Raw genomic sequence first — 57,069 nt, 5'->3', positions numbered from 1 at the left:
TCGGCCTCGGCTACTACGGCACGATCACTCCGCAGGTCATCCAGCGGGGTGTACTGGAGAACCCGTCCTGGTACACGGCCTACACGCCGTACCAGCCCGAGATCTCGCAGGGCCGTCTGGAAGCGCTCATCAACTTCCAGACGATGGTCGCCGAGCTCACCGGGCTCTCGACCGCCAACGCATCCATGCTCGACGAGTCGACCGCGGTGGTGGAGGGCATGCTGCTCGCCCGGCGTGCCTCGAAGTCGACGTCGAACGTCTTCGCGGTCGACGCCGATGCCTTCCCGCAGACGAAGGCGCTGCTCGCCACCCGTGCGGATGCCGTCGGCATCGAGCTCGTCTCCGTGGACTTCGCCGCGGGCGAGGAGCTCCCGGCGGAGCTGTTCGGCGTCTTCGTGCAGTATCCGGGAGCATCCGGTCGGGTCTGGGACCCCTCGGCCGTCATCGACGCCGCACACCTCGCCGGCGGTCTCGCGGTCGCCGCCGCCGATCTCCTCGCCCTCACCCTGATCGCGTCGCCCGGTTCGCTGGGCGCGGATGTGGCTGTCGGCACGACGCAGCGCTTCGGTGTGCCGATGGGCTTCGGCGGTCCGCACGCCGGGTACATGGCCGTGCGCGCAGGCCTCGAGCGTCAGCTGCCAGGGCGCCTCGTCGGCGTCTCGGTGGACGCTGACGGCAAGCCCGCCTACCGCCTCTCGCTGCAGACCCGCGAGCAGCACATCCGTCGCGAGAAGGCGACGTCGAACATCTGCACCGCACAGGTGCTGCTCGCCGTCATGGCCTCCATGTACGCGGTGTACCACGGGCCCGACGGCCTCGAAGCCATCGCGTCGGAGGTCGCGACGAAGGCCGCGCTGCTGCGCGACTGGCTCGTCGAGGCCGGCGCCGAGGTCGTGCACGACGCCTTCTTCGACACCGTCTCCGTGCGTGTCCCTGGCCGTGCGGACGAACTCGCGAAGCAGGCGCACGACGGTGCGGGTGTCCTCCTCCACGTCGTCGATGCCGACACGCTCAGCATCGCGGTCGACGAGACCACGACGACCGCGGAGCTGCACCAGGTCGCGCACGTCTTCGGCGGCACGAAGGAGCGGGTCTTCGGATTCGGCGACGGCGACCACGCTCTTCCCGGCGCGCTCATCCGGCAGGACGAGTACCTGACCCACCCGGTCTTCCATGCGCACCGCAGCGAGACCGCCATGATGCGTTACCTGAAGAGCCTCGCCGACCGCGACTACGCGCTCGACCGCGGCATGATCCCGCTCGGGTCCTGCACGATGAAGCTCAACGCCGCGACCGAGATGGCCGCCATCACATGGCCCGAGTTCGCCGGCATCCACCCGTTCGCGCCGGCATCCGACGTGCAGGGCTATCTCGATCTCATCGAGCAGCTCGAGGGCTGGCTCGCCGAGGTCACCGGGTACGACGCCGTCTCACTGCAGCCGAACGCCGGCTCGCAGGGCGAGCTGGCGGGGCTCCTGGCGATCCGCGGCTACCACCTCGCCAACGGCGACGCGCAGCGCACCGTCTGCCTGATCCCGTCGTCGGCGCACGGCACGAACGCGGCATCCGCCGTGCTCGCGGGCATGAAGGTCGTCGTGGTGGCCTGCGACGAGCTCGGGAACGTCGATCTCGACGACCTCCGCGCCAAGATCGCCGCGCACGCCGACACCCTGTCGGCGCTCATGATCACCTACCCGTCCACGCACGGCGTGTACGAGCACGACGTCGTGGAGATCACGACCGCGGTGCACGACGCGGGCGGCCAGGTGTACGTCGACGGCGCGAACCTCAACGCTCTGCTCGGGTACGCGCGCTTCGGCGACCTCGGCGGCGACGTCTCGCACCTCAACCTGCACAAGACGTTCGCGATCCCGCACGGCGGCGGCGGACCCGGTGTCGGACCCGTGGCGGCGAAGGCGCACCTCGCGCCGTTCCTCCCGTCGCATCCGCTCGCGCAGCGCAGCGAGCACTTCGGCGGTTTCACGTTCGAGGGCGGAGCCGTCTCGGCCGCGCCGTACGGGTCGGCGGGCATCCTGCCGATCTCCTGGGCGTACGTGCGCATGATGGGGGCAGACGGCCTGCGGCGCGCGACCGCGGCCGCCGTGCTGTCGGCGAACTACATCGCCGCCCGCCTGGGCGAGCACTATCCCGTGCTCTACACGGGCGAGAACGGCCGAGTGGCGCACGAGTGCATCCTCGACCTCCGCCCGCTCAAGGAGGCCACGGGCATCACGGTCGACGACGTCGCCAAGCGCCTGATCGACTACGGCTTCCACGCCCCGACCATGTCGTTCCCCGTGGCGGGGACCCTCATGGTCGAACCGACGGAGTCGGAGGACCTCGGCGAGATCGACCGCTTCATCGAGGCGATGATCATGATCAAGGCGGAAGCGGATGCCGTGGCGGCAGGGCGCTGGCCCGCCGACGACAACCCCCTGGTGCACGCGCCGCACACCGCTGTCTCGCTGATCGCGGGGGAGTGGACGCACGCCTACACCCGGGAGGATGCTGCGTACCCCGTGCACGCGCTCGTCGCCGGCAAGTACTGGCCGCCGGTGCGCCGCATCGATCAGGCCTACGGCGACCGCAACCTCGTCTGCGCCTGCCCGCCCGTGGAGGCCTTCGCCTGACACCGGATCGACCCATCTGAACGGAGTCGCGCTCCTCGCCGGGGAGCGCGGCTCCGTCGCGTCTTTCCGGGTGTTTCGCGGATGTTACGGATGGTCACCACTCAGTAACAGTTCGTTAGCTGAGTGCGTTCGCGAGCCCGACCCCGGGTTACGCTCGACTATCCCTACGTGTTCAACGGTGAGCGCGCAGTCTGAGTAACAGTCCAGGAGGACACAAAGTGAAGCGCAACAAGATCGCCCTCGCGGGCAGCGCATTTTTCCTGATCGGGGCCCTGACTCTCGCGGGCTGCGCGAGCGGCGGGGGCAACGAGCCCGCCGAGGAGTCGTCCGGTGACGCCACGGCGATCATCTCGGTCAACAACACCGAGCCGCAGAACCCGCTGATCCCCACGAACACCAACGAGGTCGGCGGCGGCCTCGTGCTGCAGAGCATCTTCGCCGGTCTCGTGTACTACGACGCCGAGGGCGCCGTGCACAACGACCTCGCCGAGTCCATCGAGACCGACGACGCGCAGACCTACACGATCAAGATCAAGGCCGACCAGACCTTCGCGAACGGCGACCCGGTCGACGCCGAGTCGTTCGTCAAGGCCTGGAACTACGGTTCGGCGCTCGACAACAAGCAGCTCTCGAGCTACTTCTTCGAGTCCATCGAGGGCTTCTCCTACGACGAGAACGTCCCGGAGCTCTCCGGCCTCAAGGTCGTCGACGACCTCACCTTCACGGTGAAGCTGAAGCAGCCCGAGTCGGACTTCCCGCTGCGCCTCGGCTACACGGCGTTCTTCCCGCTCCCCGCAGCGGCATGGGACGACCTCGAGGCCTTCGGCGAGAACCCGATCGGCAATGGCCCGTACGTCTTCGCCGAAGAGGGCGCGTGGAAGCACAACGAGAGCATCGACCTCATCAAGAACGAGGACTACACCGGTCCCCGTGAGGCGGTGAACGGCGGCGTGGACATGATCCTCTACGCCAGCACCGATGCCGCCTACGCCGACCTCCAGGGCGGCAACCTCGACATCCTCCAGGAGATCCCGGACAGCGCCCTGCAGACGTTCGAGAGCGACTTCGAGGGTCGCACGGTGAACCAGCCGGCAGCGGCCAACGCGACCATCACGATCCCGGAGCGCCTCGAGCACTTCAGCGGTGAAGAGGGTCAGCTGCGACGTGCGGCGATCTCGCACGCGATCAACCGTGAGGAGATCACCGATGTGGTCTTCAGCGGCACCCGCACCCCGATGAAGGACTTCACCTCTCCGGTGATCGACGGCTACTCCGAGGACATCCCCGGTTCCGAGGTGCTCGAGTTCGACCCCGAGAAGGCGAAGGAGCTGTGGGCCGAGGCCGACGCCATCGCACCGTGGACCGGATCGTTCCAGATCCAGTACAACGCGGACGGCCCCAACCAGGGCTGGGTCGACGCCATCGCCAACCAGCTGAAGAACAACCTCGGCATCGAGGCCTCCGGCAACCCGATCCCGACCTTCGCCGAGCACCGCACGCTGATCACCGAGCGTCAGTCGACCACCGCCTTCCGCACCGGATGGCAGTTCGACTACCCGTCGATGTTCAACGGCCTCGGCCCGCTCTTCGGCACCGGTGCCGGTTCGAACGACGGCGACTACTCGAACCCCGAGTTCGACGCACTCCTCGATGAGGGCGCATCCGCTGCCGACGTCGAAGAGGGCATCACGAAGTTCCAGGAGGCGCAGGAGATCCTGTTCAAGGACCTGCCCGCCATCCCGCTCTGGTACACCAACGCCATGGGCGCCTGGGGCGAGTCGGTCGACAACGTCGAGTTCGGCTGGGACACCTGGCCGATCCTCTACCAGGTCACGAAGGACGGCGAGTAAGCCGGACGGCACTCACCTGTGAGGCGGTGACGATTCGTCGTCACCGCCTCGCGGGCTGTGTTCGACAAGCTTTTCCGCCTCCTCGCAACGGGACCACAGATGTTCGGCTACATCCTCAGACGTCTTCTGCAGGTGATTCCGGTTTTCTTCGGAGCCACCCTGCTCATCTACTTCCTCGTGTTCGCCATGCCCGGCGATCCGATCCTCGCCCTGTTCGGCGACCGCACCCCGAACCCTGCGGTCGTGGAGCAGCTGCGTGAGCAGTACCACCTGAACGATCCGTTCCTCGTGCAGTACTGGTACTACATCACCGGTGTGTTCCAGGGCGACCTCGGAAACACGTTCTCCGGCCGTCCGGTCTCGGAGGTCCTCGCAGAGACCCTCCCGGTCACAGGGCGCCTGGCGGTCATGGCGATCGCCATCGAGTTCACGCTCGCGATCGTCATCGGCACGATCTCGGCGCTGCGCAAGGGCAAGGTCTTCGATCACGCGATGCTCGGCATCGCCCTCGTCGCCATCGCCATCCCGATCTTCGTGGTCGCGTTCCTCGCGCAGTACTTCCTGGCGATCCAGCTCGGCTGGTTCAAACCCACAGTGGGCTCCGACAACGACTGGGGCGGCCTGTGGCTACCGGCGATCGTGCTCGGCTTCAGTCTGTTCGCGGTCAGCATGCGTCTGATGCGGAGCTCCGTGATCGACACGCTCAACCAGGACTGGGTGCGCACCGCCTACAGCAAGGGGCTCTCGCGCAGTCGGGTGATCCCGGTGCACGTGCTGCGCAACTCGCTGATCCCCGTGATCACCAACTCGGCCACCAACTTCGGTGTGCTGCTGGTCGGAGCGACCGTGACCGAGGGGATCTTCAACGTCCCCGGCGTCGGCAACACGCTGTACCAGGCCGCGATCCGCAACGAGGGCCCCACCGTGGTCTCCTTCGTCACGGTGTTCGTGATCCTGTACGTCCTGGTCAACCTCGTCATCGACCTGCTCTACGGTCTGCTCGACCCAAGGATCCGCTATGCATGACCCCAACTCGCAGAATCACTTCGTCGCGCCCGTCGAGACGGAGAGCATCTCCGTCGACGCCGTGCGCATCGCGGAGAAGCCGCGCAACCTGTGGCGCGATGCGTGGACCGACCTCCGGCGGCGTCCGCTGTTCTGGTTCTCGGTCGTGCTCGCACTCTTCTTCCTGGTGATGGCGCTCTGGCCGACGCTGTTCACATCGACCCCGCCGAACAGCGGGTGCGAACTGGGCAACAGCAATGCCGGACCGACGGACGGGCATCCGCTCGGATTCACGTTCCAGGGCTGCGACATCTACGCCCGCATCGTCTGGGGCGCGCAGACCTCGCTCGCCGTCGGTCTGCTGGCCACAGCGATCGGCTCGATCGTCGGCCTCATCATGGGTGCGCTCGCCGGCTTCTACGGCGGATGGCTGGACTCGCTGCTGTCGCGCATCGGCGACATCTTCTTCGCCATTCCCTACATCCTCGCCGCCGTGGTCGTCATGACGGTCTTCTCGCAGTACCGCTCCGTTCCGGTCCTCGCGTTCGCGATCGGTGGTTTCGCCTGGGCGTCCACCGCGCGTGTCGTGCGTGCGGAGGTCCTCCGGGTACGTCAGGCGGACTTCGTGGTCGCCTCTCGTGCGCTCGGACGCTCCAAGTTCGGCACGCTCGTCGGACACGTCATCCCGAACGCCCTGGCGCCGCTGCTCGTCGTCTCGACGCTGTCGCTCGCGGCATCGATCGTCGCCGAGGCGACCCTGTCGTTCCTCGGCGTCGGCCTGGGAAGCGACACCATGTCGTGGGGAAATGACATCAGCGCGGCACAGTCGTCGCTCCGGGTGGCGCCGATGGCGCTCATCTATCCGTCGATCGCGCTCACGCTCGCCGTGCTCGCGTTCGTGACCCTGGGCGAGCTCATCCGAGACGCCATCGATCCGAGAGCGAGGGCACGCCGATGAGCGAGCGCACTCCCGAACAGGTGCCGCTGCTGAGCGTGCGCGACCTCAAGGTCGCGTTCCGCACACAGGAGGGTCTCCGCGAGGTCCTGCACGGCGCGAGCTTCGACATCTTCCCCGGCGAGACCGTCGCCATCGTGGGCGAGTCCGGCTCGGGCAAGTCCACGACCGCCAGTGCCATCGTGAACCTGCTTCCCGGCACCGGAACGATCACGGGCGGATCGATCACCCTCGACGGCCGCGAGCTCACCACGCTCGGGCGCCACGAGATCGAGACCGTCCGCGGCCGCGAGATCGGCTTCGTCCCGCAGGATCCGATGTCGAACCTCAACCCGGTGTGGAGCATCGGCTTCCAGGTCAAGGAGGCGATCCGCGCGAACGGGATCGCCCGTGGCAAGGCGGATGTGAAGGCGCGGGCGATCGAGGTGCTGCAGCAGGCAGGACTCGGCGACGCCGAGCGACGCCTGCACCAGTTCCCGCACCAGTTCTCCGGCGGCATGCGCCAGCGTGCGCTGATCGGCATCGGACTGGCCGCCGACCCGAAGCTCCTGATCGCCGACGAGCCGACCTCGGCGCTCGACGTGACGGTGCAGCGGGTCATCCTCGATCACATGGCGACGCTCACGCGTGACAAGGGCACCTCGGTGCTCCTCATCACTCACGACCTCGGCCTCGCGGCCGAGCGCGCCGAGAAGATCATCGTGATGAGCAACGGCAACATCGTCGAGGCCGGCCCGAGCAGGCAGATCCTCGAGAATCCGCAGCATCCGTACACGCAACGACTCGTGGGTGCAGCCCCGAGCGTCGCCTCGCAGCGCATCCAGGCCGTCGTCGAGGACCGCGGCATCGAGACGCTCGAGGACCTCGCGGACATCCCGCCGACCGTGCGGGTGGCGGGACTCACGAAGGACTACAAGATCCGTCAGGGGAACTTCCGCAGCGAGGCGTTCCGTGCGGTCGACGACGTCTCCTTCGACATCCCGCGCGGGAAGACGCTCGCCCTCGTCGGCGAGTCGGGTTCCGGCAAGTCGACGGTCGCCAAGATGGTGCTCAAGCTCGAGGAGCCCACGAGCGGCACCATCGAGATCGACGGTCAGGATGTGTCGAAGCTCTCGAACGCGCAGGCGTTCGGGCTGCGCCGCCGCATGCAGCCCGTGTTCCAGGATCCGTACGGATCGCTGGACCCGCTGCGCAACATCGGGAACACGATCTCCGAGCCGCTCCAGATCCACGGTGTGGGGGATCGGGCTTCGCAGCGCGAACGCGTCGAGGAGCTTCTCGACCAGGTGGCGCTGCCGAGGACGCTCGCGACCCGATACGCGAACGAGCTCTCCGGCGGACAGCGGCAGCGCGTCGCGATCGCCCGGGCGCTCGCGCTCAAGCCGGACATCGTCGTGCTCGACGAGGCCGTCTCGGCGCTCGACGTGCTGGTGCAGGATCAGATCCTGAAGCTGCTCGCCGAGCTGCAGTCGGAGCTGAACCTGACGTACCTGTTCATCACGCACGACCTCGCTGTCGTGCGCGTGTCGAGCGACCTCGTCTGCGTCATGGAGAAGGGGAAGGTCGTCGAACAGGGAACTGTCGACGAGATCTTCGCCAACCCCCAGCAGGAGTACACCGACCGGCTCCTCAAGGCGATCCCCGGGGCGTCGATCCCGCTCGGCGGGCGCTGAACGTGCCGACCGATCCAGGATCGGGGGCCGCACGGACTTTCCGTGCGGCCTCCGGTCCGGTCTTCCTCGTCCTCTGCTCGCTGCTCGCGCTGTTCCTGCTCGGCGATGCCGTCGTGCGCGCGGGGTGGGGGCAGTCGCTGCTGCTCGCACCGTGGATCCTCCTCGGGCTGTGGGTCGTGTACGAGGTCGCCTTCGTCTCGTTCGTCCGCATCGACGACGCGGAGGCGACCGTGCAGAACATGCTGCGACGCACGACCTTCGGGTGGCGTCGTGTGCGTGACATCGATCTGCGCTGGCAGCTCGTCTTCTCGCTCGATGACGGCACCGACGTCACGTGCTACGGCGGGCCGGCCAGGGCGCGGCAGCGGCGCGCCGCGGGTCGGCAGGACGAGGAGCCCAAAGCCCCGGCCAGCCTGCGCGATCTGACCGACATCCGCGATCGCTGGGAGGCGTCCGATCCCGCCGCCGATGCTCCCATCCGGCGGAGCTGGGATCGTCCCGCTCTCCTCGCCCTGGCCGTCATCCTGGTCTGGGCCGCGGTGGCCGTGTTCATCGCGAACGCCGGCTGACCCCGTCTCAGCTCGGCAGTCCGAAGAGCTCCGGCCAGGTCGCCGCCGCCCAGGGATAGCCGACGAACACGGTCGCGTCGATCAGGAAGTGCGCGACGAGGAACGGCAGCAGACGACCGCTGCGCTGGAAGAGCCAGCCGAACAGCAGCCCCATCGCCAGATTCCCGATGAACGCGCCGGGCCCCTGGTACAGGTGGTAGCTCGCACGCAGCACCGAGGTGGAGACGATGATGGTCCACGGACTCCATCCGAGCTGCCGGAGGCGCGCGAAGAGATATCCGAGCACGACGAACTCCTCCTGCAGCGACGCCCGCGCGGCGGCGAGCAGCAGGACGGGGACAGTCCACCAGTACGCGTCGAGTCCCGCCGGATTCACCGCGACGAAGAGCCCCGAGGCGCGTCCGGCGATGTAGAGCGCCAGACCGGGGATGCCGATGGCGAGGACGAGGAGCATGCCGCGCCCGGCATCCGCTGCGATCCTCGTGCCGTCCAGTCCCAGCCTGCCCAGGTGCGGACGGCGCGACTGCCAGAGGAGGAAGCACACCAGCAGCACCGGCACGAGCGAGAATCCGATCGACAGCACCTGATAGATGAGATCGAAGAGCTCGCGGTCGCTGCGCGACGGGTTGAGCGTCGCGGTCTGATCCGCCAGCGGCGTCTCATCCGTGAGCCGGTAGGCGAGCTGCACGATCGCGTACACGGCGGACTGGCCGAGGCCCAGCGCGAGCACGATCGCGATCTCCCACCCGATGCGGCCGCGGGAGGGTGCAGGAGGGTCCCAGGAGAGGGGGTCCGGGACAGGTCGGGAAGTCACGATCCCGATGCTACGACGTCCGCTCAGGAACAGACCCTCAGCTTGCGTTATCCTGGAACGTCGGCTTCCCGGCGCAATCCCACACCTCTTTAGGACTTCTGCATGGCGCACGCCCTCCGCTCTGACCTCCGCAACGTCGCAATCGTCGCGCACGTCGACCACGGCAAGACCACTCTCGTCGACGCCATGCTGCGTCAGACGGGCTCCTTCGGCGAACACGCCCACGTGGACGAACGCGCCATGGACTCGAACGACCTCGAGCGTGAGAAGGGCATCACGATCCTCGCCAAGAACACGGCGATCACCTACAAGGGCGTGCACGCCACCGACGGCGAGGTGACGATCAACGTCATCGACACCCCCGGTCACGCCGACTTCGGCGGAGAGGTCGAGCGCGGCCTCTCCATGGTCGACGGCGTCGTGCTGCTCGTCGACGCCAGCGAGGGCCCGCTCCCGCAGACCCGCTTCGTGCTCCGCAAGGCGCTCGAGGCGAAGCTGCCCGTCATCCTGCTGGTCAACAAGACCGACCGTCCCGACGCGCGCATCGCCGAGGTCGAGGAGGAGGCCCACGACCTGCTCCTGGGTCTCGCGTCCGACCTCGTCGACGACGTGCCGGATCTCGACGTCGACGCGCTGCTCGACGTGCCGATCGTGTACGCCTCCGGCCGCGCCGGTGCCGCATCGCTGAACCGCCCCGAGAACGGCACGCTGCCGGACAACGAGAACCTGGAGCCGCTCTTCGGCGCCATCCTCGAGCACATCCCGGCGCCGTCCTACGACGACGAGGCCCCGCTGCAGGCCTGGGTCACGAACCTCGACTCGAGCCCGTTCCTCGGTCGCCTCGCTCTCCTCCGCGTCTTCAATGGCACGCTGAAGAAGGGGCAGACGGTCGCCTGGGTCCGTGCCGACGGCTCGACCAGCAACGCCCGCATCACCGAGCTCCTGAAGACCCGCGCCCTCGAGCGCTACCCCGCGGAGTCGGCGGCGCCCGGTGACATCGTCGCCATCGCCGGCTTCGAGGACATCACGATCGGCGAGACGATCGCCGACCCCGAGGACGTCCGCCCGCTTCCGGCGATCACGGTCGACGACCCCGCCATCTCGATGACGATCGGCACGAACACCTCGCCCCTCATGGGCAAGGTCAAGGGCCACAAGCTGACCGCCCGCATGGTCAAGGACCGTCTCGACCGCGAGCTCATCGGCAACGTCTCGCTCAAGGTCGTCGACATCGGCCGCCCCGACGCGTGGGAGGTGCAGGGACGCGGCGAGCTCGCGCTCGCGATCCTCGTCGAGAACATGCGCCGCGAGGGCTTCGAGCTCACGGTGGGCAAGCCCCAGGTCGTCACGAAGCAGATCGACGGCAAGACGCACGAGCCGTTCGAGCACCTCACGATCGACACGCCCGAGGAGCACCTCGGCGCGATCACGCAGCTGCTCGCCGGCCGCAAGGGTCGCATGGAGAACATGACGAACCACGGCACCGGCTGGGTGCGCATGGAGTTCATCGTCCCGTCGCGCGGCCTCATCGGCTTCCGCAGCGAGTTCCTCACCACGACCCGTGGCACCGGCATCGCCAACGCGATCTCGCACGGCTACGAGCCGTGGGCCGGACACATCACCACGCGCCAGAACGGCTCGATCGTCGCCGACCGCCAGGGCGTCGTGACCCCGTTCGCGATGATCGCCCTGCAGGAGCGCATGTCGTTCTTCGTGCAGCCCACGCAGGAGGTCTACGAGGGCATGGTCATCGGCGAGAACTCGCGCGCCGACGACATGGACGTGAACATCACCAAGGAGAAGAAGCTCACCAACATGCGTGCAGCGAGCTCCGACACGTTCGAGTCGATGACCCCGCCGCGTCAGCTGACGCTCGAGGAGAGCCTCGAGTTCGCCCGTGACGACGAGTGCGTCGAGGTGACGCCGGAGGTCGTTCGCATCCGCAAGGTGAACCTGGATCAGAACACCCGCGCTCGCGAGACCGCCCGCATCAAGCGTCAGGACGCGAACGCCTGACCCTCGTTCGAGAGTGCTCTGCAGAGGGCCTCGCACCGCCGAAAGGCGCGTGCGGGGCCCTCTTCTCATGTAAATCCCAGATGAGGCACAATTTTCGTTCAGGAAGGCATGGCAGGCTCGAACACTTGCGCCTGGGACGAGCTCCCGATGAGTCTCCTGTATTGGGCGTACGACGACCCGAAAGTCGAACCATGCTCCATGAAACCCGTGCGCTTCGGCGCGCCTCCGCCGCGGCATCCGCGCGCGCCACGACCCGCCGTCCGATGATGATCCTCGGGACCGCCGCCGCCGCTCTCCTCGGCATCACCCTCACCGCCGGCATCGTGTCTGCCCCGGCCGCCGGCGCCGAGATGCCGGACGCGACGGCCGCCGTCGCGCAGCTGGTCGCCGGCACCGAGTCCCACGCGAAGGTCGCGGACGACGCGGCGGTGCCGCTGGTCGATGCGAAGGATGCCGTGCTGAGCGCGCAGGCTCTGACGTACGACGTGACCGCCTCGGGTCTCGACGTGAGCGCCGCCCCGCCCGTCGACGTGTCGGAGCTGCAGGACGACATCGACGCGCTCGAGGACCGCGACGCGATGTCGCCCCTGGTCGTCACGGTCCTCGCGGGCGAGGTGGAAGCCGAGACGAAGGCGCTCGCCACGGCGACCGTGGCGCTGCAGGGCGCCTTCACCGCTGCGCAGGAGAAGAAGGCCGCGGATGACGCCGCCGCCGCGGCCGCCGCCGAAGCAGAGGCCGCCGCCGCGGCTCTCGCCTCCGCGAACACGGTCGAGGGTGCGAAGGCCACCGCTCAGCAGATGATGTCGAGCCGCTACGGCTGGGGAGGCGACCAGTTCTCCTGCCTGGAGTCGCTCTGGAACAAGGAGTCCGGCTGGAACTACCAGGCGTACAACCCCAGCGGCGCGACGGGCATCCCGCAGGCCCTTCCCGGCAGCAAGATGGCGTCGGAGGGCAGCGACTGGGAGACGAACGCCACGACCCAGATCGCCTGGGGTCTCGGCTACATCTCGTCCGTCTACGGCACTCCGTGCAGCGCCTGGGGGCACTCGCAGGCCACGAACTGGTACTGATCCTCTGGTCGGAGGGCCCGACGAACGCTACGGTGTGACTGACGGCTGGGGACGTCTCCGATCCGAGGAGGACGCGTGCTCGACCCCGCCGCCTGGCTCGACGTCCCGCAACAGGTGTCCACCGGCACGCTGCCCGGCTGGGACCGCGTCGAGGACATCGTCCGAGAGGCGCACTCCCGGTTCTCCGGTGAGCACGGCGGACGCGTCGCCGACTACATCCCGGTGCTCGCGGAGGCCGCCCCCGATCTCTTCGGCCTCGCGGTCATCGAGGTGGGCGGCGGTCTCCACGACGCCGGTGACGCGCTGCATCCGTTCTCGATCCAGTCGATCTCGAAGATGTTCGTCTATGCCCTGGCGATCCAGGAGCACGGGCATGAGCGTGTGCGCGACATCGTCGGGGTGAACAACACTGGGCTCGCCTTCAACTCCGTCGTCGCGCTCGAGCTCAACGACGGGCATCCGATGAATCCCATGGTCAACGCCGGGGCGATCGCGACGACCGCGCTGATGCCCGGATCGACGACGGCCGAGCAGTGGGAGCGCGTCCGCGAGGGGCTCTCGGCCTTCGCGGGGCGCTCGCTGAGCCTGGACGGCGTCGTGTACGCCTCCGAGGCGGCGACGAACGAGCGCAACCGCGCCCTCGGGTGGCTGCTGCGCAGCTACGGCCGGCTCAGCGGCGATCCCGACGAGGTCGTCGACGTCTACACGCGTCAGTGCGCGCTCGGCGTCACCGCCCACGACCTCGCCGTGATGGGGGCGACGCTGGCCGACGGCGGCGTGAACCCGGTGACGGGGGAGCGCGTGGTCTCGGCGGAGGTGTGCCGGGACACGCTCGCCGTGGTCGCGTCGAGCGGGCTCTACGAGCGCTCGGGGGACTGGCTCTTCGAGATCGGGCTTCCGGCGAAGTCCGGCGTCGCCGGCGGGATCGTGGCCGTCGCACCCGGCAAGGGCGCGGTGGCCGGATTCTCGCCGCGACTCGACGATGCCGGCAACTCCGTGAGAGCGCAGATGGCGATCGGCTACCTGTCGCGAGCGCTCGGTCTGAACCTCTTCGCCTCGGCTCCCGCGCCGGAGCATTCCGCCGCTGTTCCTCGATCCCCCGAGCAGGAGAAGCCATGACGCAGACAGAGCAGCCCGAGACCAAGACCTCCTGGCTGCCGATGGTCAGCCTGTTCCTCGCGCAGGTGCTGATGTCGTTCAACGTGGCCGCACTGCCGATCTCGCTCGGCGGGATGGTGAGCGACTTCGGGGTGCCTCCGACCGTCGCGAGCACGACCATCGTGATGTACGGCCTGGCGGTGGCCGCACTGGTGATGACGGGCGCGAAGCTCGGCCAGCGCATCGGCTGGGTCCTCATCTTCCGGATCGTGATCGCGCTGTTCGCGGCATCCTCGATCATGATGCTGGTCGCGCCGACCGTGGGATGGGCGATCGCGGGTCAGGCGGTCGCGGGGTCCGCTGCGGCGATCATCGTGCCGTCGATCGTCGCCCTCATCGCCGAGAACTACCGCGGGGCGCAGCAGGCGACCGCGATCGGCGCCATCGGCTCGGCGCGGGCGATCTCCGGCGTCAGCGCCTTCCTGATCGGCGGCACGCTGGGAACCCTCGTCGGGTGGCGGCCCATGTTCTTCATCGTGCTCGGGATCGCCGTGCTGGTCTTCGCGCTCAGCTTCACGCTGCGCGGCGACCGCGGCGACGCCTCGATCCGCATCGACCTGGTCGCCTCGCTGCTGATCGGCGCGGCGATCGTGCTGCTCACGCTGGGGTTCAACAACCTGAACGCGTGGGGTGCGGTCGCGGCGACGGACGCGGCACCCTTCAGCATCGTCGGGCTCTCGCCGGCTCCGGTCTTCGTCGTCGTCGGTCTCGTGCTCGGGCAGGGCTTCTTCCTGTGGACGAGGAAGCGGATGGCGGAGGGCAAGGTCCCGCTGATCGACCTGAGCGTGCTCGGCTCTTCGCGGGAGCGTGCCGCGGTGTACGCGATGTTCATCGTCGTGGCTCTGGAAGCGTGCGTGAACTTCACGATCCCGCTCTACATCCAGATCGTGCAGGGGCGCACGCCGTTCGACACCTCGATCGCCATGATGCCGTTCAATCTCACCGTCTTCATCACGGCGACGCTCGTGGTGCGGTTCTACAGGCGGTTCCCGCCGCGCACGATCGGCGTCTTCGGCTTCATCCTCACCACGGCGGCTCTGGTCTGGCTCTCGTTCGTCGTGAGCAACAACTGGGAGACGCTGCCGACCATCCTCGGCCTCATCGTGTTCGGCATCGGCCAGGGGGCGCTCGTGACCCTGGTGTTCAACGTGCTGGTGACGGCGGCTCCCGCCGAGCTGGCGGGCGATGTGGGATCGTTGCGCGGCACCACGCAGAACCTCGCCTCGGCGGTCGGAACCGCGCTGGCCGGGGCCCTGCTGGTGTCGCTGCTCGGTCTCAGCATCGGACGCGCGGTCGTCGAGCATCCGGATCTTCCGCCGGCGCTGGTGGCCCAGGTCGACATGGACAACCTCAACTTCGTCAGCAACGACGATCTCCGGACCGCGCTCGAAGCGACGGATGCGACGCCCGAGCAGGTCGATGCGGCCGTGGTCGTCAACGAGGAGGCGCGCCTGGGGACGCTCAAGCTCGGCCTGCTCCTGCTGGCCGGGATCAGCGCTCTCGCGATCCTCCCGGCGTCGCGGCTGCCGCAGTACCGGCCGCACGAGATCCCCGATCCCTCGCCCGCGGGCGGTGCCGAGTGAGTGGGGAGCGGGGGACGATCAGCGCAGCTCGGAGATGAGCACGGCGCTCGTGCCGGATGCCGTCGCCTCGAAGATGTGCGGCGCGTCGCCGGCGTACGTCAGGTAGTCGCCGGGGTTCAACAGGATCGGCTCCGTCACCGGCCCGACCTGTGCCTGCCCGGCGATCAGGATGACGTGCTCGATGGTCCCGGCGTGATGCGGGTCGGAGAGCCGCGGGTCGCCGGGCTCGGCCTGGATCAGGTAGACGTCGCGGCGGGCCCCCGGAGGGCTGGCGGACAGCAGCGTCGCGCTGTAGGCCGCGGCGGACGACGGTACGCCGGCGAGATCGTCGGCACGGATCAGCGTCGGCGCGTTGGACTGCTGGTCGACGAGCACCGCGAAGGGGACGCCGAGTGCGACGCCGAGAGCCCACAGCGTCTCGACGCTGGGGTTGCCCGCACCGCTCTCGAGCTGGGACACGGTCGCCTTGGACACGCCGGCGCGCCGCGCGAGTTCGGAGACCGAGAGGCCGACGGTCTCGCGCTCGCGGCGGAGAGTGCGGGAGATACGGGTGCGGAGATCCTCCATGTGTTCATCATGTCAAACGATCGTTCGCTTGACTATCCGTTCTTCGGTGTTCAGAATGATAGGCATGTGTTCACCAGATCGAACGAGCCTGGGATCGGCGCGATGACCGCCGAGCGTGAGGTCTGGCGGGAAGCTCTCGGCGTCGTGCTGGCGACGAGCGCCTACGGCATCTCGTTCGGGGCGCTCGCCGTGGCATCCGGTCTCGATGTCTGGCAGACCTGCGTGCTGAGTCTGCTCATGTTCACGGGCGGATCGCAGTTCGCGTTCGTCGGGGTCTTCACCGCCGGCGGGTTGGCCGCGCTGCCCTCGGCCGTCGCCTCCGCCGCGCTGCTCGGGGTGCGCAACGTCGCCTACGGGATGCGCATGTCGCCCCTCGTCGGAGGCGGACCCGTGCGGCGAGCCGCCGCTGCGCATTTCACGATCGACGAGTCGACGGCAGTGGCGATCTCGCAGACCGTCCCGCGCCTGCGGCAGGTCGGCTTCTGGGTGACCGGCATCGGCATCTTCGTGGGCTGGAACATCACGACGCTGGTCGGCGCGCTCGTCGGCGACGTGCTCGGCGACCCCCGCACCTGGGGGCTGGATGCGGCGGCGGCCGCCGCGTTCCTCGCGCTGCTCTGGCCGCGACTGAAGCAGCGCCAGGCGATCGCCGTCGGCGTGGCGGCGGCCGTCGTGGCGGCAGCGCTCACCCCGTTCCTCATGCCGGGGCTGCCTGTGCTCATCGCCGCCCTGGTGGCCATCGTCGTCGGCTGGTTCAACTGGCTCGGACGCCCGCCGCAGCAGACACCCGTGGCGGACTCCGGAGCGGAGGAGGGGGCATGAGCCTGTGGAGCGCGATCCTGCTCGCCGCGCTGATCTGTCTCGCGCTGAAGGCGGTCGGGTACCTCGTCCCGCCGAAGCTGCTCGAAGCGCCGCGGCCCGCGCGCATCTCGGATCTGCTGACGGTCGCACTGCTCGCGGCTCTCGTGGCGGTGCAGACTCTCGGCGACGGCCAGGCGATCACGGTGGATGCGCGCGTGCCCGCGCTGCTGGTCGCCGGCGGTCTCCTCTGGCTGCGCCAGTCGTTCCTCGTCGTCGTGGTCGCGGCCGCGCTCGTCGCGGCGCTCCTGCGGCTCTTCGGTCTCGCGGCGTGAAGCCGAGGCCCCACTCCGGATCCACAGGCCGCGCCGGTAGGATCGAGGGGTGCGTGTGAGCTGGGTGTCGAGAGTCCTGTCGTGGGTCGCGGCCGCCCTCGTGGGCGGCGTCTACGGTGTCGCCGGGACGATCGGGCACAGCCTCATGTGGGGCCCGATCCCGGTCGGGCTGATCGTCGGGGCGATCGCGTGTGCGGCGATCCTCATCGCGGTCCGCGCGCTCACCCACGATCGGGGCGCCGCCGTCGCCGCCGGCCTCGGCATGATCGGGATGCTCGTGCTGATCTCCGGCGTCGGACCCGGCGGTTCGGTCGTCGTGGCCGACTCGCTCGCGGGACGGATCTGGACTTATCTGGTCGCCGGCCTCGTGCTGCTCGTGGTCGCCTGGCCGTCGCTCTCGCGGCTTCCCGTGCGCACGGAGACCCCCTCTGCGGAGCAAGCGGTCGCCCGCGAGTCGTAGACTGGGGGAGTGACGTATGTGATCGCCCTCCCGTGCGTCGATGTCAAGGATCGCGCCTGCATCGACGAGTGCCCCGTTGACTGCATCTACGAGGGTGAGCGCTCGCTGTACATCCATCCGGACGAGTGCGTCGACTGCGGTGCCTGCGAGCCGGTGTGCCCGGTGGAGGCGATCTACTACGAGGACGACCTGCCCGACGAATGGCAGGACTACTACAAGGCCAACGTCGAGTTCTTCGACGAGATCGGATCGCCCGGCGGCGCCGCGAAGGTCGGCGTGTACACGTTCGACCACCCGATCATCGCCGCTCTGCCGCCTCAGGGCGAGTAGGCGCCCCTGTGAGCGTCCGCGACCTCGCCGACTACCCGTGGGACGCCGTGGTGCCGTTCCGCGACCGCGCCGCGCAGCATCCGGGTGGTCTGGTCGACCTGTCCGTCGGCTCTCCCGTCGATCCGACGCCGGAGATCATCCGCCGGGCTCTGGCCGAGGCGACCGACGCGCACGCGTACCCGCAGACTCTCGGCACGCCCTCGCTGCGCGAGGCCATCGTCGCCTGGTACGCGCGTCGGCGCGGCGTGCCCGACCTCACGGTCGACAACGTGCTCCCGACGATCGGCTCCAAGGAGCTGGTCGCCCTGCTCCCCACGCTGCTCGGGCTCGGCGCGGGCGACATCGTCGTGCATCCGCGCGTCGCCTACCCGACCTACGAGGTCGGTGCCCGCGTGGTCGGTGCCGAGCCGGTCGCCGCGGACGACCCCGCCGAGTGGCCCGAGGGTGCGAAGCTCATCTGGATCAACACGCCGGGCAACCCCGACGGACGCACCTGGACCGTCGACGAGTTGGCCGCGGCGGTTCGGCGTGCGCGTGAGCTCGGCGCGGTGCTCGCGAGCGACGAGTGCTACGCGGAGCTGGGCTGGGACGGGCCGTGGGCGACCGAGCCCATCCCGTCGATCCTCGACCCGCGCGTGACGGGCGGACGGCGGTCGAACCTGCTCAGCGTGTACTCGCTCAGCAAGCAGTCGAACCTCGCCGGGTATCGCGCCGCCTTCGTCGCGGGCTGCGCCCACATCGTCGGCGATCTCCTCACGGCCCGGAAGCATCTGGGGCTGATGCCGCCTGCGCCCGTGCAGCACGCCATGGCGAGGGCACTCGGCGACGACGAGCATGTCGCGGTCCAGAAGGAGCTCTACCGTGAGCGCCGCGATGCGCTGCGTCCGGCGCTGGAGGCCGCGGGCTTCCGCATCGACGGCTCCGAGGCGGGGCTGTACCTCTGGGCGACCGAGGGGCGGGATGCCTGGGAATCGATGGGCCGGCTCGCCGATCTCGGCATCCTCGCGGGTCCGGGTCCGTTCTACGGAACGGCGTCCGGGCAGCACGTGCGGCTGGCGCTGACCGCGGCGACCGACCGCGTCCTGGAGGCCGCGCGACGCCTGAATGAAGGAAAGCTGTAGATTCCCTCGTCAAATCCGCCGTCCGTTTGGCGGATGTCACAGTAGGCCTGCGTGCCTACTAGGCTGTAAAGGCGATTCGGTCGGGTACCGACCTGGTGCCTCAGCGCCGTGAGATCGCCAGTTCCGGCTTGATCAAGATCTTGTCCGACACCGACGCGACGAGCGGGGGTCGGACACCAGGAGGAGGTCCGCGTGAGCGCAGCGGCAGACCAGACGGCGAAGCTGACGATCGGCGACACGACCGCCGAATTCCCGCTGGTGCGCGGCACGGCAGGCCACGACAGCATCGACTTCTCGACCCTGACCCGGCAGACCGGCTACACCGGTCTGGACTACGGATTCGTCAACACCGCGTCGACCAAGTCGGACATCACCTTCATCGACGGAGACAAGGGCATCCTGCGCTATCGCGGGTACCCGATCGAGCAGCTGGCCAACTCCACGAGCTACCTCGAGGTCGCCTGGCTCCTCATCTACGGTGAGCTGCCGTCGGCCTCCGAGCTCGCCGAGTTCGACGAGAAGATCCGTCGTCACACGCTGCTGCACGAAGACCTCAAGCGGTTCTTCTCGGCCCTGCCGCACACCGCGCACCCGATGTCGGTGCTGTCCTCGGCCGTCGCCGCGCTCTCGACCTACTACGAGGGCCAGACCGACCCGCACAATCCCGAGCACGTCGAGCTGAACATGATCCGCATGCTCGCGAAGCTTCCGGTGATCGCGGCGTACGCGCACAAGAAGAGCGTCGGCCAGGCCTTCCTCTACCCGGACAACTCGCTCGGGTTCGTGGAGAACTTCCTCAAGCTGAACTTCGGCGTGCTCTCGGAGCCCTACGAGATCAACCCGGTCATGTCCAAGGCTCTCGAGCTGCTCCTCATCCTCCACGAGGACCACGAGCAGAACGCGTCGACCTCGACCGTGCGCCTGGTGGGTTCCACGGGCGCGAACCAGTTCGCGTCGATCTCGGCGGGCATCCAGGCCCTCTCCGGTCCGCTCCACGGCGGGGCGAACGAGGCCGTCCTCACGATGCTCGGCCAGATCCGCGACTCCGGTCAGAGCGTCTCGCGCTTCGTCGAGCGGGTGAAGAACAAGGAAGAGGGCGTGAAGCTGATGGGCTTCGGGCACCGGGTCTACAAGAACTACGACCCGCGCGCCAAGCTCGTCAAGGAGGCCGCGGACGAGGTGCTGTCCTCGCTGGGCGTCACCGACCCGCTGCTGGACCTCGCGAAGGAGCTCGAGGAGCTCGCGCTCGCCGACGACTACTTCCGCGAGCGCCGTCTGTACCCGAACGTCGACTTCTACACCGGCGTCATCTACAAGGCGATGGGCTTCCCGACCCGGATGTTCACGGTGCTCTTCGCGATCGGCCGGCTGCCGGGCTGGCTCGCACAGTGGCGCGAGCTGCAGCTCGACCCGCAGACGAAGATCGGTCGCCCGCAGCAGCTGTACACGGGGTCTCCGGAGCGCACGTTCCAGACCCGCTGACACCGGCGTCCGATGCCCGTCGTCAGCGCCGAAGCCGTCGTGCCGGTGGACCCGGCGACGGCCTTCGCCGTCTCGCAGACGACGGGAGCGATCCGTCGACGCTGGGATCCGTTCATCAGCGAACAGCATTTCCTGGACGAGGCGGATGCTCCGGCCAAGGGTGTGCGCACCTTCACCCGGCAGCGTCTCGGCTTCGCCATGGTGAGCAGCTACGTCTCCTATGCGCCGCCGACCAACGTCGGAATGGTGATGGAGACGGGGCCGTGGTTCTTCGAGAAGCTCGGCGGAGGGTGGCGGTTCACGGCCGTGGCTGGCGGCACGCTGGCCGTGTGGAAGTACAACTTCTCCTGCCGACCGGTCTGGCTCGCACCGATCGCCGAGTGGCTCGGCGCGCGGGTGCTCGGCTTCGAGATCCGGCGACGTCTCGCGGGCTTCGTCCGCGGGTGCTCCGACCCGGTGGTCCTGGACGCGGTGCGGCGCTGACGCCCCGCCACGGGGACGCAGAAGGTCGCCGCGCGAATGCGCGGCGACCTTTCGCGTCACCTGATCTGCGAGCGGATCAGGTGGGGAGACTCAGCGTCCCTGGTAGCCGCGACCGCCCTGGCCCTGGCGCGAGGCGCCGCCCTGACGGGCCTGGCCGCCCTGGCCCTGGCCGCCCTGGCCCTGGCCGCCCTGGCCGGAGCGGGGACGACGGCGACGTGCCGGGGGCGTGGAGGCGCCGGCACGCTCTCCGCCGGCCGGACGCTGCTTGGCCTGACGCTGCGGCTGCTGCGCCTGGATGGGAGCCGGACGCACGTGAGCCGCGCGCTCGGGCACGAGACCGGTGATGGCATCCTGCGTCGCGTTCTCGAGCGGTGCGTCGATCGCGGCCTTGCGCAGCAGGTCCTTGACGTCGCGACGCTGCTCGGGGAGCACGACCGTGACGACGGTTCCTGCGGCGCCGGCGCGAGCGGTGCGACCGGAGCGGTGCAGGTACGCCTTGTGCTCGACGGGCGGGTCGACGTGGACGACCAGGTCGACGTTGTCGACGTGCACGCCGCGGGCGGCGACGTCGGTCGCGACGAGCACGCGCACGCCACCCTTGTCGGGAGCGGTCGAGAAGGCGCTGAGGTTGCGCTCGCGCGCGTTCTGCGACAGGTTGCCGTGCAGGTCGACCGCGGGGATGCCGGCGGCGGTGAGCTGCTTGGCGAGCTTCTTCGCCTGGTGCTTCGTCCGCGTGAAGAGGATGCGGCGACCCGTGCCGGAGGCGAGGTCGCGCACGAGAGCGGTCTTGTTGTCCGTCGAGTCGACGACCAGCACACGGTGGGTCATCTCGCCCACGGGCACGCTCTCCTCATCGACCTCATGGCTCACGGCGTTCGAGAGGAAGCGACGGGCGAGAGTGTCGATGCCGCGGTCGAGGGTCGCGCTGAACAGCAGGCGCTGACCGCCCGCCGGGGTCGCGGTGAGGATGCGGGTGACACCCGGCAGGAAGCCGAGGTCGGCCATGTGGTCGGCCTCGTCGAGAACGGTGACCTCGACCGCGTCGAGCTGCACGACGCGCTGCTTCATGAGGTCTTCGAGACGGCCGGGGCACGCGACGACGATGTCGACGCCGCTGCGCATGGCCTGCTCCTGCGGGCGCTGGCTGACGCCGCCGAACACGGTGGTGACGCGCAGGCCCTTGGCTGCCGCGAGCGGCGCGATGGTCGCGGCGATCTGGGTGGCGAGCTCGCGGGTCGGAGCGAGCACGAGACCACGCGGGTGGCCGGGGCGGCTCGTGCGCGACGAGGCGGCGAGGCGGGAGACGAGGGGGAGCGCGAAGGCGATCGTCTTGCCGCTGCCGGTGCGGCCGCGGCCGAGCAGGTCGCGGCCGGCGAGGGAGTCGGGAAGCGTGTCGCGCTGAATCGCGAACGCCTCGGTCTTGCCGTCCTTCGAGAGGACGGCGGCGAGGTCGGCGGGCACGCCGAGATCGAGGAAGGAAGTCATAGGGTATATCTCCGAGAGTGCACGCGCGAACCATCAGGGCCGGGTGCGGAAGGTGGGCGACGGCGCGGGATCGCGCATCGTTTCGCCGTTCGAAATGGCCAGAACCAGGCAAGTGGCGCGGGAGCGTGTCGACGACGCAGACGTCTCGCACTGCGAGGAGCGTCATGCCGACACTATCACGCACAACCTGTGTGCCGGCCCGCCACGCCCGGCGGACGCCGTCGGACGGGTCAGGGATCAGGCGTGCAGCGCCTCGTTCAGGGTCACGCCGATGCCGGCGCGGCGCACGGCCTCGACCGCGCCGCTGAGCGAGTTGCGGCGGAACAGGAGCCCGTCCTGGCCGGAGAGCTCGGCGCCCTTGACCGTGACGCGACCGCCGTCAGCGGTCTGCGGGCCGTCGACGAGCACGATCTTCGTTCCGGCCGTGACGTAGAGCCCCGCCTCGACGACGCAGTCGTCTCCGAGCGAGATGCCGATCCCCGCGTTCGCGCCGAGAAGGGTCCTCGACCCGATCGAGACGCGGTGCGTGCCGCCACCGGACAGCGTGCCCATGATCGACGAGCCGCCTCCGATGTCGCTGCCGTCGCCGACGACGACGCCCTGGGAGATGCGTCCCTCGACCATCGACGCGCCCAGCGTGCCGGCGTTGAAGTTCACGAAGCCCTCGTGCATGACGGTCGTGCCGGGGGAGAGGTACGCTCCGAGGCGCACGCGCGACGCGTCGGCGATCCGCACGCCGGCGGGCTGCACGTAGTCGGTCAGGCGCGGGAACTTGTCGAGTCCCTGCACCTGGATGCCGGCGCGCTGCAGCAACGGACGCAGGCGGGCGGCGTCCGCGGGGTGCACGGGGCCGGCGTTCGTCCACGCCACGTTCGGCAGGTGGCCGAAGATGCCGTCGAGGTTGAGCTCGTTCGGTCGCACGACCAGGTGCGAGAGCGCGTGCAGGCGCAGGTAGGCGTCAGACGTGGAGGCAGGCGGGGCGTCGAGGTCGATCTGGAGCTGGACGACCTCGACCGTGACCTTGCGGCGGTCATCCGGGCCGGTGAGCGCCTCCCAGGTGGCCGCTGCGGCGGCGGCATCGCCGGCCGTCGGCGATCCGACGCCGACCTCGGGGTACCACGCGTCGAGCACCGTGCCGTCTCCGGCGATCGTGGTCAGTCCGATGCCCCACACGCTGCGCGATTCACTCATGCTTCCACGCTATCGCGCCCGCCGATCGACCACGTCGCACATGACGGTGTAAGTAGGCTGGTGGACATGCTGCTCGATCTGACCGCGTCCTCCGTGGAACTCACCCGCGCACTCTGCGACATCCCGAGCGTCTCGGGCGATGAGAAGGCCCTCGCGGACGCGATCGAGGCGGCCGTCGCTCCCCTCGCGCATCTGGAGGTGATCCGCCACGGCAACACGATCGTCGCGCGCACGAACCTCGGCCGCGCTCAGCGCGTCGCGATCGCCGGGCACATCGACACAGTGCCGATCAACGAGAACGTGCCCACGAAGGACATCGAGATCGACGGGGTCCCCTTCCTCTGGGGGCGCGGCACGGTCGACATGAAGGCCGGGACGGCGGTGCAGCTCAAGCTCGCCGCCGAGCTCGCCGAGCCCGCGATCGACGTCACCTGGATGTGGTACGACAACGAGGAGGTCGAGGCCTCGAAGAACGGTCTCGGGCTCCTCGCGGCCGTGCGCCCCGACCTGTTCCAGGCGGACTTCGCCATCCTGGGCGAGCCGTCCAACGGCGAGGTCGAGGGCGGATGCAACGGCACGCTCCGCGCGATCGTCCGCACCACCGGCGTGCGGGCGCACGCGGCACGCGCGTGGATCGGCGAGAACGCGATCCACCGCGCCGCGCCCATCCTCACCCGTCTGGCCGAGTACCGGGCCAAGGAGGTGCCCGTCGACGGGCTCCTGTACCGCGAGAGCCTGAGCGCCGTGCGCATCGCCGGCGGTGTCGCCGGGAACGTGATCCCCGACGCGTGCGAGGTCGAGGTGAACTACCGCTTCGCTCCGAGCAAGTCGGCGGCCGACGCCGAGGCGCACGTGCGCGGCGTGCTCGCCGGGTTCGACGTCGAGATCACGGATGCTGCAGAGGGAGCCCGCCCCGGGCTGGACGCCCCGATCGCGCAGCAGTTCGTCGCGGCCGTGGGCGCGGAGCCACGACCGAAGTACGGCTGGACCGATGTCGCGCGCTTCTCGGCGCTCGGCATCCCGGCGGTGAACTACGGCCCCGGCGATCCCCACCTGGCCCACCACGACGAGGAGCGCGTGCCTCTGGCGCAGATCGACGCCGTGGAGCGGGGCCTGCGCGCATGGCTCACCTCGCACTGAGCGCGGCCCGTCGCTGGGCGCAGGCGCCCCTCGCCCTGCGCATCGCGGTGATCTATCTCGTCGCACGTGTCGTCACCACGGGGTTCTTCCTCGCGGCGGCTTCGGTCTCGACGTCGCTGTCGCGCTTCGGAGCGGATGCCGGACTCATCGACTTCGTGCTCGGCTGGGACGCGCAGTGGTACTGGCTGGTCGCCGAGAGCGGGTACCCGGCCGAACTGCCGCTGACCGATTCCGGCGATGTCGCGGAGAACGCCTGGGCGTTCATGCCGGTGTTCGCATATGCGGCGAAGGCACTCGGCTTCGTGTTCGGCTCGTGGGGCGCCGGAGCATTCCTGCTTTCCTTCGTCGCCGGGTACCTCGCCTGTCTGGCGCTGCACCGACTGCTACGCGATCGCATCGGGGCCTCCGCCGCGACCTGGGCCGTGGTGTTCTTCGCCGCAGGTCCCCTCGCCGCGATGTTCCAGGTGGGTTACGCAGAGACGCTGTTCCTCCTGCTGCTCTTCCTGGCGCTCGACGCGATGACCCGTCGACGATACGCGTGGCTCTATGTGCTCATCCCGGTGATGGCCTTCACCCGGCCGGGAATCCTCGCCTTCGCGCTCTACATCGGACTGCACGGCATCGTCCGGTGGGTACGTCGCCGCGACGATCCCCTCACCGGTGTCGAGATCGCGCACATCGTCGCCCTGGGCGCTCTCGCGACCGCGACCGGCTTCGCCTGGCAGCTTCTCGCCGGCATCGTCACGGGCGATCCGGGCGCCTATCTCGCCACGGAGCTCGCATGGCGGCGGCACTGGATCGCCGGCGGCGTCGAGGGATTCGTGCCGTTCGAGGGGTGGGTGCAGGCGTCCCAGTTCTGGTTCGGGCTGTGGGGGCTGCCTGGGTGGGCGGGGCCGGTGGCACTGGCGCTCCTGGTCGTGGCCGCCGGAGCCGCGCTGCTGTACCTCCCGCAGGTGCGCGCCGTGGGGACGGACCTGCGACTGTGGAGCGCGAGCTATCTGCTGTATCTGCTCGCGGTGTTCTTCCCGCAGTCGAGCACCTTCCGGCTGCTGCTGCCGCTGAGCCCGATGTGGGGAGCGCTGGCTGTGCCGCGATCACGGTGGTGGCGAGTCGGTGTCCTGGTGCTCTGCCTGGTCGGTCAGTGGGCCTGGATACTCCCGATGTACGCCCTCGGGAACACGTTCTGGCAGGTGCCCTGAGAGTGAACGCTCATCGCTTTTCTTCACAGGTGACGTCCAGGCGCCGGTGACACCCGATAAACTCATTCCATACCACCGGAGGAAAAGGAGCCACGATGGCAGCGATGAAGCCGAGGACCGGAGACGGACCCATGGAGGCCGTGAAAGAAGGGCGACTCATCATCGTGCGCGTTCCGCTCGAAGGCGGCGGCCGTCTGGTCGTCTCCGTGAACGACGCCGAGGCCAAGGAACTTCACGACGTGCTGGCCGCCGTCGTGGCACCGGCCTGATTGACCCCGGATCCGCGATGCGGGTCTGCGAGGGCGATGGATCTCCGGATCCGTCGCCCTCTTTCTCGTTCCGGGTGGCTGACGTCCGGAACGAGAGTCAGGCGCGATCGGCGATGCTGACCAGCTGAAGGAGCCCTTCGCCGGCGGGGGAGACCGTCGCGAGCACGGCCGACGACTCCTGCGTCTCCTGCACGAGCGAGCGGTACGCCGCGGTGATCTCGTCGCGCTGCACGGGATCGGCGACGCGGCCGCCGCCGAGCACGCGCGGAACGAGCACGATGCCGCCGGCGCGGGCGAGGCGCAGACCGTGTTCGACATACTCGATGACGTTCTCGGGGTCGGCGTCGACGAGCACGATGTCGTAGGAGGCCTCGTTCATGCGGGGAAGCACATCGGAGGCGCGTCCGGTGATGAAGCGGGCCTTCGTCGAGGGCACTCTCGCATCGGAGAATGCCTGGCGGGCGGCGGCGAGATGCTCCGGCTCGTTGTCGATCGAGGTCAGCACGGCCTGCGGCGCTCCACGCAGCAGCCACAGTCCCGAGACGCCGGCTCCCGTGCCGATCTCGACGATCGAGCGGGCGGCGGTCGCGGCGGCGATCACGGCGATCTGCGATCCGACGACGGCGCTGACGGGCGCCGCTCCCAGTTCGACCGCGTGGGCCCGGGCGCGCGCGATGGCATCCGGCTCGATGATGGACTCGCGAAGGAAACGCGCGTTCGCTTCGTGCTCGCTCATGGCCTGCCTTTCCGTGCTTGCACTGTGATCGATCTCAGCGTATTCGCTCGGTGTGCGCGGGGAGTGCAGGCGCGGCGGTAGCCTGTACAGATGACGTTCGGGCTCACTTTCGAGAAGCTGCTGCTGATCGGCCTCATCGCGGTGCTCATCATCGGCCCTGAGCGTCTTCCGCGGGCCGCAGAGGGATTCGCCCGCATGGTCCGCAAGGTCGGCGAGTACGTCCGCGACACGAAGTCGAAGATGCGTCAGGAGATGGGTCCCGAGCTCGATGACGTCGACTGGCGCAAGCTCGACCCGCGGCAGTACGACCCGCGTCGGATCATCCGCGATGCGCTGATGGAGGAGCCGCAGCCCGCGACCGCGACGAAGGCGCGAGCCACCATCGCCGAGCCCGTCGCACCGCGTGCGCCGCAGACGTTCAGCGCCGAGAACCGGCCGCCGTACGACCCCGAAGCCACGTGAACCCTGCGGGGTCGCACCTTCGCCCCGCAGCCCGACTCCGCCTCGCGGTGGTCGCCGCGGTGCTCGGCACCGTCGGCGGCGCGCTGATCTGGATGCTCTGGGTCCTGCCGATCGTCGCCTCCGTCGACCGCGCGGAGCCTCATCCGCTCGGCGACGCGATCGTCGTCGATCTCGATGCGGATGAGCGCGCGGGCATCTGGGCGCAGGGGATCTCCGCGAACCTCGGAAGCCTGGAGTGCGTCGTCGTCGCCCCCGGTGGCGAGCCCGTCGCGCAGCGCGGGGCGCCGGCGCTCGACTGGAGCAGCACCCTCTGGTGGATGACGCCGAAACCGGGATTCGAGCAGACCGCGCAGTTCACCGCACCGGCCGCGGGGCCATACGAGGTCCGGTGCGCGGATTCGCTCGACATCTACGACGGCGCGTTCCTGATCGCAGGCGACTCGTTCGGCGGCGGGAGCATCGGACTCGGCCGCGGAGGCGGCGCCGACTACCCGATCGGGACGATGCTGTCGTTCGGGGCGGTCTTCCTCCCGCCGTTCGCGGTCGCGGTGACGATCATCGTGCTGATCCGCGTCGCGGCGTCGCGCCGGACCAGGCGTCGTGCGGAGGGCATGGCTGCCTAGGCGATCTTCGCGCGGAGCGTGGCGACGTCCTCGTCGCTCAGCAGCGCGCGCGGGATCGCCGTCGCGACAGAGGCGTCGCGCAGCTTCAGCAGCACGGCGTCCGCGCCCACCCTGACGCCCTGGAACGTGCTGTAGGCGATGGTCGAGCGACGGTCGCCGCTGCCCACCTGCAGCACCTCGTCCTCCAGCGAGACCCAGACGAGCGTCGCCGGTGGCATCGCGGCGCGCACGGCGTGACGGGCGCTCGAGACGGACATGACGATCGCGATGACGGCGAGGGCGATCACCAGCGGCGGCATCCATGCGGCGAGACCGCCGTCGTCCTCGCCGGCGGCGACCAGCCCCGACAGGTTGAGGATGCTGATGCCGAGGGCCGCGGCGAGTGCCACCCACATGATGATCGCGACCGGGCGTGTGAGCGAGTAGACGGCGGCATCGCGCGCCATCCGTCGGAGCAGGCTCTCATCGATCGTGAGGGAGCGAGGGGGCATCGTCCCATTCTCCCACGGGGCCTTCGGGCCGTCGGCTGCTCAGCCGATCGACATCGGCAGCGATCGTCCGGCGAGACCGCGACCCTGACCGGCGAGGGAGCGCGCGAGCGCGCGGATCGTGGTGGCGGCGGCATCCGTCGACTCCGTCGTGACGATCGGGATGCCGACGTCGCCGCCTTCGCGCAGCGCCGGACTCAACGGGATCGACGCCAGCAGCGCCACGTCGTCGCCGCCCTCGGACAGTGCAGCGGCCACAGCCGCGCCGCCGCCCGACCCGAACAGGTCGACGACGGTGCCGTCGGGGAGGGTGTACGCGGCCATGTTCTCGACGACCCCGATCACGCGCTGCCCGGTCTGCCGCGCCACGAGGCCGCTGCGGATGGCGACGTCGGATGCCGCGGCCTGCGGCGTCGTCACCACCAGGACCTCCGCGTGAGGCAGCAGCTGTCCGATCGAGATGGCGATGTCGCCGGTACCCGGGGGCATGTCGATCAGGAGGATGTCGAGATCGCCGAAGAACACGTCCGTGAGGAACTGCGAGACCGTGCGGTGCAGCATGGGCCCTCGCCAGGCGACCACGGCCTCGCCGTCGCGGAGGAACATGCCGATAGAGATCGTCTTCACGCCGTGCGCGACCGGAGGGAGCATGAGATCGTCGATGCGCGTCGGCTGGGTTCCCGCCGGGATGCCGAGAAGACCGGGGATCGAGAAGCCGTGCACGTCGGCGTCCACGAGCCCGACGGACAGGCCCTGATCGGCGAGGGCGACGGCGAGGTTCGCGGTGACCGTCGACTTGCCCACACCGCCCTTGCCGCTGGAGACGAGGATGACCCGGGTGAGCGATTCGGGGCCGAAGGGCATCTGCCGCGCCGGGCGTCCGTCGCGGAGCTTCTCGGTCAGCGCCTTGCGCTCGGCCGGAGTCATCACGCCCACCGAGACGTCGACGGCGGCGATGCCGGGAACGGATGCCGCGGCCTCCCGCACATCCGATTCGATGCGTGCGGCGGCGGGACAGCCGACGATCGTGAGCACGATCCCGACCCGCGCCCGGTCGCCGTCCACCTCGATCTCGCGCACCATGTCGAGGTCGCCGATCGGACGGCGCAGCTCCGGATCCGTGACCGCGGCCACGGCGGCGCGGACTCTGTCGGCCGCTGTCATGAGGCGGCGCCGGAGCGCTTCTCGGCGTCGTGCCTGTCGTCGTGCTTCTCATCGTGTTTCTCGTCGGAGCCGAGCTCCGCGAGCAGCGCCTTCAGCTCGTTGCGCAGGACATCGCGGGTGACGAGCTGCGTGTTGCGCTCTTCGAGCGCCATGCGCAGCGCGACGATCTCGCGCGCGAGGTACTCGGTGTCGGCGAGGTTCCGCTCCGCGCGCTGACGGTCCTGCTCGATCTGCACCCGGTCGCGGTCGTCCTGGCGGTTCTGCGCGAGCAGGATCAGCGGCGCGGCGTACGAGGCCTGCAGAGAGAGCATGAGGGTGAGCGCGGTGAAGCCCAGTGCCGCATCGTCGAATCGCAGATGATCGGGCGTCAGGGTGTTCCAGAGGATCCAGGCCACGCAGAACAGCGTGAGCATCAGCAGGAACGCGGGGGTCCCCATCGCGCGGGCGACCCATTCGGTGAACCGGCCGAAGCGGTCGCGTGAGGTGGGGCGGGCGCGTGTGGTGCCCCGACCGAGGGGCGCGTCGAGGCGGGGCGAACGTGCCATCAGCGCACCTCTTTGGCGGTCGGCGTCGGCTCGTCGTCGTCATGCGAGCGCCAGTCGTCCGGCAGGAGGTAGTCGAGCACGTCGTCGATGCTGACCGCGCCGACGAGGCGACGCGCGGCATCGACGACGGGAAGCGAGACGAGGTCGTAGCTCGCCAGGAGACGCGCGACCTCGGCGGCGGACGCGTTCGCGGGCACGGGCTCGAGACTGTCGTCCATGATCCCGCCGAGACGTTCGTGCGGCGGATAGCGCAGCATCCGCTGGAAGTGCACCATGCCGAGGAGGCGGCCGGTCGGGGTCTCGAACGGCGGGAGGGTCACGAACACGGCTGCCGCCAGCGCCGGGTGGAGCTCATGCCGACGGATCAGCGCCAGGGCCTCGGCGACCGTGGCATCCGCCGAGAGGATGATCGGCTCCGGGGTCATCAGACCGCCGGCGGTGTCCGGGCCGTAGCGGAGGAGCATCCTGACGTCCTCTGCCTCCTCGGGCTCCATCAGCTCGAGGAGCTGCTCGAGCCGGTTGGGCGGCAGCTGGGCGAGGAGGTCGGCGGCGTCGTCCGGCTCCATCTGGTCGAGGATGTCGGCGGCGCGCTCGTCGCCGAGGCGATCGAGGATGTGGACCTGCTCGTCTTCGGGCATCTCCTCGAGGGCATCGGCGAGACGATCGTCCGACAGCTCCTCGGCGACCTCGATCATGCGCTGCTGAGGAAGATCGAGCAGCGTGTTCGCGAGGTCGGCGGCATGCAGCTCCGAGTAGGAGGCGACGAGCTGCTCGGCCGACTGGGCCTCGCCGGGGGAGTGCTGCTCTGCGACCTCGTTCCACGCCGCGAATGTCGTCGGCCCTTTCGCGAACGGCGAGGCGCTCGTCTTCGGGCGGCGGAGGAACAGTTGGCTGACGGCCCATTCCCCGAGTCGGTTCGGCTCGATCGCGACGTCCTCGATCACGGCCGTGCCGGTGCCGTCGACGAGGTTCACGCGACGGCCGAGGAGCTCGGCGAGCACACGGACCTCACCGGCGCGCGGAGAGAACCGGCGCACGTTGATCAGACCGGTCGTGATGACCTGCCCGGCGCGGATCGATGTGACACGCCCGATGGAGAGGAAGACGTGGCGGCGGCCCGGGATCTCGACCACGAGGCCGATGACGCGAGGAGCAGCGGTACTTCGGTACACGATGACGACGTCGCGGACTTTGCCGAGGCGGTCGCCCAGGGGGTCGAAGACGGCGCACCCGGCCAGGCGCGCGGCGAAAACCCTTTGTGTGCTCACCTGCCCAGCGTAGTGCGCGGGCCCGAGAGCCGCCGTGAGGGTTGCGCTCCCCGGGCCCGGGATGGCAGGGCGTGGAAGAATAGCCGGATGAGCATGTTGAACCGTCCTGTGAACGGTACCGAGACCGGCGAGATCGTCGCGTCGACGCGCGACTACGAGAGCGCGCAGAAGACGGTCTCGAAGCTGATCGCCGGGGAGGTGCCCGCGCGGGACATCGCGATCGTCGGCCAGAGTGTTCGCACCGTCGAGAGGGTGACCGGCAAGCTCGGCTATGCCGCTGCCGCCCGCTCCGGTGCCATCAACGGCGTGCTGCTCGGGCTCTTCCTCTCCGCGATCCTCGTGCTGGGCAACCCCGAGGTCCCGATCCAGCTGTTCGTCGGCTTCGTGTTCATCGGCGTGGCCGTGGGAATGCTGCTGAGCCTCGTGACCTACGCGATCGTGCGTCGTCGCCGCGACTTCGCGAGCGTCACCCAGTTCGCCGCGGACCACTACGAGGTCACGGTGATGCCCACCTCGCTCTCCAAGGCTCGTCAGGTGCTCGGCTCGGCGCACGTCGCCCCGGTGCGACCCCCGGTGAACCTCGACGAGCCGCCCCGGTACGGGGAGCGGATCCCGGCCGGCGCTCCGGCGCCGGCGCCCGAGCCCGCTGCGGAGCCGGTGGTGCCGCCGCGCCCGGCCGACCCGGTACCGCAGCCGGTACCGCAGCCGGAGGGGACGACGCCCGAGACGCCCGCACCGGGTCCCGTCGATGAGCCCGGTGTCGCGACCCAGGTCGAAGGCCCGCGGGACGACACTCGATGACCTCGCACGACCCTCAGACGCCGGGCGAGTTCACGCCGCCGCCTCCTCCTGCACCGCCGGCGGCGCCCGCGTATCGGCCCCTGCCCGCACCGGGGGCTCCGGGCGGCTACGCCGCTCCCGGGCACGTCGCGCCCGGGTACCCGGCGCCCGGATATCCCGTGTACCCGGCGGCCGTGCCGCCGCGTGGCCTGCTGCCCTGGGTGCTCGGGTTCCTGATCGTCATCCCGTTCCCGTTCGCCGGCGGTCTCGCCTCCGGAATCGCGATGGCGGTGAGCGGCGGATCGTCTCTCCGCGCGGGCGGCACGGCGCGCGAGAACGCGCGGGCGGCGCGGAACTGGGGACTCACCTACCTGATGGTGTCCACGCTCCTGCTCATCCTGCACTTCGTGCTGCTGTTCGTCCTCACGTCGCAGTCGCCGACGACGGGCTTCTACCCGCTCGGCATCCCGATCACCGTGTACTTCGCGCTGTCGCTCGCCCACCTCGTGATCGTGATCATCGGCACGGTGCGGGCGTCCTCGGGCAAGGTCATGCGCGTGCCGTTCGCGATCCCCTTCCTGCGCTCCTGATGGTCCGGATCGCCGTCGAGCTGCCGACCGGACCGACGACGGTCTCCGCGGATTGGTCCTCGGGTGAGAACGGCGTGACGGTCATCGTCGCGCATGGGGCGGGCACGGGGAAGGATCATCCGTTCCTCACCGGGTTCGTCGATGCGCTCGGCGAGGCGGGCTTCTCGACCCTGCGGTTCAACTTCCCCTACGTCGAGCAGGGGAGGCGGATGCCGGGCCCGGCGACGCACGCGATCGCGACCTGGAATGCGGTGGTGGCCTTCGCCCGAGCCGCCGCCCCCGACGCGACCGTCTGGGCGACCGGGAAGTCCTACGGCGGACGGATGGCGTCCATGGCCGTCGCCGACGGCCTCGCCGTCGACGGGCTCGCGTACCTCGGCTATCCGCTGCATGCCCCCGGAAAGCCGGAGAAGCCGCGGATCGAGCACCTCCCGGCCATCGCCGTGCCGCAGCTGTTCGTGGAGGGGACGAACGACCCGTTCATCCAGCCGATCTCCCAGTTCGAGGATGCGGTCGCGACGTGTCAGAACGCGGAGGTCGTCTGGATCGAGGGTGGAGGGCACACCTTCGAGGTGAAGGGGCAGAAGCGCCCGGCATCCGAGATCGGTGCGTCTCTGGCGCCGATCGTCGCGGAGTTCGTGCGCCGCTGAGTGCGAGGAACGAGGAGGCAGTCGTGAAGGGTATCCACCACGTGGAGATCTGGGTCGCCGATCTCGATGCGGTCGTCGACTCCTGGGACTGGCTGTTCACCGCGCTCGGCCTCCCCTGCACGGGGGAGTGGCCGAGCGGTCGGACCTGGGACGCCGGTGGGGCATACGTGACGCTGACGAACTCGCCGAACCTCTCGGCCGCCGATCATGACCGCCGTCGTCCTGGGATGAACCACCTTGCGCTTTGGGGAGGATCCCGGGCGGAGGTCGATGCGGTCATCTCCGCGGCTCCGGTCAACGGCTGGCAGCCGCTCTACAAGGAGCGCTATCCGCATGCCGGCGGACCCGACCACTACGCGGGATGGCTGGAGAACGCCGACGGGTTCAAGGTCGAGATCGTCGCGAACTGACATCGTCCGTCCCCGCGTGCGAGCGATGATGGATCAGAAATGCTCGCGCGGGCCTCGAGTCAGCAGCGTTTCTGATCCATACAGATGGCTTACGGGAATGCTTCCGCCATGTCTCTCGCGTTGTTCGACCTCGACGGGACACTGGTGGATCAGGAGAGCGCCGCAAAGCGATGGGTGAAGGATCTCGTGCGAGCTTCTTCGCTCCCGGATGCCCTGGTGACTCCGATAGCGACTGCGCTGTCGCAGCGTCGACCGAAGGGTGAGGTGTTCGCCGACATCGTGGAGGAGTTTTCGCTGCCGTGGGATCCAGAAGCGCTGTGGGAACAATACCGGGTGCAAACGCCCGGCCTGGTCCAATGCGCAGCCGCGGACCTTGACGCTCTGCGGCGGCTCCGTGACGCCGGTTGGACACTCGGGATCATCACCAACGGCGAAACAGACAATCAGGAAGGCAAGATCCGCAGCACCGGGCTCTCCGACCTGGTCGACGGGTGGGCGATCTCGGCGGAGGCGGGCTATCGGAAGCCCGATCCCGCGCTCTTCCGATTGATCGCCGACAGACTCGGTAAGCCCCTCGACGGCTGGATGGTCGGAGACGGACTCGACGCAGACATCGTCGGTGGAGCGGCCGTCGGCCTGCAGACGATTCTGATCGCCAAAGACTCCTCCGAATCACGCGACGCGATGGCTGGGCGGGTGCCTCCGACCGCTATCGTTCCTGATGTCGCGACCGCCGCCGGGCTGATTCTCGACGCATCGCACGACTGAGCTGCCTTCACGCCGTCAGCCCCGACAGCTCTTCATCCTCCAGCAGCCGCCGCATCGTCGAGATGCCCAGTGCGCTCATCGGCGGATTCGACTCCTCGTAGTACCAGACGAGGCCCATCGCCTGCTGGAACGCCCATGCCGCTCCGCGCAGCCACTCCCCATCGCTTGCGCCGACACCGTCGCGCAGCATCCGGCGTCGCGGGGCATCGAACAGATGCCACGCGGCGACGAGGTCGAGCGCCGGGTCGGCCGGTCCGAAGCTCCCGCCGTCCAGGACACCGGCGAGCCGATCGTCGCCGTCCCGCTCGGTGACGAGGAGGTTGAACGGGGTGAGGTCGCGATGACTCATGACGTCGGGCCCGGCTGCCGGCAGCACGCGCAGCGACGCCCAGAGCTCTGCGGCCCGACGGGTGTCGAGCAGGTGTCCGCTCTGCGCGAGACACGTCGTGATCCACTCGTCATGATCGGGGAGATGCCCGCCGCGACCGGCGCCGTCGAACACGCGCCCGCCGACCGGGACGCTCCGCATCGTCGTGATGAGCGTCACGATGTCACGGGCGAGAGAAGCGGATGCCGCGTGCCGATCGTGCCCGGCCACCTCGCCGTCGAGCCACGTCTGCACGGACCACGCCGAAGCGAACCCGTCGGAGGCGCTCGCGACCCCGTAGGGACGTGCTGCGGGGAACGGGCTGGCGTCGGCCAGCTCGGCCATGGCGTCGGCCTCGGCCCGCAGCTCCGCCTCGGACGCGCCGAGGAGCGGGAACCGCGCGACCAGTTCATCGCCCAGTCGCATGATGGTGTTCACCGTGCCGGTCGTGGGCACGCGCCGCAGCGGCCGACCGCGCAGCTCTGGGAAGCGTGCGGCGATCAGCCGCTCGGCGAGATCGTCGTCGAGCGGCAGCTCGCCCTCGTGCACCGGGATCGCTCAGCTCTGGACGCGGGCGATCCAGGCCTCGACCTCGTCGGCGGTGCGGGGGATTCCGGCCGAGAGATTCACGGGGCCGTCGGCGGTCATCAGGATGTCGTCCTCGATGCGCACGCCGATGCCGCGGAGCTCCGCGGGGACCGTGAGGTCGTCGATCTGGAAGTAGAGGCCCGGCTCGATCGTGAACACCATGCCGGGAGCGAGGATGCCGTCGTAGTACATCTCCCGCCGCGCCTGCGCGCAGTCGTGCACGTCGATGCCGAGGTGGTGCGACGTGCCGTGCACCATGTACCGGCGGTGCTGTCCGCCGGCATCCGCGTCGAGGGCCTCCTCGGCCGTGACCGGCAGCAGACCCCACTCGGCGGTGCGCGCGGCGATCACGGTCATCGCCGCGGCGTGCACATCGCGGAACCGCACGCCCACTCGTGCGGCGGCGAAGGCGGCATCCGCGGCCTCGCGCACGGTCTCGTAGACACGACGCTGCACCTCGGTGAACGTGCCGGACACCGGCAGTGTGCGGGTGATGTCGGCCGTGTACAGGCTGTCCGCCTCCACACCCGCGTCGACGAGGATCAGATCGCCGGGGACGACGCTGCCGTCGTTGCGGGTCCAGTGCAGGTAGCACGCATGCGGGCCGGATGCCGCGATGGTGTCGTACCCCTCGCCGTTCCCGTCCTCGCGCGCGCGACGGTGGAAGACGCCCTCGACCACGCGCTCTCCCCGAGCATGGTCGATCGCCTGCGGCAGTTCGCGGATGATGTCGTCGAAGCCCTGCGCGGTGATGTCGACGGCGCGGCGCATCTCGGCGATCTCGAACTCGTCCTTGATCAGGCGCAGCTCGGAGACGACGCGGGTGAGCGCCTCATCCTCGTCGAGAACGAGTTCGCCGTCCGCTGGCGCGAACTCCTCGAGGTGCGCGGTCTCGATGGCGAGGTCGGCCGAGACGCCGGCGAGCGACGGGCGCGGGCCGATCCAGAACTCGCCCACCGTGGCGTCGGCGTAGAACTCGGTCGTGGTGCGGTCCGCGCGCTCGCGGAAGTAGAGGGTGATGTCGTGTCCGGCATCGGTCGGCTCGAAGACGAGGATCGAGTCGGGCTCGGCGTCCGACGCCCATCCGGTGAGATGAGCGAACGCCGAGTGCGCGCGGAACACGTAGTCGGTGTCGTTGCTGCGCTGCTTGAGAGAGCCGGCGGGGATCACCAGTCGCTTGCCCGGGAAGGCCGCGGAGACCGCTGCGCGGCGCGTCGCCGCGAACGCGGCCTGTGCCCGCGGAGCCGGAAGCGTCTCCGGTCGCTCGGCCCAGCCGGTCGAGATCGTGTCGAGGAAGCCCTGGGGGAACGGCTGCTTGCGGTTGGTGCTGCTGTTCTCGACGGTCTCCGTCGTGACTTCGGCGGGGATCTCTGCGGCGGCGTCTGCGATCGTGTCGCGCTCTGCGGTGCTCATCCCTCCAGTCTGTCATCTGGCGGGCATGCGCAGAAGCTCAGCCGGCCGGCTCCAGCTGCACGACGAGGGCGCGGTGGTCGCTTCCGCCCGCGTCGTCGAGCACGACCGAGCCCGAGGGCGTCCAGTTCTGCGAGACCATGACGTGGTCGATCGGTGCCCCCGCGAGCGGAGGGAGCGAACTCGGCCACGTGCCGGTCATGCCGTTGCCGGTGCGCGATGCCACATCGCGGCAGTATCCGATGTCGCCGCCGTCCATGCCGAGCGGCGCCATGTGATCGATGGTCGCGTTGAAGTCGCCGGCGAGGATGAAGTCGCCCTGGGGGCACTGGTCGGCGATCCACTGCAGGTCATGCCGCCACTGCTCCATCTCCTCCATACGCGGCGCCACCGCATGCACGGCGACGATCGTGGGGCCGGCGCCGTCGATGGGCATGAGCACCGCGCTCGGCACCGAGCCCGTGTTGCTCGTGCCGTCCTTCGACGACTCGATCACGGAGTACTCGCCGAGGTCGGGGGCGACCAGCACCGTCGTCTGCCAGGACTGCGGCCCGTCCTGCACGTCGGGGCGGAACTGCACGTGATGCACCCACATCGGGTGCCCCTGCTCGCGCAGCATCAGCGCGATCTGCTCTCCGACCGCCTGGGTGGTCTCCGGGAGCGCCACGATGTCGGCGCCCTGCTCGAGGATCTGCTGCGCGATGTGCTCGGCCGAGACCGCCTCGCCCGCTGTGTTCCAGGTCAGGACGCGGACGCTTCCCTCGCCCTTCCCCGGGAGGGCGGACGTGCCGAAGCCGCGCACGGCTCCGATGGCGCCGATCGCTCCCGCTCCGAGCAGGGCCACGATGAGCACCGATGCTGCGAACCCACGCAGCGGACGGGCGAACAGGAGCAGGAGAGCGAGCACCGCCACGATCAGGAATCCCGCCAGAACCGGCCCGCGAGCCGACACGAGCTGCGCGAACGGGTAGGTCTGCTCGAGGTGGAAGAACTGCGGCCACACCACGATCGCCGTCGCGATCGCGAGCAGCACGGTGAACAGGACCCCCAGTAGTCGAAGCATCCCGACAAGCCTAGAAGCGCCGCCTGTGAAGTCCCTGCCGCCATGCTCGGTACGCTCGGAGGATGGCCACTCCGTCCTCTGGATTCGCCGGTCCCGCCGACCTGCACCTGCACTCCAACCATTCCGATGGCACGGAGAGCCCTGCGGAGGTGGTGCGCCAGGCGCACGCGCACGGCGTGCGGACGCTCGCCCTGACCGACCACGACCGCTCGACCGGCTGGCAGGAGGCGGGGGAGGCGGCCGCCGCGCTCGGGGTGACGTTCATCCCCGGGATGGAGCTTTCGGCCAAGCACGAGTGGCGCAGCGTGCATGTGCTCGGGTACCTCTTCGATCCGGAGGACCCGGCTCTCTTGGCCGAGACAGAGCGCATCCGCGGCGACCGGATCGGACGCGCGGAGCGGATCGTCCGCAACATCGGCCGCGACTACGACCTGCACTGGGACGACGTCGTCGCCCAGACCACGCTCGACGCCACCGTCGGTCGCCCGCACATCGCCGACGCCCTGGTCGCCCGCGGGATCGTGCGCGACCGCACCGAGGCCTTCGACGGCATCCTCCATCCGCGCGAGGGGTACTACGAACCCCACTACGCCCCGGACCCGCTCACGGCGGTCCGACTCATCACGGACGCCGGGGGAGTGGCGGTCATCGCCCACCCGGTCACCGGCCGTGATCTGATGATGCCGGTGCCCTACCTCGAGCGCCTCATCGCCGCAGGCCTCGGCGGATTCGAGATCGACCACCGGGAGAACACCGAGGCGGGCAAGCGGAAGCTGCGGGAGATCGCCGCCGCGCACGACCTCATCGTCACCGGGTCGAGCGACTACCACGGCAGCGGCAAGCCCAACCGCCCGGGGGAGAACACGACGTCCGAGGAGATGGTCGCCCGGATCATAGACCGCGCGACCGGAACCGCCCCGCGCTTTCCCTGATCCTCGGCATTCTGTCGGGACACTCCCGGCCGGCTGTCGAGCGCCACGGATACGGTTCCAGGCATGCAGCGAGCGACTTCCCTGGAGCGCCGCGTCGATGCCGCCGCGAGGCGCGTGCTCCTCGGCGCTCCGGCGGACGGCATCCGCGCGGGACTCGTCGAGTTCGCGGTGTTCGTCCTCAAGCAGGCCTGGGCGTGCATCTTCGGCGCCGCGCTGCTGATCGTGATCGTCGCCGCGCAGCTCTGGTATCCCGACGACGCGGCCCTCGCCCGCAACGACGCGCTCACGATCGCCGCGGTTCTCATCCAGATCGCGATGCTGGTGTTCCGCCTCGAGAGCGGACGCGAGCTCTGGGTCATCGTCCTGTTCCATCTCACCGGCACGGCGATGGAGCTGTTCAAGACGGATGCCGGCTCGTGGGCCTATGCCGCCGACGGCGTTCTCCGCATCGGCGGGGTCCCGTTGTTCAGCGGCTTCATGTACGCGGCCGTCGGCTCGTACATGGTGCGCGTCTACCGGCTGTTCGATCTGGGGTTCACCCGCTACCCGCGTCGATGGATCACGGCGATCCTGGCCGCGGCGATCTACCTGAACTTCTTCACGCACCACTGGTGGTGGGACGCCCGCTGGGTGCTGCTCGCCGGGGTCGTGGCGCTCTGGGTGCCCACCGTGATGCACGCGCGTGTGTGGCGTCGCACCGTTCGGCTGCCGCTCCTGCTCGTCTTCGGCGGCGTGGCGGTGTTCATCTACCTCGCTGAGAACATCGGCACCTGGGCCGGGGCGTGGGCGTACCCCGATCAGGCGGAGACCTGGCAGCCCGTCTCGCTGAGCAAGCTGAGCTCGTGGTTCCTGCTGATGATCATCTCGGTGGTGCTGGTCGCGTGGGTCTATCCGCCGCAGATTCCCGGGGCGAGGCTGCGCGCCGGTGCCGGAGACAGCGGAGGGGCGGATGCCGCTCGCGCAGCATCCGCCCCTCCGACGTCGATCAGGCCCCGGTGACGGGGGCGGCGCCGGGGGCGCCGGAGCCGCCGCGACGGCGACGACGACGGCGTGCCGGGGCGGGCTTCCCGTCGTGGTGCTCCTTGCCCGCACCGTCGTGGGTGCCGCTGCCGTCGGCGCCGCGATCGGCGGACGGAGCGGTCTGGCCGTCGGAGGCGGTCGACTCGGAGCCGCCCTCGGCGAAGGTGGAGCCGACCGGGTTCTCGCTGTTGCGACGGCGACGGCGGCGACGCGTGCCGCTCTCATCGCTGCCCTCGGCGGCGGCATCCGCTGCGCGCTCCGGGCGACGCGTGCGCTCGGTCTTCACCGACTGCGTCTTCGGGGCGGTCGTCAGACGACCCTTGGTGCCCTCGGGGATGTCGAGGTCGGAGAACAGGTGCGGGCTCGACGAGTAGGTCTCGACGGGCTCGGGCTGGCCGAACTCGAGGGCCCGGTTGATCAGGGCCCACTTGTGCAGGTCCTCCCAGTCGACGAAGGTCACCGCGATGCCGGTCTTGCCCGCGCGACCGGTACGGCCGGCGCGGTGCAGGTACGTCTTGTCCTCGTCCGGGATGGTGTGGTTGATCACGTGCGTCACGTCGTCGACGTCGATGCCGCGGGCGGCGACATCGGTCGCGACGAGCACATCGCGCTTGCCGGCCTTGAACGCGGCCATCGACCGCTCGCGCTGATCCTGACCCATGTCGCCGTGCACGCCGCCGACGTTGAAGCCGCGGTCGCCCAGCTCGTCGACGAGGCGCTGCGCGGCACGCTTGGTGCGCGTGAAGATCACGGTCTTTCCGCGGCCCTCGGCCTGCAGGATGCGGGCGATGATCTCGTCCTTGTCCATCGAGTGCGCGCGGTAGACGAGGTGCTTGATGTTCGCCTGCGTGAGGCCCTCGTCCGGGTCGCTGGCGCGGATGTGGATCGGGTTCGTCATGAAGCGGCGGGCGAGTGCCACGATCGGGCCGGGCATGGTCGCCGAGAACAGCTGCGTGTGCCGGACGGCCGGGACCTTCTGGAAGATCTTCTCGATGTCGGCCAGGAAGCCCAGATCGAGCATCTTGTCGGCCTCGTCGAGCACGACCTCGGTCGCGTTGGAGAGGTCGAGCAGGCGCTGCCCCGCGAGGTCGATCAGACGACCGGGCGTGCCGACGACGATCTGCGCGCCGGCCTTGAGCTGGTCGATCTGACCCTCGTAGGCCTTTCCGCCGTAGATCGCGACGACGCTCGTGGAGCGGTTGCTGGTGAGCAGATCGATGTCCTCGTACACCTGCACCGCGAGCTCACGGGTCGGGACGACGATGAGCGCCTTCACCCCGTGCTCCGGGTCCTTGCCGAGCCGCTGGACGACGGGGATGCCGAAGCCGAAGGTCTTGCCGGTACCCGTCTTCGCCTGGCCGATGATGTCCTGGCCGGGAAGGCCGAGGGGGATGGTCTGCTCCTGGATGGGGAAAGCGTCGACGATGCCCTTGGAGGCGAGCGCGTCGATGATGTCCTGATCGATATTGAGATCAGCGAAAGTTGTCACTTGTTCAGATGCCTGTCCGGCGACCCTCTGGGGCGCCACGTAAACGGATCCACGCCGTCTCTTGTGCCACAGGCGCGGGGGCCCGCTCCGACGGCGGGACACGCCCAGCCTACCCGAGGGGCGGTGCGGGCCAGGAAGAGGTGCTGCGCCCGAGTATTGTGAACGACGTGGTGAACTCGACAGGGAGGCCCCGTGGTTAAGTGGTTCTGGCAGCGCGACGCCGCGCCGCGCCGCACGCTGGCCCTCCGCAGCCGGGGCGATCAGGGCGACGCGACCCGCGTCGACTTCGCCGAGCTCGCGCCGGAGCTGAATCGCTTCCTCGGGCAGGCCGCGTACCTCCAGCTCGGCTACTTCGAGACGCTCACGCGTCTGATCCGCGCGACGCCCGAGCTCTCCGAGAAGGAGTCCCTCTCCCGCGCGGCCGGAGCGGCGCTGACGAAGCATCGCGCGATCGTCGACCTCATCGCGGAACGAGGCGACGACCCGACGCAGCTCATGCTGCCGTTCCGCGAGAACCTCGACGCCTTCCGCCGCAAGACCATCGGCGCGCGCCCCCGCGAGACCCTGCTGGCGGTCTACATCACCGCGGGGATGCTCGACGACTTCTATCTGGCGCTGGCCTCGAGCTACGCCGACACCGGACGCCGGGTGGTCGAGATCCTCCGGGAGGACGATGCGCGTCACGAGATCGTCGCGATCATCCAGGAGACGATCGAGAGCGACGAGGAGTGGCGTTCGCTGCTGTCGATGTGGGCGCGTCGGCTCGTCGGCGACACGATCCTCGTCTGCCGCTCAGCGCTGCGCCCGGAGCGGCTCGCGGCCGACGACGAGCGCATCGAGCCCGTGTACACCGAGCTGATGGGCGCGCACGCGCGGCGCATGGACGCGATGGGGCTCGCCTCCTAGGCCGACCGCGTCCGCTCCAGCTTCCGGGTCAGGCGCCAGGCGATGACGAGCGGGATCACGCCGAGCACCCCGAACGACATGTCGATCAGCTGCCATCCGAGCGGGATGCCGCGGATGCCGCCGGCGATCAGGGCGAGCGGGATGATCCCGGCGCAGGCGATGACGCCGAACTGGATGACCCAGATGTTGCGCACCGGATCGACCAGCGGGCCGATGAAGACGACCGCGATCACGAGATGCGCGTAGGCGAGCCAGTCCGTGCCGTAGGAGATGAACGGGTAGCGTCCGTCCACGTCGGCCAGCGCATCGGCCACCCGGTCGACCCACGCCACGGCGTCGGGGAACCAGCCGGCGGCAGGAGATGCGTGCAGGATGTCGGAGCCGATCGCGAGTTCGATCCGCAGCGGAAACGCCGTGACGCCGCTCACGAACAGTCCGAGGATCATGATCCCGATGCAGATCCTGATCCAGCGCAGCGTGCGCCGCTCGTCCACGTCAGCTCGGTCGCCGGGTCAGATCCCGAGCGCGGCCTTGGCCTGGGCATCCGATCGGCGGCGCACCGCGACGATCGCCACCGTCGCCAGGACTGCGACGGCCACGGCTCCGAGGACGCTCGCGAGCCAGAGCCAGATGCTGTCCTCGCCGAGCCCCGCCCACTGCAGGCCGGTGTACGCGATCGCCGACACGGCCGTCGCGATGGCCGGAGTCACGGCGACGCCGCGCAGGTCGCGGCCGCCGATCAGATAGTGCGCGCCGATGCCGAGAGCGCACGCGCCGATGAGCGCGAGGAGGATGTACATCGTCCGGTCAGGCGACGAAGCCGACGCGGCGGGATTCCTCGGAGCCCAGCTCGATGTAGGCGAGGTTCGCGGTCGGGACGAGGTAGGAGTTGCCCTTCACGTCGGAGAAGTTCAGGTGCGTCGAGCTCTGCTCGAGTGCGGCCGAGACCTGGGTGCGGACCTCGTCCGCGCTCGCGCCGGTGTCGAAGCTCAGCTCGCGGCCGGTGTTGATGATGCCGATGCGGATTTCCACGCGTGCTCCTTGAAGTTCGTCGGACGTCCCAACTCTACCCCGCGCGCACCGGGCAGGATCGGCCGCCGGAGCCGGTTTCGCCGTGAGCGCACACGGCGTGCGGGCAGGGCGCGGCGACGATGTCCGCGCGCCCCGATACCGTGGAGGACATGACACCGGATGCCGCGCAGCGAGCCGTCGTCGCCGCCGCGTCGACCGCCTCGGGGGTCATCATCGGCGCGCCGGGCACCGGGAAGACCCGCACCCTCGTCGATCGCGTCGTGCACCTGCTCGACACCGAGGGGATGCGCCCGGAGGAGGTGCTCGTGCTCACGCCGAGCCGCCAGGCCGCGACCGCGCTGCGCGACCGGATCGGCGTGCGCATCGGGCAGGCGACTCCGGGGCCCCTCGCTCGCTCGCTGGGCTCGTTCGCCTTCCAGCTCGTGCGCGGCGCGATGGTGCGTGCCGGCGCCGAGCCGCCGGCTCTGCTCACGGGCGCCGACCAGGACCGCATCATCGCGGAGCTGCTGGCGGGCGACGCCGAAGACGAGCGCATCCCGTGGCCCGAGGCGCTCAGCGCATCCGTGCGCGCGTCCAAGGGATTCCGCTCCGAGCTGCGAGCCTTCCTCGCGGAGTGCACCGAGATCGGCGCCCACCCCGACGAGCTCCGCGCGTCGGGCAACGAGGTGTGGGCCGCCGCGGCCGAGTTCCTCGTCGAGTACCGTGCGGTGCTCGACGCCCTGCGCTCGGCGCACCGCGACGCCGCCGACCTGCTCAGCGAGGCGAGCGCGATCCTGCAGACCGCCGAGCCCGCTGCGCTCGGTCCGCTCGCGTCGCTGCGGGTCGTGCTCATCGACGACGCGCAGGAGCTGACCCGAGGCGGGATCGCCGTGGTCGGGGCTCTGCGGAGCCGGGGGATCGCGGTGCTCGCGTTCGGCGATCCCGACATCTCCTCCGGAGCCTTCCGCGGCGCCAGCCCCGAGCTCTTCGCACAGCTCGCCGGCGTGCTGGGCGACGTGCGCGTCCTCGACGGGTCGCACCGTCAGCGTCCGGCGCTCACCGCTCTGACGCGCACCGTGACCCAGGCGATCGGCGTCTCCGGTCGCGTCGAGCACCGCCGGGCGCCGGTGCCGGTGGCCGACGAGGCTGCGGCGGCCGTGAGCACCTTCATCGCCCCTTCGCCGTACGAGGAGCTGGACCGCATCGCGGGCGTCATGCGCGACTGGCATCTGACCGACGGCGTCCGCTGGGATCGCATGGCCGTCATCGCGCACGACACCCGTCAGGTGACGACGCTCGAGACCGAGCTGGCGGCCCGCGAGATCCCGACACGAGCGGCAGGCGTCCAGCGTCCGCTCGGCAGCGAGGGCATCGTGCGCGACATCGTCGGCGTCGTGCGTCTCGCGCTGACGCCGGCCGACGAGCGGACCCCGCAGGCGCTGGAGGAGGCGCTGCGCACCCCGTTCGGCGGGATGGACGCCATCGGGCTACGGCGTCTGCGTGCGCGGCTGCGGCACATCGAGCTCGAACAGGGCGGGTCGACCCCTGCCCGCGAGCTGCTGCGGCAGGCGATGGCCGCTCCCGCCCACCTGACGCTGATCGACGCTGCCGAGTCCCGCAGCGCGGCGCGGTTCGCCGAGACGATCGCTGCGCTCGCCGATGCCGCGTCCGCGGGAGAGACCATCCACGACCTCCTGTGGCGGGTGTGGGACCAGGCCCGCGCGGTCGACGGACGCAGACTGCATGTGGCCTGGCGGGAGATCTCGCTTCTGCCGACCGGTGCCGAGACCGCACGTTCCCTCGATGCGCTGGTGTCGCTGTTCGACGCGGCGAAGCGTTTCGTCGAGCGCTCGCCGAACGAGAAGCCCGAGACGTTCGTCCGCGACATCCTCGACAGCGAGGTCCCCGAGGACTCGCTCTCGACGCCGGATCGACCGGGCAAGGTGACGCTGCTGACGCCGGCGACCGCGCTCGGCACCGAATTCGACGTCGTGGTCGTCGCCGGTGTGCAGGACGGCGTCTGGCCCAACGTCCGCCTGCGCGGAGGACTGCTGCAGACCTGGCGGCTCGCCGACGAGATCGAGGCCGCTCGGACGGGGACGAGAATCGAGGCCCCCGGCGTCGTCGACCGTCGCCGCGCGGCTCTGCACGATGAGCTGCGCCTGTTCGTGCGGGCCATCTCGCGCGCGCGCGACCGGCTCCTCATCACCGCGGTCGACGACGACGACATGACGCCCAGCGCTTTCTTCGGCTTCCTGCCCGCCCCCGAGCCGCCGGAGCGTCACGTGTCGGCCGAGCATCCGCTCACCCTGCGCGGCATGGTCGCCCGTCACCGTCGCACGCTCACCTCCGTGACCTCCGAGACGCTGCGGCGCGAGGCGGCCGCGCAACTCGCCGTCCTCGCCCGCGAAGGCGTGCCGGGCGCCGATCCGGCCGAATGGTACGGCGTGACCCCGCGATCGACGGATGCTCCGCTGCGCGATCTGGCGGTCGCCGGGGCGCGCGTGTCGCCCTCGAAGATGGAATCGTACGAGGAGTGCGGCCTGAACTGGGTCGTCGCGGCTCTCGGCGGCGACACCGTCATGCCCCCCACGGCGGGGATCGGGACGATCGTGCACGAGGTGATGGAGCGGGTTCCCGACGGCGACCTCGAGCAGATGCGCGCGATCGTCGCCGAGCACTGGCCCGAACTCGACTTCGAGACCGAGTGGATCGGGCGCAAGGAGCGTCGGCGCGCCGACCTGTTCGTCGATCGGCTGCATGCGTACCTCGGCGACGTGCGCCGTGACGACGGCCAGGTCATCGGCAGCGAGGTCGAGTTCCGGTTCGCCGTCGACCTGGCGGACGAGGAGGCCGCACCCGTCGTGCACGCCGTCGGCGAGGACCGCGCGAATCAGGCCATCATCCACGGGTACATCGACCGGGTCGAGGCCTATCCGCCGGGGCTCGGCGAGCATGCGCATGCGCGCGGCCGCGGCTGGGAGTCGATGTCGGGCGGTCCGGCCGGGCCGACCGTGGTGGTCGACCTGAAGACCGGCAAGACCGATCCGGAGTCCGACTCCGGCGTGCTCGAGCATGCCCAGCTCGCGGCGTACCAGGTCGCCGTGCAGCAGGGGCTGATCGAGGGTGCTCCGCCCGAATCGCTCGCCGGTGCGCGCCTCGTTATCGTGTCGAAGACCCTCGCGAAGAGCGACTACCGGATCGCCCACCAGCACACGCTCGACGACGAGTCGCGCTCGGCCTTCCTGCGCCGAGTGGCGGGCGCGGCGCGCGGCATGTCGGCGTCGAGCTTCACGGCCCAGGTCGAGTCGCACTGCGCCGACACGCAGCGCCGCGTGCACCCGTGCCGCATCCACACCGTGCCGGCGGTGAGCTCGTGACGGCATGGGCGGTATCCGGCAGCCTGTCCGCGACCGACATCGCCGCCGCCCTGGGGCAGCCGCCGCCCACCGCGGCGCAGCAGCGCGTGATCGAGGCGCCACCTGAGCCGGCGCTCGTCGTCGCCGGCGCGGGCAGCGGCAAGACCGAGACCATGTCGGGACGCGTCGTATGGCTCGTCGCCAACGGGCACGTGCGCCGCGACGAGATCCTCGGGCTCACCTTCACGCGCAAGGCGGCAGGGGAGCTCGCCGAGCGGATCGGGACCCGCCTCTCCGTGATCGACGAGTACGGACGACGGGGACTGCTGCCGCATCTCGACGAGATCGTTCGCGGCGATGCGCTCCGCCGCGTCACGGATGCGGCGTCGGGACGTCAGCGCGAGCTCGTGCGCACCCACGTCCTCGACGAGCTGGCGTCGGGATTCGGGACGGGGTGGGATCCGGCGACGCCCCGCGCCGCCGAGGACCTGATGATCCGTCCGCGGGTGTCGACGTACAACGCCTTCGCCGACGGGATCGTCCGCGAGCACGCCGCGCGGATCGGTCGCGACCCCGACGTGGCGATGCTCAGCCAAGCCGCGTCCTGGATGCTGGCGCGCGAGGTGGTGCTGCGCAGCGACCTTCCCGAGCTCGAGAGCATCGACTTCGCTCTCGGGACCGTGATCGACGCCGTGCAGCGGCTGGCCGGGGATGCGCTGGATCACCGCGTCGATCTCGACCTCGCGGAGCGGATCGCGCGGGAGCAGGCACTCGCCTTCGCCCCCTACCGGTCGAACGCCGACGTCGAGAAGGCGGCGTCGAACCTGCTGAGCCTGCCCACCCTCGCCGACCTCGTTCGCGACTACATGGCCGAGAAGGAGCGGCGCGGCGTGCTCGACTTCGCCGACCAGGTGGGCGGCGCCTACGACATCGTCGAGTCCGCCCCCGACGTGCGCGCCGAGCTCCGCGAGCAGCACCGTGTCGTGCTCCTCGACGAGTATCAGGACACCTCCGTCATCCAGACCCGGTTCCTCGCCGAGCTCTTCCGGGATTCCGCGGTCATGGCGGTCGGCGACCCGCACCAGTCGATCTACGGGTGGCGGGGCGCGAGCGCCGACAACCTGTACGCCTTCTCGAAGACATTCGCGAGCACGGGAGCCGCGCAGACGTACAGCCTGATGACGAGCTGGCGCAATGACCGCGGCATCCTCGACATCGCGAACCGCGTGCTCGAACCCCTGCAGCGGCCGGGACTCGATGTGCCGCCGCTCGAACCGCGTCCGGGCGCGGGCGACGGAGTCGTGAGCGTGCGCTTCCCGTTCACGGTCGACGACGAGGCCGCGGCCGTCGCGGAATGGTTCGCCGAGCGTCGCGCCGCGCACGAGGCGCAGGGTGCAGCCGGAGGGCAGGGAGACCACGGTCCCCACACCGGCGCGATCCTCTTCCGGTCGAAGAGGCACATGCAGACCTTCGCCGGAGCGCTCGCCGCCCGCGGCATCCCGCATCGGATCCTCGGCCTCGGGGGACTGCTCACGACGCCCGAGGTGGTCGATGTCGTCTCCACGCTGCGGGTCGTCCACGACCCGACGGCGGGGTCGGCACTGATCCGCCTGCTCACCGGACCGCGCTTCGGCGTGGGGGTCGCCGACATGGGTGCGCTGTACGACCTCGGTCGCACGCTCGCCGAACGAGACACCGACATGGCGCCCTTGCCGGAGGAGGTGCGGGCGAGGCTGCGTTCGTCGCGCGGGGCCGACGAGGCGGTGTCGATCATCGACGCCGTCGACGTCGTGCGCGCGGTCAGGGACGACTACCGCATGCTCGAGGAGATCACGCCGGAGGGGCGCGCACGGATCCGCGCGGCCGGCGAGATGCTCGAGCGCCTGCGGCGGGCATCCTCGCAGCCGATCCCGGAGCTGATCCGGTTGATCGAGATGGAGCTGCGGCTGGACATCGAGCTCGCGTCGAACGAGACCAGGGGCCCTGCCCGGATCGCGGCGACCCAGCTGCGGGCCTTCGCCGACGAGGTGCGGGCGTTCCTCGCCGCGGACGACCGCGGCACCATCGGAAGCCTCCTGGCCTGGCTCGACAAGGCCGAGAGCACCGATGAGCTCATGCCCCGACCGGAACCGCCGGAACCGGGGGTCGTCCAGCTGCTCACGATCCACGGTTCGAAGGGGTTGGAGTGGGACGCGGTCGCCGTGGTCCGGCTCGTGGCCGACGAGCTGCCCAGTCGCGTCTCGGACACCTCGGGCTGGTTCGGCTTCGGCGTGGTGCCCTTCGCGCTGCGCGGCGATCGCGATGCGCTGCCGCGCTTCGAGTGGGATCCCGTCGAGGCGATGGGGGAGGAGACCGACCCCGAGAAGCGGCAGAAGCTCGCGCAGGCCTCGCTCTCCGGCGGAGCGACGAAGGCCAACCCTCAGGGCGGGGCCCTCAAACGCTTCAAAGACGCGCACCGCGCGTATCAGCAGCAGGAGGAACGTCGGCTCGCGTATGTCGCGGTGACGCGTGCGCGGACCGACCTGCTGCTCAGCGGTGCGCACTGGGCGGGGCAGAAGGCGCCGCGCACGCCGAGCCCCTACCTCATCGAGGCCATCGAGGTGCAGGGGCTGGAGCCGATCGAGCCGGTCGACCCGGACGAGAATCCCTACGAAGGGCCGGGGTCGACGCTCACCTGGCCGCTCGATCCGCTGGGTGCACGGCGCGCCGCCGTGACCGCGGCGGCGGCAGCTGTCGATCAGGCGACCAGGACCGGCGTCGCGCAGCCTTCCCCGGAGCTGACCCGCCTGCTCGCCGAGCGCGCCGCACGCCAGCGGGGGACGGATGCCGCGGCCCCGACCCGCGTCCCGGCCTCGCGCTTCAAGGACTACGTCACGGACTTCACCGGAACGCTGTCCTCGATCGTGCGGCCGATGCCCGAACGGCCCTACCGGCAGACGCGGCTGGGCACGCTGTTCCACGCCTGGGTCGAGCAGCGCTCAGAGCTCGTCGGCGTCGGAAGCCGTGTCGATGAGGCGCTGTGGGAGCTCGACGAGGACGAGCCGCCCACCGAAGCCGGGTTCGCCGCCGGCGGCAGCGCCGACGGTCCGACGTCGTCGGCGGATGCCGCAGATCTCGCGGCGCTGCAGGAGACGTTCGAGCGCAGCGAGTGGGGCGGCCTGAAGCCGATCGCCGTCGAGATCGAGATCGACTTCGCGCTCGGCGCGGGTGTCGACGGGACCGAGCAGGCGCACATCGTCATCTGCAAGCTCGACGCCGTCTATCGTCGTGACGACCGCGGCGGGCGCATCGAGATCGTCGACTGGAAGACGGGCAAGGCGCCGCGCACGGCGCAGGAGCGGGACGAGCGGATGCTGCAGCTCGCGCTCTACCGTCTCGCCTACCACCGACGCTTCGAGGTGCCGTTGGACGAGATCGACGTCGCGCTGTACTACGTCGCGGACGATCTCGTCATCCGCGGCGACCGGGTCTACTCGGAGGACGAGCTCTTCCAGCGCTGGAGCGCGGCGCGCGCCGCGCGCTGAGCCTCTTCCGAGTCGTCGGCGGATTCCTCCGCGGAGGCGTCGCCCGAGGCGTCGGCTTCGCGGCGCTGCGGAGCCAGCGGATGCGAGTCCTCGCGCACGCCGGCGACCCCGTTCGTGCCCGCGAACATGCTCGCGACGCCGGACAGATCCTCGGTCTCGAGATTCAGCATCTCGGCGCGGTGGGCGGCATCGGCGCTCTCCGGGTCGGATGCCTCCTCGCGTGCGGCCCACGGCGGGGTGGGCTCGGCATCGGCATCGGCGTCATCATCGTCATCGCGCGCGTCGTCGGAGTCGGCGGCGGCGGCCCAGAGCTCGTTCGGGTTGTAGGCGTCCGTCTGCATGGACGTGTCCACGTGGGTCGCGGCGGTGGCCGGCACACGGTCCAGAGCGTCGAGTGCGGAATCTACCCCCTCGCTCCGGGCCGCGATGATGCTGAGGTCGTCGGTGCGCAGGCCCTCGGCGAGGGATTCGAGCAGCGCGGCCGCGTCATCGACGATGTCGGGCCGGCGTATCGCGTCGCCGTGCACCAGCCACCGCGCGAATTCGAGCTCTGCCAGCAGTCGTGCGCGGACCTCGAGACCGGGATCCGGTGCGCGATCGACCGCACGCGCGTAGGTCGCGTGCACGTCGGGCGCGGCATCCGGTGCAGCCGACAGCCAGGAGAGATCGACGGCGGGGTCGCCGACGGAGAGCCCGTGCCATCCGACGAGGCCGGTGACCTCGGGGCCGCGCTCGGGGTGATCCGTGAAGACGAACGAGGTCGCCTGGACGCCACCGAGGACCACGGTCGACTCGAACCGCCACAGGTCGTCGTCGGCGACGGCGTCGCGCCAGCGCACCGTGAGGCGCGCGGGCACCCGGCCCGTCGCCGCTGCGGAGTCGATGAGGCGGCTCAGCTCGTCACGGGTCTCGTCTGCCGAGCGGGTCACGAGACCGGCTCCGCGGACGACCGAGGTCGGCATCCCGTGGACGGCGGCGATCGCGGCACCCATCGATTCGGCCGCGCCACGCCCGGCCGGGACGAGCGAGGCGTCGATCTGGAATCCGGGGAGGAGCTCGGTCACCAGCGCGCGGCCCGCGCCGACCGATGTCTCGCCGATGTACTCGGGCGCCTGGAACGGCAGCATCGCGCGGGCGCCGTCGGTCAGGGCACGCAGCGCCAGGGCCTCCGCGGCCAGTTCTCGAGCGGCCTCCTCGTCGTCGGCGACGCGGATCGCGAGTTCACGGCCGTCGGCCAGAGAGGCGACCGCCGAGTCGAACCGGCCGTCGCCGTCGGCGCTCAGAGGGCGAGCACCCGTGACCTCCGCGCCGGGCAGTGCGGCCGTCACCGCCGCGGCTAGAGTGAATGGAGAGCGTCCCATGCCCCCAGGGTAGGTCGACGCCGGGGCGGTCCCGCCTCCGCCACGCCCGTGAGAGAGGGAGTCGATGACCTTTCAGCCCCCGTCCCTCGACCGCGCCGCCGAGCTCCGCGAGGAGCCGGACGTGCTCGAGCGTCTGCGAGACGACCCCGGAACCCGGGTCATCGTGGTGCGCGAGGGGCGCGTGCGGGTCGTCGACTCGACCCTGCTGCGCGTGCAGGCGGACGCCGTCGGCGACGCGATCTGGGCGCTGCTGGGTCGCGATCAGGACGGGACCGTGCTGCTGCTCGCCGTCGCACCGCCCGAGAACGATGCCCTCGACACGGCTCCGGACGAGATCTGGCTCGGGCTGCGCGACCTCGGCGGACGCATCGACCGCGTCGAGTCCGAACTGCTCGTCGAGGCGATCGCACTCGCCGGATGGCTGCGTGACGCACCCTTCTGCCCGACCTGCGGCGGCGGCACCGAGGTGCGGCAGGCCGGCTGGTCGCGGCGCTGCCTCGTCTGCGGGCGTGACCACTTCCCACGCAACGACCCCGCGGTGATCGTCGCCGTCGAGAGTCGCGACGGCGAGCGACTGCTGCTCGGAGCGAACGCGAACTGGGGCGGGCGCATGTACTCCTGCTTCGCGGGTTTCACCGAGGCCGGGGAGTCGCTCGAGGCGACCGTGCATCGGGAGATCGAGGAGGAGTCCGGCGTGCGCCTCTCCTCGCTGCGCTACATCTCGTCGCAGGCCTGGCCCTTCCCGCGCTCGCTGATGATCGGCTTCCGCGCGGTCGTCGACGACGAGTCCGCGGCTGTCGCCGACGGCGAGGAGATCGTCGACGTCCGGTGGTTCACCCGGAGCGAGATCGCCTCCGCCCTCGCCGGCGACGGCCCTGTGGGGCTGCCGGGTCCGGCATCCATCGCGCGCGCGCTGATCATCGACTGGTACGAGGACCACGCGTGAGCGCACTCGATGCCCTCGACGAGCGGCAGCGGGCTGCGGCATCCGTCCTGCGGGGTCCGGTCGCCGTGCTCGCCGGCGCGGGAACCGGCAAGACCCGCGTGATCACGCATCGCATCGCACACGGCGTCGACACCGGGGCGTATTCGCCGTCGCGGGTCATGGCGGTGACCTTCACCGCGAAGGCGGCGGGGGAGCTCCGAGGACGGCTGCGCGCTCTGGGGGTCGAGGGCGTCGCGGCGCGCACGTTCCACGCCACCGCCCTCGCGCAGTTGAACTTCTTCTGGCCGACGCTGGCCGGCTCGCCCGCCCCGGCGATCATCACCAACAAGGTGCGGATGCTGGGGCAGGCGGCCGACGCGATCCGGCTGCGACCGAGCACCGCCACCCTCCGGGACATCGCTTCCGAGATCGAGTGGCGCAAGGTGTCGATGCTCTCGATCGACCAGCACGCCGCGCTCGGCCGCACGGTGACGGGTGTCGACTCCGGGCAGCTGGTCGAGCTGATGCGCAATTACGAGGCGCTGAAGGACGAGCGCCGGCAGCTCGACTTCGAAGACGTCCTGCTCGCCTGCGCCGGCATGCTGGAGGCGGAGCCGCGCGTCGCGGCATCCGTCCACGAGCAGTACCGCCACTTCACGGTCGACGAGTTCCAGGACGTCTCGCCGCTGCAGAACCGGTTGCTGGAGCTCTGGCTGGGGGATCGCCAGGACATCTGCGTCGTCGGCGACGCCAGCCAGACCATCTACTCGTTCGCGGGCGCCGAGCAGCGCTTCCTGCTCGAGTTCGAACGCCGTCACCCGGATGCGACCGTCGTGCGGCTCGAGACGAACTACCGGTCGCAGGCTCCCATCCTCACCGCGGCCAACGCGCTGATGCACGGTCGTCCCGGCGCTCTCGAACTCGTCCCCGCCAGAGAGCAGTTCACCGCGGATGCCCCCACCGTCACCGCCTACGACTCCGAGTCCGAGGAGGCCGCGGGCATCGCCGCGGCGATCTCCGCCCGGATCGCCGCGGGGGCCTCGCCGGCCGAGATCGCGGTGCTGTACCGCGCTCACGCGCAGTCGGCGGTGCTGCAGCAGGCGCTCGCGGCGGAGGGCATCCCGACCTCCGTCCTCGGCGGCACGCGCTTCTTCGCGATGCCTGAGGTGCGACAGGCGATCCTCGCGCTGCGCGCCGCGGCCGTGGCTCCGACCGAGCAGGGCTTCCTGCCGAACGTGCAGCGGGTGCTGCGCGAGCTCGGCCTGACCGACGAGCCGCCCGCTGCCGGCGGCGCCCAGCGCGACGGCTGGGAGGCGCGACGGGCGATCCTGCGACTCGCGGAGGAAGCGGGCTCCGAGGCGAACCTGCGCACGTTCAGCGACGCCATGATGGCGCGGGCGAAGGATCAGCACGAGCCCACCATGCGCACCGTGACGCTGTCGACCCTGCACGCCGCGAAGGGCCTCGAGTGGCCGCACGTGCACCTCGCGGGGTGGGCCGAGGGATCGCTGCCGATCTCCTACGCATCGAGCTTCGAGGCCATCGACGAGGAGCGGCGACTGGCCTATGTGGGGGTCACGCGCGCCGCACGGACGCTGGACATCTCGTGGTCGCGGTCGGCAGGGCGAGGAGAGCGGGCACCGTCGCGGTTCCTGGCGGAGATGGGGACGACGGCGCGCGGCACCGGCATCCTTCGTGAAACGTCACCGCGCGATGCGCGCGCGAGCCGTCCGCGCTGACCCGCACGATCTCGCCGCCGTCTCCCGCCGCGAGGAGTCGCGCCGCCGCGAGTGCTCCCTCCGCCACCTGCGCCGCCCGCAGCACAGCGGCACCGCGGCCGATCATCTGTGCATGCAGCAGCGGCCACGCCGGGTCGAGGCGCGCATCGTCGGCGTCTCGGCAGGCCAGACAGGGTGACTCCCCGGGGAGTACCAGGGGACCGGCCGTGACCCGGCCCGGCTCGAAGGCGACGGGGAGATGGGGGATGTCCTCGCGCAGGTAGCGCGCGAACTGCACGGCGGCGGCGGCGCCCTGCACGAGGATCACGCCGACCGCACCGCGGACCGAGCGGTCGACCAGCGCGATCCCCTCGTCCTCGAGCACCTCTCTGGCGCGGTGGGCGGCGCGTCCGTCGGTGACGCCGATGATCTCGACCCAGGCGGGGCGAACCGTCGGCGGATCGTCGATCAGCAGGTGCTCGATCCTGGCCAGCAGTATCCGGGCGTCCTGTCGCGGGGCTCCCACGCCGTGCGCGATCACGTCGAAGGCGGCTCGGCGGAAGCCGGAGCGCAGGCGACTCAGCAGCAGCTCCACCCACGGTGCGTCGACCGCGATGCGCAGCCCCTCGTCGACGCCGAGCTGGAGCGTCCGCTCATCCCGCCAGAGCAGCGGCGCGCTCGGATCCAGACGGGTGAGGGTCGGCGGGGTCAGCGGCATCCCCCGATTCTGGTGAAGCCCAGGATGCCGTGGTGCGGAGAAGGCCGGTCCGTGGAGAACTTCCGTGCTTCCCGAGCCAGGGGAGGAGCGGTGCGCATCGCCCGCTCCACCCGGAGACCTCAGACCGGTCGTTCGCCCTCGGGTGTGCCATCCCCGTCCGGGTCGTCGGACCCGTCGGCATCGTCCGTCTTCTCCGTCGGATCCTCGGCGGAGAAGTCGTCGCCGTCGAGCAGACGGGCGAGAGCCTCGTCGAACTCGTCCGCGACCGGCTGCTCGCCGCGCTCGGCGGCCTGCAGCCGGGCGACCAGTGCACTCGGGTCGTCGATGTCGTCGGCGGTCGGCATGAGGTCGGGATAGTCCCACAGGGCATCGCGGGCGCCGATGCCGACGGCATCCGTCACGGCTTGCCACATGGCCGAGGCCTCGCGCATCCGCCGCGGACGCAGCTTGAGACCGACGAGAGCGCCCAGGGCGTCTTCGGCAGGGCCGCCGACCGCGCGACGACGACGGGCCGCCTCGGCGATGCGCGCCCCGTCGGGGAGCCGCGCGGTGGCCTGAGCGGTGACCACGTCCACCCAGCCGTCGATCGTCGCGATGAGGTTCTCGAGACGCGTCAGGGCCTCGCGCTGAGCCTCGGTCTGCGCGGGGAGCAGCGCCCCGCCCTCGATCGCCGCCCGCAGCTCCTCCGGGTCAGAGGGGTCGAGGCGGCTGGCGACGTCTTCGAGCGCATCCACGTCGACGCTCACGCCGCGTGCGAAGTCGGTGATCTGCGCCATCACGTGCAGGTGCAGCCACTTCGCGTGCCGATACAGGCGCGCATAGGCGAGCTCGCGCGTCGCCAGGTACAGCGCGATCTGGTCCTCGGGGATCTCCAGTCCCTCGCCGAACGCGGTGAGGTTCTGCGGGATGACGGCGGCCGTCCCGGCAGGGAGCACCGGGATGCCGACGTCGCCGCCGGACACCACCTCGAGCGAGAGATTGCCCAGGACCTGGCCGAACTGCGCGGCGAACACCGAGCCGCCGAGGCCGCGCATGAGCTTGCCCGCGCCCTGGACGACGCCGCGCATCTCCTCGGGCACCTGGGTGTCGAGGGCGGAGGTCAGCGCATCGGCGATGCTCGTCGACACCGGCCCGGCGATCTCCTTCCAGACGGGCAGGGTCTTCTCGACCCACTCGCCGCGGGTCATCGCGGTGGGAGCCTCGCTCAGTTCGGAGATCGTCGTCGCCTCGCCGAGCCACAGGTTCGCGAGCGTGAACGAGTCGACCAGCGAGCTGCGCGAGCCGTCGGTCACCCCCTGGCCGTCGCGATTCGCGATGTGCAGGGCCTGGCGCTGCGCGTTCTCCCACGGGTCTCCGCCGAACGCACCCTGCAGCTGCGACATGATCGTCTGCATCATCGCGGGGTCGAACTGGAAGCCCTCCATGCCCTGCATGGCATCCCGCAGGGCCTCGGGGTCGATGTCCCCGCCGCCCTGGTTCGAGAGCATCTTTCGGAGGAACTCCTGGAAGTCCTCGGGAGTCGGGTCGTTGTCTGCCATGTCGTTCGCCCTCTCAGCACGCCTATAGCCGTGGCATCTACGCTAGTCACAGGTTTCTGCACGCGTCCCCGAAGCGAGCAGATCGCTGTACGCCGCTCGCGAACGACGGAGGAATGCTGTGGATCGAACGCGGTCTGGAAAGCCCGGACTCGGTGTCTGGGCGCTGATCGTCGCGCTCATCGCCCTCGTGGTCCTGACCTTCCTGCCGACGCCGTACGTGATCCAGCGTCCCGGTCCCGTCTACGACACGCTCGGCACCGCGACGGGGACCGACGGCGAGCAGGTGCCGCTGATCAGCGTCGAGGGTGCCGAGACGTTCGAGACGGGCGGCACGCTCGACCTCACGACCGTGCAGGTCGTCGGCAACCGCGAGCGCACTCCGAGCTGGTTCGAGCTCGCCCTCGCCTGGATGGACTCGTCCCGCGCGGTCGTGCCGCTCGACTCGGTCTTCCCTGAGGGCGTCACGACCGAGC

At 70.1% G+C, this 57,069-nt stretch carries 53 protein-coding genes (2 of these 53 running past the window's edge); 35 read left to right on the top strand and 18 right to left on the bottom strand.

Features of this window, described 5'->3' with window-relative positions; translation table 11 throughout:
- The 6 genes from gcvP to DC434_RS17390 form a co-directional block, all read left to right on the top strand.
- Positions 1-2,630, top strand: the 3' portion of a protein-coding gene (gene gcvP, locus DC434_RS17415; RefSeq protein WP_243408997.1) for an aminomethyl-transferring glycine dehydrogenase. The gene continues 256 nt to the left of window position 1, outside the view; 2,630 of the gene's 2,886 nt are visible here — the last part of the coding sequence; its start codon lies beyond the left edge, outside the window; it ends in the stop codon at positions 2,628-2,630.
- Between the two features lie 218 nt (positions 2,631-2,848).
- Positions 2,849-4,480 carry an ABC transporter substrate-binding protein gene (locus DC434_RS17410; RefSeq protein WP_116636577.1) on the top strand — a complete coding sequence of 544 codons (1,632 nt, stop codon included), beginning with the start codon at positions 2,849-2,851 and terminating at the stop codon, positions 4,478-4,480.
- 99 nt (positions 4,481-4,579) lie between these two features.
- Positions 4,580-5,506 (top strand): ABC transporter permease, encoded by a 927-nt coding sequence (locus tag DC434_RS17405; protein ID WP_116636576.1) that lies wholly within the window; start codon positions 4,580-4,582, stop codon positions 5,504-5,506.
- Complete coding sequence (locus DC434_RS17400) at positions 5,499-6,443, top strand: ABC transporter permease (protein ID WP_116636575.1); 945 nt, start codon at positions 5,499-5,501, stop codon at positions 6,441-6,443. Before DC434_RS17405 ends, DC434_RS17400 begins: the two co-directional genes overlap by 8 nt.
- Positions 6,440-8,113, top strand: a complete 1,674-nt coding sequence (locus DC434_RS17395) for an ABC transporter ATP-binding protein (RefSeq protein WP_116636574.1) — start codon at positions 6,440-6,442, stop codon at positions 8,111-8,113. The genes DC434_RS17400 and DC434_RS17395 overlap by 4 nt, the downstream gene beginning before the upstream one ends.
- Before the next feature lie 2 nt (positions 8,114-8,115).
- Positions 8,116-8,682: a PH domain-containing protein gene (locus DC434_RS17390; protein WP_116636573.1), complete on the top strand. Its 567-nt coding sequence runs from the start codon at positions 8,116-8,118 to the stop codon at positions 8,680-8,682.
- Positions 8,683-8,689: 7 nt separating this feature from the next.
- Here the strand turns inward: DC434_RS17390 and DC434_RS17385 are convergent, their stop codons facing one another.
- Positions 8,690-9,496, bottom strand: coding sequence for a type II CAAX endopeptidase family protein (locus DC434_RS17385; protein WP_116636572.1), 807 nt, complete (start codon positions 9,494-9,496; stop codon positions 8,690-8,692).
- A 102-nt stretch (positions 9,497-9,598) separates the two neighbouring features.
- On the opposite strand from DC434_RS17385, the gene typA reads away from it, so the two are divergent.
- The 4 genes from typA (at position 9,599) to DC434_RS17365 (ending at position 15,323) form a co-directional block, all read left to right on the top strand.
- Complete coding sequence (gene typA / locus DC434_RS17380) at positions 9,599-11,512, top strand: translational GTPase TypA (protein ID WP_116636571.1); 1,914 nt, start codon at positions 9,599-9,601, stop codon at positions 11,510-11,512.
- A gap of 191 nt (positions 11,513-11,703) precedes the next feature.
- The gene (locus tag DC434_RS17375) at positions 11,704-12,582 is read left to right on the top strand and encodes a phospholipase (RefSeq protein WP_116636570.1); all 879 of its coding nucleotides are present in this window, start codon (positions 11,704-11,706) and stop codon (positions 12,580-12,582) included.
- A 75-nt stretch (positions 12,583-12,657) separates the two neighbouring features.
- Positions 12,658-13,701, top strand: coding sequence for a glutaminase A (gene glsA, locus DC434_RS17370; protein WP_116636569.1), 1,044 nt, complete (start codon positions 12,658-12,660; stop codon positions 13,699-13,701).
- Positions 13,698-15,323 carry an MFS transporter gene (locus DC434_RS17365; protein ID WP_116636568.1) on the top strand — a complete coding sequence of 542 codons (1,626 nt, stop codon included), beginning with the start codon at positions 13,698-13,700 and terminating at the stop codon, positions 15,321-15,323. Before glsA ends, DC434_RS17365 begins: the two co-directional genes overlap by 4 nt.
- A gap of 18 nt (positions 15,324-15,341) precedes the next feature.
- Here DC434_RS17365 and DC434_RS17360 read toward each other — a convergent pair whose 3' ends face one another.
- Complete coding sequence (locus tag DC434_RS17360) at positions 15,342-15,890, bottom strand: XRE family transcriptional regulator (protein WP_116636567.1); 549 nt, start codon at positions 15,888-15,890, stop codon at positions 15,342-15,344.
- Positions 15,891-15,992: 102 nt separating this feature from the next.
- Between DC434_RS17360 and DC434_RS17355 the strand changes: the two genes are divergently transcribed.
- The 7 genes from DC434_RS17355 (at position 15,993) to DC434_RS17325 (ending at position 20,899) form a co-directional block, all read left to right on the top strand.
- Positions 15,993-16,712 (top strand): AzlC family ABC transporter permease, encoded by a 720-nt coding sequence (locus tag DC434_RS17355; RefSeq protein ID WP_116636632.1) that lies wholly within the window; start codon positions 15,993-15,995, stop codon positions 16,710-16,712.
- On the top strand, positions 16,709-17,023 hold the full coding sequence (locus DC434_RS17350; protein ID WP_116636566.1) for an AzlD domain-containing protein: 315 nt from the start codon (positions 16,709-16,711) through the stop codon (positions 17,021-17,023). Before DC434_RS17355 ends, DC434_RS17350 begins: the two co-directional genes overlap by 4 nt.
- Positions 17,024-17,072: 49 nt before the next feature.
- Positions 17,073-17,483, top strand: coding sequence for a histidinol dehydrogenase (locus tag DC434_RS17345; protein ID WP_116636565.1), 411 nt, complete (start codon positions 17,073-17,075; stop codon positions 17,481-17,483).
- Positions 17,484-17,492: 9 nt separating this feature from the next.
- The gene (gene fdxA / locus DC434_RS17340) at positions 17,493-17,813 is read left to right on the top strand and encodes a ferredoxin (RefSeq protein WP_046013877.1); all 321 of its coding nucleotides are present in this window, start codon (positions 17,493-17,495) and stop codon (positions 17,811-17,813) included.
- Positions 17,814-17,821: 8 nt separating this feature from the next.
- The gene (dapC, locus tag DC434_RS17335; RefSeq protein ID WP_116636564.1) at positions 17,822-18,934 is read left to right on the top strand and encodes a succinyldiaminopimelate transaminase; all 1,113 of its coding nucleotides are present in this window, start codon (positions 17,822-17,824) and stop codon (positions 18,932-18,934) included.
- Positions 18,935-19,126: 192 nt separating this feature from the next.
- Positions 19,127-20,416: a citrate synthase gene (locus DC434_RS17330; RefSeq protein WP_116636563.1), complete on the top strand. Its 1,290-nt coding sequence runs from the start codon at positions 19,127-19,129 to the stop codon at positions 20,414-20,416.
- Positions 20,417-20,428: 12 nt separating this feature from the next.
- Positions 20,429-20,899, top strand: coding sequence for an SRPBCC family protein (locus DC434_RS17325; RefSeq protein ID WP_116636562.1), 471 nt, complete (start codon positions 20,429-20,431; stop codon positions 20,897-20,899).
- A 90-nt stretch (positions 20,900-20,989) separates the two neighbouring features.
- Here DC434_RS17325 and DC434_RS17320 read toward each other — a convergent pair whose 3' ends face one another.
- Complete coding sequence (locus DC434_RS17320; protein ID WP_116636561.1) at positions 20,990-22,384, bottom strand: DEAD/DEAH box helicase; 1,395 nt, start codon at positions 22,382-22,384, stop codon at positions 20,990-20,992.
- 237 nt (positions 22,385-22,621) lie between these two features.
- A complete protein-coding gene (gene dapD / locus DC434_RS17315; RefSeq protein ID WP_116636560.1) occupies positions 22,622-23,575 on the bottom strand; it encodes a 2,3,4,5-tetrahydropyridine-2,6-dicarboxylate N-succinyltransferase in 954 nt (317 codons plus the stop codon).
- A 66-nt stretch (positions 23,576-23,641) separates the two neighbouring features.
- Here dapD and dapE point away from each other — a divergent pair, with 66 nt between their 5' ends.
- The 3 genes from dapE (at position 23,642) to DC434_RS17300 (ending at position 26,183) form a co-directional block, all read left to right on the top strand.
- The gene (dapE, locus tag DC434_RS17310; protein WP_116636631.1) at positions 23,642-24,715 is read left to right on the top strand and encodes a succinyl-diaminopimelate desuccinylase; all 1,074 of its coding nucleotides are present in this window, start codon (positions 23,642-23,644) and stop codon (positions 24,713-24,715) included.
- Positions 24,697-25,914 (top strand): hypothetical protein, encoded by a 1,218-nt coding sequence (locus tag DC434_RS17305; protein WP_116636559.1) that lies wholly within the window; start codon positions 24,697-24,699, stop codon positions 25,912-25,914. The genes dapE and DC434_RS17305 overlap by 19 nt, the downstream gene beginning before the upstream one ends.
- 95 nt (positions 25,915-26,009) lie before the next feature.
- Positions 26,010-26,183, top strand: a complete 174-nt coding sequence (locus DC434_RS17300) for a DUF3117 domain-containing protein (protein ID WP_017203323.1) — start codon at positions 26,010-26,012, stop codon at positions 26,181-26,183.
- 97 nt (positions 26,184-26,280) lie between these two features.
- Here DC434_RS17300 and DC434_RS17295 read toward each other — a convergent pair whose 3' ends face one another.
- Positions 26,281-26,919 carry a class I SAM-dependent methyltransferase gene (locus tag DC434_RS17295; RefSeq protein ID WP_116636558.1) on the bottom strand — a complete coding sequence of 213 codons (639 nt, stop codon included), beginning with the start codon at positions 26,917-26,919 and terminating at the stop codon, positions 26,281-26,283.
- Between the two features lie 90 nt (positions 26,920-27,009).
- Between DC434_RS17295 and DC434_RS17290 the strand changes: the two genes are divergently transcribed.
- Both DC434_RS17290 and DC434_RS17285 read left to right on the top strand, forming a co-directional pair.
- Positions 27,010-27,381: a twin-arginine translocase TatA/TatE family subunit gene (locus DC434_RS17290; protein WP_116636557.1), complete on the top strand. Its 372-nt coding sequence runs from the start codon at positions 27,010-27,012 to the stop codon at positions 27,379-27,381.
- The gene (locus tag DC434_RS17285) at positions 27,378-28,004 is read left to right on the top strand and encodes a hypothetical protein (RefSeq protein WP_133192837.1); all 627 of its coding nucleotides are present in this window, start codon (positions 27,378-27,380) and stop codon (positions 28,002-28,004) included. The genes DC434_RS17290 and DC434_RS17285 overlap by 4 nt, the downstream gene beginning before the upstream one ends.
- On the opposite strand, the gene DC434_RS17280 is transcribed toward DC434_RS17285, so the two are convergent.
- Genes DC434_RS17280 through DC434_RS17265 form a run of 4 tightly spaced genes read right to left on the bottom strand, consistent with a single transcriptional unit; the run spans position 28,001 to position 31,469 of the window.
- Positions 28,001-28,495, bottom strand: coding sequence for a YcxB family protein (locus DC434_RS17280; protein WP_116636555.1), 495 nt, complete (start codon positions 28,493-28,495; stop codon positions 28,001-28,003). The genes DC434_RS17285 and DC434_RS17280 overlap by 4 nt on opposite strands.
- 39 nt (positions 28,496-28,534) lie before the next feature.
- Positions 28,535-29,656: an Mrp/NBP35 family ATP-binding protein gene (locus DC434_RS17275; protein ID WP_116636554.1), complete on the bottom strand. Its 1,122-nt coding sequence runs from the start codon at positions 29,654-29,656 to the stop codon at positions 28,535-28,537.
- A complete protein-coding gene (locus DC434_RS17270; RefSeq protein ID WP_116636553.1) occupies positions 29,653-30,201 on the bottom strand; it encodes a DUF1003 domain-containing protein in 549 nt (182 codons plus the stop codon). The genes DC434_RS17275 and DC434_RS17270 overlap by 4 nt, the downstream gene beginning before the upstream one ends.
- Positions 30,201-31,469 carry a CBS domain-containing protein gene (locus tag DC434_RS17265; RefSeq protein WP_116636552.1) on the bottom strand — a complete coding sequence of 423 codons (1,269 nt, stop codon included), beginning with the start codon at positions 31,467-31,469 and terminating at the stop codon, positions 30,201-30,203. The genes DC434_RS17270 and DC434_RS17265 overlap by 1 nt, the downstream gene beginning before the upstream one ends.
- A gap of 87 nt (positions 31,470-31,556) precedes the next feature.
- Here DC434_RS17265 and DC434_RS17260 point away from each other — a divergent pair, with 87 nt between their 5' ends.
- From DC434_RS17260 to DC434_RS17240, 5 genes are all read left to right on the top strand, one after another.
- Entirely contained in the window at positions 31,557-32,270 is a 714-nt protein-coding gene (locus DC434_RS17260) for a general stress protein (protein ID WP_243408995.1), read from the top strand.
- Positions 32,267-32,839: a DUF4870 domain-containing protein gene (locus DC434_RS17255; RefSeq protein WP_116636551.1), complete on the top strand. Its 573-nt coding sequence runs from the start codon at positions 32,267-32,269 to the stop codon at positions 32,837-32,839. Before DC434_RS17260 ends, DC434_RS17255 begins: the two co-directional genes overlap by 4 nt.
- The gene (locus tag DC434_RS17250; protein WP_116636550.1) at positions 32,839-33,489 is read left to right on the top strand and encodes an alpha/beta family hydrolase; all 651 of its coding nucleotides are present in this window, start codon (positions 32,839-32,841) and stop codon (positions 33,487-33,489) included. Before DC434_RS17255 ends, DC434_RS17250 begins: the two co-directional genes overlap by 1 nt.
- Positions 33,490-33,512: 23 nt before the next feature.
- On the top strand, positions 33,513-33,899 hold the full coding sequence (locus tag DC434_RS17245) for a VOC family protein (protein WP_116636549.1): 387 nt from the start codon (positions 33,513-33,515) through the stop codon (positions 33,897-33,899).
- Positions 33,900-34,007: 108 nt separating this feature from the next.
- Entirely contained in the window at positions 34,008-34,667 is a 660-nt protein-coding gene (locus DC434_RS17240; RefSeq protein ID WP_165808119.1) for an HAD family hydrolase, read from the top strand.
- A gap of 7 nt (positions 34,668-34,674) precedes the next feature.
- On the opposite strand, the gene DC434_RS17235 is transcribed toward DC434_RS17240, so the two are convergent.
- From DC434_RS17235 to DC434_RS17225, 3 genes are read right to left on the bottom strand one after another with little or no spacing between them, the layout of a single operon-like run.
- Positions 34,675-35,583 (bottom strand): phosphotransferase, encoded by a 909-nt coding sequence (locus DC434_RS17235; RefSeq protein WP_116636547.1) that lies wholly within the window; start codon positions 35,581-35,583, stop codon positions 34,675-34,677.
- Positions 35,584-35,592: 9 nt separating this feature from the next.
- The gene (locus DC434_RS17230) at positions 35,593-37,035 is read right to left on the bottom strand and encodes an aminopeptidase P family protein (protein ID WP_116636546.1); all 1,443 of its coding nucleotides are present in this window, start codon (positions 37,033-37,035) and stop codon (positions 35,593-35,595) included.
- Positions 37,036-37,072: 37 nt separating this feature from the next.
- Positions 37,073-38,095 carry an endonuclease/exonuclease/phosphatase family protein gene (locus DC434_RS17225; RefSeq protein ID WP_116636545.1) on the bottom strand — a complete coding sequence of 341 codons (1,023 nt, stop codon included), beginning with the start codon at positions 38,093-38,095 and terminating at the stop codon, positions 37,073-37,075.
- A gap of 62 nt (positions 38,096-38,157) precedes the next feature.
- On the opposite strand from DC434_RS17225, the gene DC434_RS17220 reads away from it, so the two are divergent.
- Both DC434_RS17220 and DC434_RS17215 read left to right on the top strand, forming a co-directional pair.
- Positions 38,158-39,027: a PHP domain-containing protein gene (locus DC434_RS17220; RefSeq protein ID WP_116636544.1), complete on the top strand. Its 870-nt coding sequence runs from the start codon at positions 38,158-38,160 to the stop codon at positions 39,025-39,027.
- A 63-nt stretch (positions 39,028-39,090) separates the two neighbouring features.
- Positions 39,091-40,026: a DUF817 domain-containing protein gene (locus tag DC434_RS17215; RefSeq protein ID WP_116636543.1), complete on the top strand. Its 936-nt coding sequence runs from the start codon at positions 39,091-39,093 to the stop codon at positions 40,024-40,026.
- On the opposite strand, the gene DC434_RS17210 is transcribed toward DC434_RS17215, so the two are convergent.
- Complete coding sequence (locus DC434_RS17210) at positions 40,013-41,536, bottom strand: DEAD/DEAH box helicase (RefSeq protein WP_116636542.1); 1,524 nt, start codon at positions 41,534-41,536, stop codon at positions 40,013-40,015. The two genes, DC434_RS17215 and DC434_RS17210, sit on opposite strands and share 14 nt — an antisense overlap.
- A 192-nt stretch (positions 41,537-41,728) precedes the next feature.
- On the opposite strand from DC434_RS17210, the gene DC434_RS17205 reads away from it, so the two are divergent.
- Complete coding sequence (locus tag DC434_RS17205) at positions 41,729-42,442, top strand: ferritin-like fold-containing protein (protein ID WP_116636541.1); 714 nt, start codon at positions 41,729-41,731, stop codon at positions 42,440-42,442.
- Here DC434_RS17205 and DC434_RS17200 read toward each other — a convergent pair.
- The 3 genes from DC434_RS17200 to DC434_RS17190 are packed head-to-tail and all read right to left on the bottom strand — an operon-like array spanning position 42,439 to position 43,474.
- Positions 42,439-42,936, bottom strand: a complete 498-nt coding sequence (locus DC434_RS17200) for a hypothetical protein (RefSeq protein ID WP_243408994.1) — start codon at positions 42,934-42,936, stop codon at positions 42,439-42,441. The two genes, DC434_RS17205 and DC434_RS17200, sit on opposite strands and share 4 nt — an antisense overlap.
- Before the next feature lie 18 nt (positions 42,937-42,954).
- Entirely contained in the window at positions 42,955-43,242 is a 288-nt protein-coding gene (locus DC434_RS17195) for a hypothetical protein (protein ID WP_116636540.1), read from the bottom strand.
- A gap of 7 nt (positions 43,243-43,249) precedes the next feature.
- On the bottom strand, positions 43,250-43,474 hold the full coding sequence (locus DC434_RS17190; protein ID WP_116636539.1) for a DUF3107 domain-containing protein: 225 nt from the start codon (positions 43,472-43,474) through the stop codon (positions 43,250-43,252).
- Positions 43,475-43,623: 149 nt separating this feature from the next.
- Here DC434_RS17190 and DC434_RS17185 point away from each other — a divergent pair, with 149 nt between their 5' ends.
- Positions 43,624-46,833, top strand: coding sequence for an ATP-dependent DNA helicase (locus DC434_RS17185; protein WP_116636629.1), 3,210 nt, complete (start codon positions 43,624-43,626; stop codon positions 46,831-46,833).
- On the top strand, positions 46,797-50,336 hold the full coding sequence (locus DC434_RS17180; protein ID WP_243408993.1) for an ATP-dependent DNA helicase: 3,540 nt from the start codon (positions 46,797-46,799) through the stop codon (positions 50,334-50,336). Before DC434_RS17185 ends, DC434_RS17180 begins: the two co-directional genes overlap by 37 nt.
- Here DC434_RS17180 and DC434_RS17175 read toward each other — a convergent pair.
- Positions 50,282-51,697, bottom strand: a complete 1,416-nt coding sequence (locus tag DC434_RS17175; protein ID WP_243408992.1) for a hypothetical protein — start codon at positions 51,695-51,697, stop codon at positions 50,282-50,284. The genes DC434_RS17180 and DC434_RS17175 overlap by 55 nt on opposite strands.
- A gap of 64 nt (positions 51,698-51,761) precedes the next feature.
- On the opposite strand from DC434_RS17175, the gene nudC reads away from it, so the two are divergent.
- Complete coding sequence (gene nudC, locus DC434_RS17170; RefSeq protein ID WP_116636537.1) at positions 51,762-52,643, top strand: NAD(+) diphosphatase; 882 nt, start codon at positions 51,762-51,764, stop codon at positions 52,641-52,643.
- The gene (locus tag DC434_RS17165) at positions 52,640-54,361 is read left to right on the top strand and encodes an ATP-dependent helicase (RefSeq protein WP_116636536.1); all 1,722 of its coding nucleotides are present in this window, start codon (positions 52,640-52,642) and stop codon (positions 54,359-54,361) included. The genes nudC and DC434_RS17165 overlap by 4 nt, the downstream gene beginning before the upstream one ends.
- 816 nt (positions 54,362-55,177) lie before the next feature.
- On the opposite strand, the gene DC434_RS17160 is transcribed toward DC434_RS17165, so the two are convergent.
- Positions 55,178-56,596: a zinc-dependent metalloprotease gene (locus DC434_RS17160; protein ID WP_116636535.1), complete on the bottom strand. Its 1,419-nt coding sequence runs from the start codon at positions 56,594-56,596 to the stop codon at positions 55,178-55,180.
- Positions 56,597-56,714: 118 nt separating this feature from the next.
- Here DC434_RS17160 and DC434_RS17155 point away from each other — a divergent pair, with 118 nt between their 5' ends.
- Positions 56,715-57,069 carry the start of a PDZ domain-containing protein gene (locus tag DC434_RS17155; protein WP_116636534.1) on the top strand. It continues 737 nt past the right edge of the window, so 355 of the gene's 1,092 nt are visible here — the first part of the coding sequence; the start codon lies at positions 56,715-56,717; its stop codon lies off the right edge, out of view.

The sequence above is a fragment of the Microbacterium sp. TPD7012 genome (assembly GCF_003075395.1).
Lineage (GTDB): Bacteria > Actinomycetota > Actinomycetes > Actinomycetales > Microbacteriaceae > Microbacterium.
The sequence above is the reverse complement of the archived record's forward strand: the minus strand, read 5'-3'. Positions and strand labels throughout refer to the sequence as shown.

Coding starts and splice junctions, on each gene's coding strand:
- DC434_RS17405 (WP_116636576.1), top strand. CDS start 4,580: ATGTTCGGCTACATCCTCAGACGTCTTCTGCAGGTGATTCCGGTTTTC.
- DC434_RS17400 (WP_116636575.1), top strand. CDS start 5,499: ATGCATGACCCCAACTCGCAGAATCACTTCGTCGCGCCCGTCGAGACG.
- DC434_RS17395 (WP_116636574.1), top strand. CDS start 6,440: ATGAGCGAGCGCACTCCCGAACAGGTGCCGCTGCTGAGCGTGCGCGAC.
- typA (WP_116636571.1), top strand. CDS start 9,599: ATGGCGCACGCCCTCCGCTCTGACCTCCGCAACGTCGCAATCGTCGCG.
- DC434_RS17375 (WP_116636570.1), top strand. CDS start 11,704: ATGCTCCATGAAACCCGTGCGCTTCGGCGCGCCTCCGCCGCGGCATCC.
- DC434_RS17365 (WP_116636568.1), top strand. CDS start 13,698: ATGACGCAGACAGAGCAGCCCGAGACCAAGACCTCCTGGCTGCCGATG.
- DC434_RS17360 (WP_116636567.1), bottom strand. CDS start 15,890: ATGGAGGATCTCCGCACCCGTATCTCCCGCACTCTCCGCCGCGAGCGC.
- DC434_RS17355 (WP_116636632.1), top strand. CDS start 15,993: ATGACCGCCGAGCGTGAGGTCTGGCGGGAAGCTCTCGGCGTCGTGCTG.
- DC434_RS17350 (WP_116636566.1), top strand. CDS start 16,709: ATGAGCCTGTGGAGCGCGATCCTGCTCGCCGCGCTGATCTGTCTCGCG.
- DC434_RS17325 (WP_116636562.1), top strand. CDS start 20,429: ATGCCCGTCGTCAGCGCCGAAGCCGTCGTGCCGGTGGACCCGGCGACG.
- DC434_RS17320 (WP_116636561.1), bottom strand. CDS start 22,384: ATGACTTCCTTCCTCGATCTCGGCGTGCCCGCCGACCTCGCCGCCGTC.
- dapD (WP_116636560.1), bottom strand. CDS start 23,575: ATGAGTGAATCGCGCAGCGTGTGGGGCATCGGACTGACCACGATCGCC.
- dapE (WP_116636631.1), top strand. CDS start 23,642: ATGCTGCTCGATCTGACCGCGTCCTCCGTGGAACTCACCCGCGCACTC.
- DC434_RS17305 (WP_116636559.1), top strand. CDS start 24,697: ATGGCTCACCTCGCACTGAGCGCGGCCCGTCGCTGGGCGCAGGCGCCC.
- DC434_RS17300 (WP_017203323.1), top strand. CDS start 26,010: ATGGCAGCGATGAAGCCGAGGACCGGAGACGGACCCATGGAGGCCGTG.
- DC434_RS17295 (WP_116636558.1), bottom strand. CDS start 26,919: ATGAGCGAGCACGAAGCGAACGCGCGTTTCCTTCGCGAGTCCATCATC.
- DC434_RS17290 (WP_116636557.1), top strand. CDS start 27,010: ATGACGTTCGGGCTCACTTTCGAGAAGCTGCTGCTGATCGGCCTCATC.
- DC434_RS17280 (WP_116636555.1), bottom strand. CDS start 28,495: ATGCCCCCTCGCTCCCTCACGATCGATGAGAGCCTGCTCCGACGGATG.
- DC434_RS17275 (WP_116636554.1), bottom strand. CDS start 29,656: ATGACAGCGGCCGACAGAGTCCGCGCCGCCGTGGCCGCGGTCACGGAT.
- DC434_RS17270 (WP_116636553.1), bottom strand. CDS start 30,201: ATGGCACGTTCGCCCCGCCTCGACGCGCCCCTCGGTCGGGGCACCACA.
- DC434_RS17260 (WP_243408995.1), top strand. CDS start 31,557: ATGAGCATGTTGAACCGTCCTGTGAACGGTACCGAGACCGGCGAGATC.
- DC434_RS17255 (WP_116636551.1), top strand. CDS start 32,267: ATGACCTCGCACGACCCTCAGACGCCGGGCGAGTTCACGCCGCCGCCT.
- DC434_RS17250 (WP_116636550.1), top strand. CDS start 32,839: ATGGTCCGGATCGCCGTCGAGCTGCCGACCGGACCGACGACGGTCTCC.
- DC434_RS17240 (WP_165808119.1), top strand. CDS start 34,008: ATGTCTCTCGCGTTGTTCGACCTCGACGGGACACTGGTGGATCAGGAG.
- DC434_RS17230 (WP_116636546.1), bottom strand. CDS start 37,035: ATGAGCACCGCAGAGCGCGACACGATCGCAGACGCCGCCGCAGAGATC.
- DC434_RS17225 (WP_116636545.1), bottom strand. CDS start 38,095: ATGCTTCGACTACTGGGGGTCCTGTTCACCGTGCTGCTCGCGATCGCG.
- DC434_RS17220 (WP_116636544.1), top strand. CDS start 38,158: ATGGCCACTCCGTCCTCTGGATTCGCCGGTCCCGCCGACCTGCACCTG.
- DC434_RS17215 (WP_116636543.1), top strand. CDS start 39,091: ATGCAGCGAGCGACTTCCCTGGAGCGCCGCGTCGATGCCGCCGCGAGG.
- DC434_RS17195 (WP_116636540.1), bottom strand. CDS start 43,242: ATGTACATCCTCCTCGCGCTCATCGGCGCGTGCGCTCTCGGCATCGGC.
- DC434_RS17185 (WP_116636629.1), top strand. CDS start 43,624: ATGACACCGGATGCCGCGCAGCGAGCCGTCGTCGCCGCCGCGTCGACC.
- DC434_RS17175 (WP_243408992.1), bottom strand. CDS start 51,697: ATGGGACGCTCTCCATTCACTCTAGCCGCGGCGGTGACGGCCGCACTG.
- nudC (WP_116636537.1), top strand. CDS start 51,762: ATGACCTTTCAGCCCCCGTCCCTCGACCGCGCCGCCGAGCTCCGCGAG.
- DC434_RS17160 (WP_116636535.1), bottom strand. CDS start 56,596: ATGGCAGACAACGACCCGACTCCCGAGGACTTCCAGGAGTTCCTCCGA.